Source organism: Psychrobacter sp. APC 3279 (assembly GCF_030407795.1).
Classification (GTDB): domain Bacteria; phylum Pseudomonadota; class Gammaproteobacteria; order Pseudomonadales; family Moraxellaceae; genus Psychrobacter.
Window position 1 is genome coordinate 1 of record NZ_JASDCR010000016.1, and the last position, 57,671, is coordinate 57,671.

Below are 57,671 nucleotides of genomic sequence, written 5' to 3' on the forward strand. Positions count from 1 at the left end.
GAACTTCTTTGCCAAGATTAAGCAGTATCGTGCGATTGCTACTCGCTATGATAAGTTAGCCCGTCATTTCTTGAGTGCTATTTATCTGGTTTCTTGTGTCATTTGGCTTAATTGATGACACGCCCTAATAACATATCGCAAACCCTACCATTAATAATAACGATTTTACCTACTCATTTTCGAAGCGTATCATGTGCGCTCGTAGCCAACTATCTTGTCAGTTACGCTTATTTATTACCGCATAATTATATTTGTGCCATACGCCAGCATCATAGGCTGAGCGTCATTAATTGCTATTATCCTGTAGGACACCGAACACTATGACCAACTTCCCCACTATCAGAATACGCATTCATCGCAAGCTCTATCGCCTTATCTTTACAGGTCTGATGGCGATGATGATGTCGCTTATTATCTCGTCAGCGCTATTATTGGTAAAAGTAGGCTACGTTGATGGCTTTTTTACAGAATTGATGCATTCTTGGGGACTGGCTTTTGTTTTTGCGTGGCCAAGTGCGTACATCTGCGCTTATCTAATACAAGAGCATGTACTGAGCAGGATAGAGTTTTATTAATTATTCCTGCGCACTACAGCATGTTTCCCAATAATATCGTTATCTTAAATTTGCCATGATTGTGCAATGTCCTCATCAGTAAGCAACAACGTTACTTAACCAAAAAAGTACTGATAACAATCCATCAAAGTTGCTACTGTTGTTAGCTGATTGCACGCTTTCTTCGAGTGTCCATCACCGACAGACAATCAAATAACTAGAATACGATTATTAAAAATAGACAAAGGAAATCATCATGCGTAGTGCTATTCATAACAGCTTTGGCAAACCCTCCAACGTATTGAGCGTTGGCGACAGCCCCATGCCGCAGCCTGCTGCCAACGAAGTCCGTATCAAAACCATTCTCTCCCCTATTCATAACCATGACTTGCTAACGGTAAGTGGTCAATATGGCTATAAGCCTGAGATGCCAGCCATCGGTGGTAGTGAGGCGTTAGGTATTATCGATGCTGTGGGTGATGACGTCACAGACCTAAGCGTCGGCCAACGTGTGGCGTGCGCTAGTGTACACGAGACGTGGGCAGAGTATTTTGTCGCACCTGCCAGCATGGTATTCAACATGCCTGATAGCATTGAAGACGAGTTGGCTGCCCAGCTGATCGCTATGCCGCTGTCTGCCCTAATGCTATTAGAGTTCCTAGAAGTAAATAGCGGTCAATGGATTATTCATAACGCGGCGAATGGTGCTGTGGGTAAAACGCTTGCGATGCTAGCAGCAGCACGCGGTGTAAATACGATTAACCTCGTACGTAGTAAAGATGCGATAGAAGAGCTGACCTCGCTCGATATCAAAAACAATGTCGTCACAGCTGACGATGACTGGAAAGACCAAGTTCGCGCTATCATTGGTGATGATAAGATCACAGCAGCCGTTGATTCAGTCGGTGGTGAGTCGAGCAACGAGCTACTATCATTACTTGGCAGCAAAGGCACGCTGGTCTCGTTTGGTATCATGTCAGGCAAGCCAATGGCACTAGATGCTGGTAGCTTGATCTTTAAGCAAGCCGTTGTAAAAGGCTTCTGGGGCAGCAAAACCAGCCAAGAAATGGATCTAGAAAACAAACAACGTCTAATCGATGAGCTACTAGAACGCGCTTCGAACGGCGATCTAAAGTTACCAATCGAAGCTATCTATAGTCTAGACGACATCACAACCGCCGTCTCTGGAAAAGTACAATCAAGCAAAAAAGGTAAAGTTATCCTAAAACCTTAAGTGATACTCTAACCTTGCATTGATTGTCATTGAAGGCATCATAAATATGAAAAGTCCATTTGTATTACTCGTTAGATAATACTATGGGCTTTTTTGTTTTAACCGTGCTGTTGCCATGATAATTCTGATGTAAACATATACATATGCAATTACCTATCAACCCCAATAATAATATTTAATAAGGATATAACCATGTCAAACGATACAACATTTAAAGCCTTAGTCGTCGAAGAAACCAGCGATGGCGAATTCAAAAAAAGCATCCAAGAGCGCAAAGTCAGTGACTTACCGGAGAATGACTTACTCATCGAAGTGCATTATTCATCGTTAAATTTTAAAGATGCGATGTCAGCCACGGGCAATAAACGAATCACCAAACAGTACCCGCATACCCCAGGTATCGACGCAGCTGGCGTGGTCGTCAGTGATAAGTCAGGCACGTTTAGCGCAGGACAAGAAGTATTGGTATTCGGCTATGATCTTGGTATGGATACGGATGGCGGTCTGGGTCAAATGATCTCTATACCAGCAGGTTGGGCGCTACCTTGCCCAGAAACGCTGACGCTAAAAGAAGCGATGACCTATGGTACTGGCGGTCTAACCGCAGCGCTAAGTGTCCAAAAGCTAGAAAAAATGGGCGCAAAACCCAGTGATGGCCCAGTTGCTGTCACTGGTGCAACAGGTGGCGTCGGTACAATCAGTATCGCTATCTTAAAGCAGCTCGGCTATGACGTGATTGCATTCTCAGGTAAGCCAGAGCAAAGCGAGCATCTAAAAGAGCTTGGCGCAAGCGAAGTACGTCATCGCGATACCATCAATGAAATCGGTAACAAACCTGTCGGCCGTGAGCTATGGGCAAACGCTATCGATACCATCGGTGGTGATTACCTATCTAACTTGCTCAAACAAACTAAAGCGGGCGGCGCGGTGACGAGCTGTGGTCTAGCAGGTGGCGCTGAGTTTTCAATGACGGTCATGCCATTTATTACCCGTGCGGTATCGCTACTGGGTATCGACTCGGTCTATATCCCACTGGCGGATAAAGAAGCGATTTGGCAACGTGTCGCGACCGATATGAAATTGCCTAATCTTGAAAGCTATGGCGAAGAGATTACGCTAGAGCAAACACCGGAATACTTAGATCGCTTTATGTCGAGCAAAGTAGTTGGACGTTATGTGGTGAATGTGAAGGGATAGGTTTTGGTTTAGAACAATTAGTATTAATAAAAAAAGCAGCACCCCCAAAAGGAGTGCTGCTTTTTTTATTTAGATTCAGTGATAAGAGCATGGGTTTAAGACCAGAACCAATGGCAGAGTCTACTATCAAGTCAGATAAAACAAAGCTTAATTTTTTCTTTTCTGTTACCACGTCTTAAAAGTATCTTAGTAGTGGATTATAATTCTTATGCTATCTTTTGAGGATAAAAACAGGTAAACCATCAGAACCAATATAGCTTTTGGAACCATTATGCCTTGCTTTGATTGCTCTTTTCGATGCAGTATTATCTTTTTCATATTCCTTGGGACTTAATACTTTCAGTGCTTCCTTTTTTACGCTATCTGGTAGACGAAGATACTTATCAACACTAGGTGGAACAATCGCATTGCCATCTTTAAGATTCACACCAAATATCTCTGTGTAAAATTTAATATCTCGTAATACTTCATATACTGACGAGCGATCTACTCTCCAAAAGCGGTTAGGTTTAGTTAGCACTTTCGCCTTTGTCTTATCAAACTTGCCGTTATGGTATGAGTCGATAAATTCTTCTAACTGAAAATCCATGTGCCAAAATGGTAGTATGAGTTTATTCGAAAAATCAAATACTCGTGAACTTTGCATCAGTTGCCTATTGTAGATTTTTATAGCATACGCAACGATCTGGCTATTTTCACTAAAACGATTGAAATCAATAGGGATCATTGACCTTCGCTCAAAAGGTGTAGAGAAAAATGGCAAAACGGCAAAATCACCAGAAGAACTCAAACAGTTTCTAATTACAGCAATGAGCTTCGTCATTTTATTGTGTTGTACGGTTTGTAAAGTTACTAATGAGGTAGCCAATACTATGCAAGACAAAATCAGTAATTGCTGAGATGAAGAGGAACTTTTATCAACTTGTGCAATAAAGTCAGTAAACTCCTGCCGTACTTGTTCGTGAGCATCTGATATAACACTTTCGAAATCAATATCAAAATCTTCACTTTGATCTATAACCCTTTGTAATAGTGTAGGGTCAAAACCTTCAAACTCCGACATATATTCGTGTAATATCAATAAGATAGACTCAAAGCTATTATTAGCTGCAACCGTAGGATACCTTTCAACTAACTCATTGATAGCGTGTATATTTTTCAAAGCATGTTGGCTGGTTTCTTTTACCAAGTTAGATTCTAAGTAACTAAATACCTCAATAAATGAGTCAGAAGCGTCAGTTTTAGTACCCGTTTCAAAATTATCTTGTATCTGTTCAAAGGAAAGAAGAAAATTATCCATTTTTAGCATTACTTCATCAGCATCAGAAATAGCTAACTCTTCAAATTCAAAACCTTTTAGAGCTTTTCTTAACACGCCTCCAGCCTTAACCAACGTTCTAATCTGGGGAAGTAATTTAGCATTTTTACGGCCAACTAAATCAATTTGGAATTTTTCAACCAGTTTTCTATTTCTATCATCACAATATGAAATTGATTTCCATCCCTTATTCGAGGCCAGATCACTTTTTATATCACTACTCACTCCCCTTGGAAGCACTAGAGCCAGTTTTTGGCGAATGAACGATTCAACATCGCAGTTTTTAGACTTTGTAGATCTTCTAACATCATCGCTCCCTTGCAAGATCTCGATCAACCAAGTCCTCATAGTAGATAATGGCGATTCTCTATCAACCCTACCTTCTATTTTGCCTATTGCTGAAATTGCGTATGGTATGCACCAATAACTGAGGAACATCGCCCTATTTTTCTGTTGATTAGCTTCATCCATAGCCAAAGGGCCTAATAGCAAATTAAGTTCCTTCATTACTTCTAAAAGCGTCCCAATCGTATGATCTATGTATAACCATATATCGGGATCATCTAAAGATAAAGCAGAAGTTATAAGATCGCATTTTTCTTTGAAAATCGCATTTTGACTCTCGAATTCTGAGCGACTGTCAATAGCAATCTTTTTGTTTTCACTAAGCTTCAGATCCAGTAATTCGAACACAAAGTCAACAGTCTGAGCAGTATTTGGAATCAACATAATAGCGTTCTAACCCTTTGATTAAACCAGATTATCATCTTGCACCTTTTAAGCTTCATTTTCAAATAAAGCTGGCTCGTATAAAACTGGGGGTGATAGAAAACTTCCTCTTACATACACTAACCTAGGTGATGAAGGAGAGTGAAATGCAACTTTACAACAATATCGATTTCGGAACTGGTGTCCCAAACCATGTAGTAAAGAAAGCATCAGAAGTCTTGTCGTCATCGATCATGGATCATGGAAAAACGGTATCTCATAAACATTAAGACAAGATTTGGTATCAAGTTTGTCCTTAATGTAGGTACTAGATACCGACTACTTTCCACTGACAAATAGAAATGGAAGCTCTTAACTCATGAGACTTACAACAGGTACTCATGACCAACGATCAAAGGTGATAACATGAAAAAGCAAGACAAGTGGTGTATGCCATTAGAACGAAAAGGTAAATCTACTATTTCAGGTGGAGCTGCAAGAAATGTTAGAATTGCAGAATCTGGGGGAATGGATTCTATTGTAGCAAACGCAGTCGATTTTGCATTCAACCAAGCAAATCTTATGTCAGGAGCAATTTCGCATAGGCTACCATTGCAACCCATAGATACAGGAGAAAAGCACCTACTTCATTGACTTGTCTCTCGTTACAGTGTAACTAGAACTGCAAAAATTAGATAATTGAGCAAGAATGAATATTGGTTTTTTTTCTCGCTTTTTAAAAAAACTCAACAATCAATTAGACATGATTAAATATATAGATAGAGTGGTTTATAATCATATTGCAAAATTATCTGGCGAGAAATACTGGTGAAACTAAAACTGTAATAGATAACTATTTCAATATCTAAAATATATTCGCAACCAAAAAAAAACACCCAACCAAGTTGAGTGTTTTTTTATTGACGACAAGCTGTATATCAATTCAAAAAACTGAGTAGAACAGCTATTTAGATAAGTTTACGTAGTCTAAGATGGTAACAAGGCAACCGAGCGCAGATAGTACGTGTTTGTACATCTAGCGAGGTTAGCACCGTTACCATTTAGAATACTTAAACAGACTATTCCCACTCAATCGTAGCTGGTGGCTTGCTCGACACATCATAAGTCACGCGTGATACGTCAGCGATTTCGTTCATAATGCGGTTTGATACCGTCTCGATCAAATCATAAGGTAGATGCGCAAAGCGAGCCGTCATAAAGTCTACTGTCTCAACCGCACGTAGCGCGATCACCCACGCATAGCGGCGGCCATCACCGACCACGCCGACAGATTTGATTGGTTGGAATACCGCAAATGCTTGCGCCGTCTTGTCGTACCAGCCTGAACGCTCAAGCTCTTGCATAAAGATCGCATCCGCCAGACGCAAGACATCAGCGTATTCTTTTTTGACTTCACCAAGGATACGCACGCCCAAACCTGGACCTGGGAACGGATGACGATAGATCATTTTGGCTGGTAGACCTAAGGTAATACCAAGCTTGCGTACTTCATCTTTGAACAAATCCCGTAACGGCTCAATCAGTTTAAATGCCAAATCATCTGGCAAACCGCCGACGTTATGATGGCTCTTAATCACATGTGCTTTGCCTTGATGTGATTTAGCAGATTCGATCACGTCTGGGTAAATTGTACCCTGTGCCAAGAACTCAACGACTTTACCATCGCTTTGCTCACTCACTTGACGCGCGCTATCAGCGAATACGTCGATGAACGTCTTACCGATGATTTTGCGTTTTTTCTCTGGATCAGACTCGCCTGCTAGCGCATATAAGAACAAATCTTCAGCATCAACACGGATGACTTTTACGCCCATGTTTTCTGCAAAGATTTGCATGACTTGGTCGCCTTCGTGCAGACGCAATAGACCATTATCAACGAATACACAAGTCAGCTGATCGCCGATTGCTTTGTGCAATAGCGCGGCTACGACTGAACTATCAACACCGCCCGATAGACCTAGCAATACTTGCTTGTCACCGATTTGCTCTTTTAACTGTGCGATACGCATATCAGCGATGTTGTCTGGTGTCCACTCACCTGCGCACTCACAGATCTGATGGACAAAACGACCCAGCAACTCTTGACCTTGTAGGGTATGTGTGACTTCTGGGTGAAACTGTAGACCGTAGTATTGCTTGTCATCATTGGCCATAATCGCAATCGGGCAGCTTGGCGTGCTGGCGATGATGTCGAAGCCTTCAGGCACTTCGATGACTTTGTCACCATGGCTCATCCAAACGTTTAGCTTGGCAGCCGCGCCGTCAGTCTTGCTGTCTTCGATACCGTCAGTCAGCTGCGAGTGACCAGTGACATCAATGGTCGCGGCTCCAAACTCATGAATATCACTGGCATGAACCTGCCCGCCGAAACGATCTGCCATCGCCTGCATGCCGTAGCAGATACCTAATACGGGTACGCCTAACTCAAACACTGCATCGTTGATACGTGGGCTGTTTTCAGCATGAACGCTCTCAGGACCACCCGATAAGATGACGCCTTTTGCACCAAAATCGATGATGCGCTGAGTATCGATGTCATAAGGGAACATCTCACAAAACACCCCAGAATCGCGCACACGGCGGGCGATTAACTGACTGTATTGCGAGCCAAAATCGAGGATTAAGATGCGATCTTCTTTGATTGTAGGAGTGGCAGCGGCAGTGGTCATAAATCGATGTCCATCAATAGATAAATTGGTGCCCTATTTTAACAAGTTTACGCCTCATAAGGGTTACTTCCTCCGCAATATTTCGTTATTCAATAGATTTTTTATCAGAAACTGGTTAATCAAGCTTACGAATACTCCTAACTAGCCTGATAGGTGCTCGTTTTTTACTAGCAATTTTCTACTAATCACGCAAACAGCTTATAAAATTTGCACTAGTCTTCAATTTCAATCGCTTAATTATAGTACAACTTTATCTAGGATAGTTATTAGTGAACAATCATCTAAAAATACTGCAGCTATAAGGCTTTACAGAATCACTTTAATTGTTCTAGTTCATGATATAACTACTTGAATTAACACTTACTCTTCAAGGTTCGTGAAGGACATCTGTTTAATACCATATCATATTGAAACAATAGAAAAATATTAATCGATTTTTATTACGGAGCAGTGTACATTATTAATTAGTTCTTACTAATGAAGATACAAAATACGCATTTAGATACAAAGTCGCATTGTTTTGACGATAGTTAAAAGTGACTTTACCAACTACTATTTGACAAAATTTTGTACGGTCAATTGTTAAGTTATCTGGCAGTAAAGTTATTTTAGACGGACGGATAGTGCAAACACCCCTTTTAATACTCGCTTAACCAACCTAGAGCCTTTAGGGCCTTAAAAAAGGATAAAAATTATGGAAATGGAGTTCTCGAAACGCTCAGCACTTAAGCTTAGCTCACTTGCTTTAGCCATTGTGGCTGCATCTTTAGGCACCTCCACTGTTATGGCAGCTGAATGTCAACTCAATAATGGAACAGGGGGCGCATCTAGCTTTGGAGTAGATGCTTTAGCTTGTGGTCCAAACACTAGTGCTTTTGCCGACAATGCTACTGCTATTGGTCAAAACACATTTGCATCAGCAGATAATGCTGTGGCCGTCGGTAATACCGCTTTTGCCTCTGATGAAAACGCTGTCTCTATTGGAGCTAACTCACAAGCTGATGGCGTAGATGCAGTAGCAGTTGGCGGCGGAGTCTCTGAAGATGGGTCACGTGCTGGTGCTCAGGCTCTAGGCAATTCAACAACAGCCGTTGGCGGCGAGTCATTAGCAAGTGGTCCTGGTGCTACTGCTATCGGCTGGCAAGCGATTACTGCAGGCAATCGATCAACCGCACTAGGTCATCAGACCTCTGCAATCGGTGTTCAGTCAGTTGCTGTCGGTGAAGATGCCACGGCTACAGGTAATGGTGCTATCGCCATTGGTGGTAATAATGACGTCAACAATGACGGTGATTTAGACGAAGATGGTGTTGGCTCAAATGCCAATGGTAATGACGCTGTGGCAATCGGTGCTGGTGCTAGTGCGCAAGGCAACTCTACTACGGCAGTTGGCGGCGAATCAGTAGCCACTGGTCCAGGCGCAACCGCTATTGGTTGGCAGTCAGGCGCAAATGCTGAACGTGCGCAAGCTTTCGGTCACTTGGCTCAAGCGAACGGCGAACGCTCTACGGCAGTGGGTGAGGCAGCAATAGCAGGCGGCAGCAATGATACCGTTGCCGTTGGTAACCAAGCAAATGCTGGTATGAACTCGGCCACCGCAGTCGGCGGTCAAGCAAATGCCGCAGGTTTAGGTTCTACTTCAGTAGGTTGGCAGTCAGCAGCTACTGGTGAACGTGCGCAAGCATTCGGTCACTTAGCTCAAGCGAACGGCGTACGCTCTACCGCCGTAGGTGAAGCTGCGCAAGCACAAGGCGAACGCTCGGTGGCACTAGGTAACGAATCGGTCGCTGGTGGCAGTAACGATACTGTCGCTATTGGTAATCTAGCTAATGCAGGTAATAACTCAGCCACTGCAGTCGGTGGTCAAGCCAACGCTACAGGTTTAGGTTCTACTTCAGTAGGTTGGCAGTCAGCAGCTACTGGCGAACGTGCGCAAGCATTCGGTCATTTGGCTCAAGCAAACGGTGTGCGTTCTACGGCAGTCGGTGAAGCAGCAATGGCAGGCGGTGGTAATGACACTGTAGCTATCGGTAACCAAGCAAATGCTGGTATGAACTCAGCCACTGCTGTCGGTGGTCAAGCAAATGCTGCAGGTTTAGGGTCTACTTCAGTAGGTTGGCAATCAGAAGCAACTGGTGAACGTGCGCAAGCATTTGGTCACTTAGCATCAGCGACTGGTCTACGCTCAACAGCAGTAGGCGAAGCAGCTAGCGCAGAATCAGATAATGCCGTCGCTATTGGTAATAACTCGGTAGCGTCAGGTTTAGATGGTGTAGCGATCGGTGGGGATAGAAGTGGTGTGCGTCAAACCACGGCTTCTGGCACCTCTTCAACTGCTGTTGGTGCTCAAGCTCAAGCAACGCAAGCGGGAGCTAGCGCAATAGGTTGGCAATCAACCGCTAGTGCTGAACGTGCGCAAGCTTTTGGTCATTTAGCTTCTGCAACAGGCGTACGTTCGACCGCTGTTGGTGAAGCCGCAATGGCACAAGGTGCAGGATCTATCGCGCTAGGCAACCAATCAACTGCTAGTGGTTCAAACGGTATTGCTATCGGTAACGGTGCTTCTGCTGCAAATGATGACCAAATTGTCTTGGGCAGTACAGGCCAATTACAGGCGAGCACTGCGTCACAATCTGGGACTACCAGTATCGTGACAGCTGATGCAAACGGTACATTAGGTACCAGTAGTGTAGACTCATTTGCAAGCGCTAGACAGTTCAACGATTTGCGTAGTCAGTACAATCGTCAAGAAGATCGTTTAGATGAAGCAGAAGACGGTATTGCCATGGCATTATCGATGGAGACACCGGTTATTCCTTCAGGTAAGAAATATGCGATGACTATCGGTACGGGCTACTACAACAGTAGCACTGCGATCAGCGCATCATTTGCTGGACGAGTAAGTGATAGTGTTACCATTTCAACAGGCGCTGGTTTTGGTACTGATACTGGCAAAGTAGGCGCACGTGGCGGCGTTACTTTCGCTTGGTAAGTAACTTATAAGTACTTGCTTAAACCGTTGGTTTATACAGACAAAGTAAAGACCATTAAAACAAGCCAAACAAAACCCCGCAATTGCGGGGTTTTTATTTACTCAGATACAACCAAGCCTATGAGCAGAAAGCTAATCTGACTTTTAGACTAATGCATAAGGTAAATATCTAACTCACATTTTATATCTGTTTGATACTCTATTTAAGGCTATCTCTAAAGGCTGTACGCATACGATTCAACCCTTCTATCAATACTTCTTTAGGACAGGCCACATTAATACGCATTCTCAGATGACCTTCCTCACCATATTTGAATCCCGCACTCAGCTCAACCTTGGCAGCTCGAAGGATGTCATACAGTGCTTGATCGTCTTCAGCATACGCTGAGCAATCTAGCCAAATTAAGTACGATGCTTCTGGGCGCATGATTTTAATATCAGGCAAATACTCATTTAAAAACTGCATCGTCAATTCAATGTTGGCTTCGATATAACTTAGCGCCTGCTCTAACCACTCACCGCCGTACTCATAAGCACTACGCATGGCTGTATACGCAAATAGATTCAGCTCGTACTCATCATTTAATTGCTGCTGCTGACTGATTTTTTTGATTAGCGCTTTATCTTTAGCAAATATCATCGAGCCTTTGATACCTGCGATGTTGAAGGTTTTGGTCATCGAAGTCAGGCTGACGACATTGTGCTCATAGCCTTCTGCCAGCGTCAGAAATGGCGTAAAAGTATGACCAGTCAGGGTCAAATCTTGATGAATTTCATCACTCACAATCGCCACATTGTGCTTTTTGCAAATCGTAAGTAGCGCTTCCAGCTCGTCCCTCGTCCATACACGCCCGCCAGGGTTGTGTGGATTGCACAGTAGATAAAGCTTAACCTCATGCTTGATGATTTTGGCTTCGATATCAGCCAAGTCCAGATGATATTTACTTTCGACTTCCTTCAGTGCAGAGAGCACAAGCTTACGGCCATTTTGCTCAACCTTGCTCATAAAAGGCATATAGATAGGATCGTTGACCATTACCGCCTCGCCTACCTTGGTAAAGACATTCATCATCAGCGCTAGGCTTGGCACGACACCAGGGGAAAACAAGATATTTTGCTTCTCTAACTGCAAGTCATAACGACTGCCATGCCAGTTAATAATTGAGTCATATAAAGCGTCAGTAGGTTTGGTATAACCCAAGATGCCATGCTGCATGACTTGCTCAACCGTGCTTAGTATCGGTGCGGCAGCCTTAAAATCCATATCTGCTACCCATAGCGCAATCGTGTCATCGCTATAGTGCCACTTGAGTGAGCCGGTATCGCGTCTGTCGATTATTTCATCAAAGTTATATTGCATTGGTACTCTTCTTATTTGGAATAATAATGGTTTGGAACGTCAAAAATACAGCGTAATATATGCATTGTATTATCAATATACGCTACGCTATCTGCTCTAGTAGATTAAGGCGCATTCAATTTTTCACAAAGAATCAAAGTGATTTTAGACCCTAAATATCCATTTATCGGCTTAAATAACCGTCAAAGATATAAAGTAAACTTTATTTCAATAATGATTAAAAATTAATGCTACATTAAGGTTTCGGACTCTATCTATGATAAAGTTATTTATGCCAAAGTGCGCTGATGTTGCCATGATTATAATCTATCAACATCTACCCAAACTATCTAATAAGCCATCAAGGCTAACAAAAAGGAATGAAGAATGAAAATGGACTTTTTACCGAAATCAGTACTAAAGATTAGTGCCCTTACCTTTGCCATTGCCGCAACTGCTTCTTGCACGGCTATGGCAACAGGAACTGACCATCAGACTGCAAGCGCAACTAGCAGCACCGCCATCACTCTTGGAAACGCTGCTACGACTAGCGGTACCAATGATACCGTTGCCATCGGTAGTCAGGCTAATGCAGGATTAAACTCAGCTACTGCCGTTGGCGGTCAAGCGAACGCTGCTGGTCTAGGCTCAACCTCTATCGGCTGGCAATCTAAAGCCACTGCCGAACGTGCGCAAGCTTTTGGTCATCTAGCCAATGCAAGCGGTGTGCGTTCTACTGCTGTCGGTGAAGCAGCCATGGCAGGTGGCAATAATGATACGGTTGCTGTCGGCAATAAAGCCAATGCAGGTCTCAACTCAGCCACTGCCGTTGGCGGTGAAGCCAATGCTGCTGGTCTAGGCTCAACCTCTATCGGTTGGCAGTCAAAAGCTACCGCTGAACGCGCACAAGCATTTGGTCATCTAGCCAATGCAAGTGGTATGCGTTCTACCGCTGTCGGTGAAGCGGCAGCAGCACAAGGCGCAACTTCAGTCGCGGTCGGTAATAAATCTATGGCAGGTGGCATGAACAGTATCGCTATTGGTAATGAGGCAAAGGCGTCTAAAGATAACCAAGTCGTCTTAGGTAACGCTGGACAAGTGCAGTCGAGTACCGCAGCACAATCAGGTACGGTCAGAATCGTCACAATCGATGACAATGGCACTTTAGGTACGATGATGGTTGACTACTACCAAAAAGCTAAATAATTATAGTTGAGCGGTTAAAACTGACACTGATATAGTTAGTCATACTAGATAAAACAAAAAACCTCGCGATTGCGAGGTTTTTTTGGGTGGTATGTTCGACTAAATAGGACTTTTACGGAGGTTTAAAAGATAACTCCACATATCGAACTTTTATCTTTTGCGTATGAGAAATCATTCTTAAACTTTATTAATATTAACGCCCCTTAAACTCAGCCTCACGTCTCTCAACCATCGCCATCACGCCTTCTTTGGCATCTTCTGAATGAAACAGCGGCGGGAGATAGCTATGGATATTGGCCAATGCCGTTGCTGCACCATTGCGGCTAGCATCTTGCGCTGAAGACAATGCCCCTCTCACACCCAAAGGTGCGGCTTTACAGATCTCTTGGGCTAGCGTTAATGCACGCTCGTATTCAGACCCATTTGCTACCACTTCACTGACCAAATTTAGCCTATCAGCCGTTTGCGCATCGAATGCTTTACCAGTAAGCAGATATGGCATGGCTTTTTGCCAACCTGCTGCTGCGACAAAACGTACCGTCGCCCCACCAAATGGCATAATGCCGCGCTGTACTTCCATTTGTGCAAAGTTGCAGTTATCACTAGCGATAACCACGTCACTGTTTAGCATCAGCTCGATAGCCACTGTGAAGCAAGTACCTTTGACCGCCACGACCACGGGTTTGGTACGCAATTTTCCACTGATACCCCATGGGTCGATTTGATCGTCATTAAACTCAAACACGCCATCGTTTAGCTTGTCTTGTAGCTCGACTAAATCTAATCCAGCAGTGAAGTGATCACCATGGGCAAATATCAACGCACAGCGTAAGTTATCGTCTGCCTCGTAGCGAGTCATGGCGTCAGACAGTTGAGCAATCATATGACTGTCAAAAGCGTTGCGTTTGTTAGCGCGATTTAGCCCGACAAGGCAAACATGGCCTTGCGTGTTATAAGTGATGCGGTTTTCTGTGGCGTTACTATCCGTAGTCATGGTTTCATCCTTGTTAAAGTAATCATTGGCATACAATGAGTGGTTATATAGTCAAATCTCGGTAATTTATGTGTAGAGATTGAGCGATAAGTTACCTTTAATATAGACATCCTCGTTCTATAACACAAGCAATAGAGATGACTCGCATAGTGCAAAAATCGATAAAAGTTGACCTCATTTACGATAAGTGCAACTATGTTGCAGGTCTAAATATGGTTCAGAGTATTTTATGGAATTTTGGCACGGTTTTTTGCTCATCACTAGCGTACATCTATTGGCTGCGGCCTCCCCTGGCCCTGATTTTGTCTTAGTCTCGCAGCAGACATTAGCAAAAGGTCGACGCACAGGTTTGATTTGTAGTCTCGGTATTACCTTGGGTCTTGCCGTCCATATTATCTATTCTGTATTAGGACTGGCGACTGTCATTGCTCATTCGCAGCCGTTATTGACTACTATTAAATGGTTAGGCGGCGGCTATCTGATTTACTTAGGTTGGCAAGGTATCCAAGCTAAGCCTAAAAAACCAGCAGAGTTAGAGACCGTTCAACTTTTTGAAAAAACATATCCTTTGGAAAAAGCAGACCCACAAGTAGATTCAAGCACTCACATTTCACAAGATGCGCTTACTAGCCAGACCACACCTACAACCAAAGAAACCATTATCGAAAAATCACCTAGCAATAACGAATCTACCTCTGCCACGTTGCGTCGCGGATTCCTTTGTAATGTCTTTAATCCAAAAGCACCTGTCTATTTTGTAGCTATCTTTACTCTTGTATTGTCGCCTGATATACCACTTTGGCAATTGGCTATTTATGGTGTATGGATGATGGTGTTACAGATGGCGTGGTTTAGTACGGTTGTTATGCTACTCTCTATCCCTGCGGTACATCGACGCTTCCAAAGGTTTGAGCATTGGATCGACCGCGTATTGGGTACTGCGATGATCGTATTAGGGCTCAACTTGATATTGCGTCATCGATAAGCGACCGATAAAGCGCGGATAAACAATTAGCAACCTGCGAAATCTGCTACACTGGTTACTTATATCCATATATCGTAGCCTGACATTATGACAAGTAAGCCCATGACCCGTAACCCTGCAAATAGTAAACATAGAAACAGATCTCCTGCGACCGCAAAGAAACTCGGTCAGCTGCACCCACGTAACCCGCACCAAGGTCGTTACGACTTTGCGGTATTGACTCGAGCTTTACCTGAGCTTGCTGACCACACCATTACCAACCCTAAAGGTGAGTCGACGATTAACTTCTCGGATCATCAGGCTGTTCGTGTGCTGAATAAAGCACTGTTGGCAAACTATTACGGGGTTAAATTTTGGGACATTCCTGAAGGTTATCTATGTCCGCCTATTCCTGGACGTACCGATTATATTCACTATATCGCGGACTTGTTGGCGCAAACTACTCACGTAAATGCCGATAACACACCGCCAACGGGTAAGGAAATTCACGCCCTTGATATCGGTACTGGTGCGAGTGCTATCTATCCTATCGTCGGTAGCCAGAGCTATGGCTGGCGCTTTACAGCAAGTGATATTGACCCTATCTCAGTCAACACCGCAGCGCTGATTTGTGAAGCCAATCCGAAACTAAAGAGTGCGGTCAAAGTAAAGCTGCAGCCTGAGCCTAAATTTATCTTTAAGAACATCATTGGTCGTCAAGATTATTTTGATGTCGTGGTTTGCAACCCTCCATTTCATGCTTCATTAGAAGAAGCGATGGAAGCCAATAGTCGCAAGCAGCACAATTTGCAGCGTCATCGTGGTAAGAATGAAAGCGAGCAAATCAGCCGTAGCTCAACCAAATCAGGCAATGCTGCGCAAAACTTAAACTTCGGCGGTCAGCACAAAGAGCTATGGAGTGAAGGTGGCGAGATTGCCTTCTTGACCAAGATGGCAAAAGAAAGCCAGAGCTTTGCAGAACACGTTGGTTGGTTCACTACTTTAGTGTCGAAATCTGAAAACGTGAAGCCATTGCAATTGTTATTAAAGCAGCTAAACGTCGCTCAAATGCGTATCATCGAGATGAGCCAAGGTCAGAAAAGCACTCGCGTACTAGCTTGGCGCTTTGACACTGACGAAGAATAATCATTAAGCAAAATTACTAGTTCGAGTTTCACGTGAAACAAAAAAGCACCACTTTGATATCCAAAGCGGTGCTTTTGTATAAACACTTAGTAAAAATCTAAATTAGCTAAAAAACATCACTTTTAGACCAATCGCAATAAGCACGATACCGCCCAATGCTTCAGCTTTATCCTCTAGCCATGTGCCTGAGCGACGTCCCAAATAGACCCCGATCCAGCCAAATATAGCAGTTACTACAGCGATAATTAAGCAAGCTAACCACGCATTCAGTGCCAATAAATTCAGCGTAAATCCTGCCGCCATTGCATCAATACTAGTTGCAACTGCTAACGTAAACATAGTGCGGTGATTGATATGTCCATGCTTACTCGTGGCTGTTACTGTGTCACTACCAGTATTAATAGCATCATCATTGACGTCCAGATCATCACTGTCGTCATCTGACTCATCAGCAGTAAACACTTCGTAAAGCATTTTCCCACCTAGAGCAATCAATATAGTACCGCCAATCCAGGGTGCAGCAGCGGCCAACCAACCCAACATTGCCGCACCCAATAAGTATCCGATAAGAGGCATGACACCCTGAGCGATACCAAAGTAAAGCGCAGCATAGATAGCCAAGCGCAGTACATATTGATGACTATATTTTTGAGCCTTAGCACCCAACCCTATTGACACTGCAAACGCATCCATTGCTAAAGCAATAGCGAGTAAAATTACTTCAACCATTTGATTTCCACAGATTATAATTATTAGGTAATAGTAACGCTAACAAATGAGTTTCACGTGAAACAAAAATACCGCCTTGAATATCAAAGCGGTATTTTTATAAATTGTCAGTAACCAGTTTCAAGTTTAGATATCTAGGTTCGATACTGTTAGCGCATTCTCTTCAATAAAGATACGACGCGGCTCAACGTGATCTCCCATCAAGCAAGTAAACATATGGTCAGCGGCGATAGCATCTTCGATAGTAACGCGTAGCATACGACGGTTTTCAGGATCCATCGTTGTATCCCACAGCTGGTCGGCGTTCATCTCACCTAGCCCTTTGTAACGCTGGATAGCTAGACCACGACGCGCATCCAGCATCATTTGTTGCCAGAGGTAATCGAAGTCGCGTACTGGGATATCTTTAGTCGTCCCTGCACTTGCTTCACGGCGGATAAAAGCATCGCTCTCAAGCAACGTATTCCACTCGCTTGATAGACGTAACAACTTGCCATACTCACTAGAGTTGATAAAGCTAGCATCTAACAGATAATGGTGTGCCAGTTGATGCACATATACCGTGACGCGTGGTAGCCACTGTGCCTTGGTAGATAAAGCCTCATTATCTGACGCTTCGCCTTCTACGGTACCTACTACCGGCGTCATACCCAATAGATCTGCTGCGGCTGCATCCATATTTTTTGGCTGCGGCGCATGGATATTAACCAATTCAATTTCAGGGCTTAGATCGCTACCGAATTGATCCAGCTTAGTCTGCATCGCTACTTTCCAATCCTGCATGGCAGACTCATCATAAGTCATGTCAGTGCTAAGTTTTGGTGTATGCGTCAATGCGTCCAAAATCACCGCTGGGAAGCGAATCTGCAGACGCGCCTTGATCAATTGTGTTTGGTTATAGTCATTAAGCAGTGTCTCGAGCGCTTGACCAGTAATTGCAGGCGCATCAGCACTGATGTGCAGCTTAGTATTGTCAATTGTTGAAGACAATAGATACGCTTTAAGCGCTTCGTCATCTTTCAGATATAACTCTTGACGACCTTTTTTTACTTTGTATAGCGGCGGCTGAGCAATATATACATAACCGCGCTCGATCAATTCAGGTGTTTGACGGAAGAAGAACGTCAATAGCAACGTACGAATATGCGATCCATCAACATCGGCATCAGTCATGATGATGATTTTGTGGTAGCGTACTTTGTCAGGATTATACTCATCAGGACCGATACCACAACCTAATGCAGTAATCAGGTTACCCACTTCAGCAGATGACAGCATTTTGTCAAAACGTGCACGTTCGACGTTTAGAATCTTACCTTTTAATGGCAAGATTGCTTGCGTTTTACGGCTACGACCTTGCTTCGCTGAGCCACCTGCAGAGTCACCCTCCACAATGTATAGCTCTGAGAGTACTGGATCTTTTTCTTGGCAATCAGCCAACTTACCAGGCAAACCTGCAATATCTAATGTGGTTTTACGACGAGTCATTTCACGCGCTTTACGAGCCGCATCACGTGCACGTGCTGCTTCCATAATTTTATTAGCAATGGCTTTACCAGCACTTGGATTCTCTAGCAGATAATCATTGAACTTATCATGCATCGCTGATTCGACAGCAGACTTCACTTCGCTCGATACCAGCTTATCTTTGGTCTGACTTGAAAATTTTGGATCTGGTACTTTTACAGAGACAATTGCGGTCAAACCTTCACGAGCGTCATCACCAGTTGCGGCGACTTTCTCTTTTTTGAACAAGTTTTCACGATCCATATAGCTATTTAAGCCACGTGTGAGTGCTGAGCGGAAACCTGATAGATGCGTACCACCGTCTTTTTGCGGAATGTTGTTAGTAAAGCACAATACTTTTTCGTTATACGTATCTGTCCACTGCAGTGCAACTTCCACACTGATACCATCGTCTTGCTGACTGGTAAAATGGAATACTTCATTGATACCGTCTTTACCAGCATTGATGTAACTAACAAACTCTAGCAAGCCACCTTTGTGCTCAAACTCATGACGCTTATCAATGCGCTCATCAGTCAAAACTATACGCACGCCAGAGTTCAAAAACGACAGCTCACGTAAGCGTTTTGCTAAGATATCGTACTCAAAGATCGTACCAGTAAACACGTCACTGCTAGGATAAAAGCGGATTTGTGTGCCCGTCTGATCGGTTGCCTCCATCTGTTGGATATCGCTATCGGGTACACCGTCAGTATAAGTCTGATGGTAGTGATAGCCTTCGCGCCAGATATTCATCTCAAGCTTTTGAGACAACGCATTGACGACCGATACCCCAACACCATGCAAGCCACCTGACACTTTATAGCTATTATCATCGAACTTACCGCCTGCATGCAATACAGTCATAATGACCTGAGCCGCTGATACACCCTCTTCTGGGTGGATATCAACAGGCACACCGCGACCGTTATCCATCACACTAACAGACTCATCTTCGTGAATAACGATATCAATCTGATCACAGTGACCAGCAAGCGCCTCATCGATAGAGTTATCCACTACCTCAAAGACCATATGATGCAAGCCTGTGCCATCATCGGTATCACCGATATACATACCAGGGCGCACACGTACAGCCTCTAACCCACGCAATACGCGAATATCTTTAGAACTATAATCAGAAGGCAACACTTCTGAAACTACAGTAGGCACAGCCGCTTCAGTAGCACTGTCGTCTATCAATTGCTCGTGGTCAATAGGTAATGAATCACTCATGTACATTCCTTAATCTAGCCATAATCAGCCATTTATAATTAGCGCACTTATAAAAAGTCTACTACATAATGGCATCTTAAAATTAACATCTATTATTCATAATCTAGAGTGCATATGGGCAGCTAAACTACTAACTACCGTTAGCCTCAAAAAAGGCTGCACAGAGATAAAATTAGCAAATTATTTATTAGTAATAGTCTTTGTTTTTCTAACCGTTGTTAAAACTATTGAAATAAATAAAATATATATTTATCAAATACTTATAGATAATTAAAAAATAGAAATCTTTTCTATGATGCTATCAGACAAATTGCTGAGCACAGGACAAAAATAAAGGGTTATTTTAACATTTTTTTGCTTCTAAGTCACTGTTTACTGAGAGTTTTACGGTCTGTGAAAGGTCGTTTTAATATAGTAACTGTTAGGACAGATAGTAGTGGCTAGTGTACTGAATAATGAGAGGTGAAAGTAGATAGGTAATCATCAAAAGTATAAGCAAAAGAATAAAATATTAGTTAGTAAATGAGATTTTCCCTTGTTTCACGTGAAATGTTTTTGGTTGTGACCAAAGTTCATTAACTAAAGGTAAAATATCGTCTGTTAGACTGGTCATGAATACTTGGCAAGGGAGTTGAGCTAGGGTCGATAGCAGTATTTCTATAGCTCTATCATCTAATTCTGCAGTGATATCATCTAGGAGTACAATAGGGGTCGCTCTCGATGATAATTCATCATTGAGTGAGTTACTGCGCTCCCCATCGTTTAGCAACAGTGGTAGTTGCGATAGGCGCAGTGCAGTGATAAGTAGCTTTTTTTCACCGCGAGACAATACATTTGCTGCCTGTTCTTTTAAAGTCGGTAATTTGGTTTGAATACTATTTGCTGAAACTGCTGTTCTGGCATCTGTCGTTTGGTCGCTTATAGACTCATCAGAACGCCAATGCACATGAATATCAGCACGATGATTGCCTATACGGGTATATCCCAGTTGCAAATCCTGCTCTAACCGCTCATTAAGCTGCACATCTAGCGCGACACTGGTGTCATAACCAGCGTTATAGCTCAGGCTCAGTTGCTCAGCGTAAGAAGGCAATAGCTGTACAATACTCTTGGCAAAATAAGGCTGCCATTCAGTAAATACTTGCTCGCGATAATGATGAATCAAAGCAGCATGGTTGCTCAACCCTTTATCCCATGATTTCAGCTCAGCAATCTGTACTTGGGTTAAATGACGAGTATTTTTTAGCAAACTATTGCGCTGTTTTAGGAGACGTTGATAAGCCATCCATTGTGGGTGAAACCCTTGTTTCATGTGAAACACTAACCAATCTAGCAGCTGTCGACGGCTCGCACTTCCCTGCTCCAACATATCCATTGTCGATGGATCTATCAGCAATGTAGGTAGCTGCTCTGTTAAGATACTCTGGTTGTAAACAGTGGTTTGATTGAGGCGTAAAATGGTCGTAGCATCTGCTTGCTTTTGAATAGCTAAAGTACGGCTATCATTGAGCTTAGCATGAACAGTCGTGTTATTTTGATGATGTTGGATATAACGTTTGGGCTGGTGATGGCGAAAGCTCTTACCTCTTGATAACAAGAATATAGCTTCGAGCAACGAGGTTTTACCGCTGCCATTTGCACCGATAATAACGTTGCAAGCAGCAGGCTCTAAACTAATTTGAGTAAGGTTTCTAAGATGGGATATTTGTAGACGTTCAATCATGGTATCGATAGCCGCCCATTAAAGCCTGCTAATATAGCAGGCAAAAGTTTATCAAAAAAATCGATATTTAGTACTGAAAATAAAGCTTTTTAAAACGTACTATTTCTATTCAATTTTGTTTGTCTCTAAAGAAAAACACACTATATACGCATTGGCATGATGACATATTGATGGAACTCATCATTTAGTTGATTGACCAATACAGAGGCATTCGATTGGCTCATATGCATTTGTAAATCGCCTTGGATAACGCCCAATACATCTTGCAGATACGCAGCATTGAACGACAGCTCCATCGGCTCACCTTGATACTTAGCTTGTATCATCTCGACTGCTTCATCCTGCTCAGCATTATTAGCACGTACTTCGACCATACCATCGCTAGCAAAATTAAAGACCACACCACGAGATTTTTCATTACTCAAGATGGCAACACGACGTAATACATCTGTCATTTTTTCTTGACTGAATAAAGCCAATTTATCAGTATTGCTCGGCATCACACGGCGATAATCAGGGAACTTGCCATCAATCAAACGTGCGGTAAATGTTACCATTAGATCTTGGCTGACCTGCCCTGCACTATCTACATCACCAAATGGCAAACTTACTTGTAAAAACTCTCGACCGAAGCTCAGAGTAACTGCGTTGTCCTGATCACCCAACATTTTACCAAGCTCAGAAGCTAAACGCTCAAGCTCAATCACTGCCTTACGTGGCAAGATAGCCTGCATATTGAGATCTGCGCTTACATTGATCACACTACGAGCTAATGCCAATCTATGGCCATCTGTTGCTACCGTTGTCAGTTGCTGCTGTGAAACGTCAAATAACATACCTGTTAAATAATAGCGTACATCTTGAATTGCCATCGCAAACTGTGTTTTATGAATCAAATCTGTTAGACGATTACGGCTAATAGTCAAAGGGGTGATATTTTCAGGGTTACCTAAGCTCGGATAGTCTTCGCTTGGCAATGTTCCCAATGTAAAACGACTCTTACCACTAGTTAATAAGCAACGCTCGTTTGCTTGAGTTGCTAGATTAACTTGCGCTTGGGCAGGTAGCGATTTACAAATATCTTTTAGCTTGGTTGCAGGAAGCGTCGTTGTACCTGCTTCAACACAAGCACCAGCAGGCAATTTCAATGTCGATGTCAGCTCTACCTCTAAATCTGACGCTGTTAAGATAAGCTCAGAATCTGATAGCTGTAGCTTGATATTACCCAATATAACCATATTGTGGCGTTTATCAGCGGCTTTGGCGATCAAGTTGATAGCTTTTAGTAACGATTCTCGATTGATCGATAATTGCATGCTTAATTACTCTTGTTTGAATGATTCTTTTATAAAAATTTATCGTAATGACTCAATAATACCTTGTCTGCTGACGATAATCTACAGAGCATCTGTGCACTTGTATTTTCGATATTATAAACCATCTGTATCTACTAGAATACAACGATATCTGTCGCTTCTATCCTGCCTGTAACATTAAAGCTAGGGTTTTATAATCCTTATCAAATGCAGGGTCTGCTGCTCTTAACTCATTTACTTTATCGCAAGCATGCATCACTGTTGTATGGTCGCGTCCACCGAACGACTGACCAATTTCAGGGAAGCTATCGCCTGTTAATTCACGCGACAAAGCCATCGCTATTTGACGTGGTCTTGCAATACTACGCGTACGTTTACGTCCCATGATGTCTTTGACCGTGACATCATAGTACTCAGCAACTATCTTACGGATGTTATCCATATTTACTGCCTGCACACGCATCGCAACGATGTCTTTTAGTGCGTATTGCACCATTTCAAGAGTAATCTGTGCCCCTGTTAAGTTAGCATTGGCAAACACCTGATTTAGGGCACCTTCTAAACGTCTGACATTAGACACTACATTTTGCGCAATGAATAGCGCACATTCCTTTGGTAATACCATCCCGTAGGAGGCTGCTTTTTTCTGCAAAATTTGCACTCGAGTATCAATTTCAGGAGGATCAACAGCGACTGTCAACCCCCAAGAAAATCGTGATCTAAATCGCTCATCAAATTCCGTCATTTGGGAGGGATGTCGATCAGAGGCCAAAATAAGTTGTTTATCTCCACTAGTAAAATCTGCAAATAATGTTAGAAACTCATTACTACTTTTAGTCTTTCCTGCCAATACATGAATATCATCTACAATTAATAAATCTACTTTTTTTATTTTCTTTTTAAAATCTTCTATTTTATTATTTCTTAATGAATAAACTAATTGATTTATAAACTTTTCAGAAGTGAAATAATAAAAACTTTGATTATTTTTTAAATAGCGATGAGCTACAGAATGCATTAAATGCGTTTTTCCTAATCCAGAAGGACCATATATAAATAAAGGATTGTGACGATTTTTCGATTGGCGCTTACCAAGCTCATAACAAGCCTTGTAAGCCAAGTTATTGGACTTACCTGTAACAAAGGTTTCAAAAGTAAAGTCGGGGTTAAGATAGCTTAATGATTTTGTATCAGCAGACTCAACTGGCTCATTATGACGCATGTTCGCGTCGATATCTGCTTTTGCGTTGTTATGATGAATAGATTCAAATTTATGTTCGGATAGGGTAGGGGAGACCTCGTCTTCTACAAATAAAGAACCTGATTGACTGTTATCTTCTGCATTGCGGCCAGCATTATCAACACGTACGACAACCTCTTCAATACTACCTTGACTGTGTTTGGTCACCAACTGCTGAATATCCTGAAGATGATTCTTCTTGATATACGTTACAAAATAATCATTGGGAGCAAGAATAATCAAAGTTTGTGCTTCTTGATGAGCTGACAGAGGTCTCAGCCACATAGTAAACACGTTGTCTTTGACGTTATAACGCAAATCGTTTAGACATTTATCCCAAATATTTGCTGTGTCTATCATGAAAAGTACTGACCTTGTAATCTGAAATAATAGTTATTTTTTAACAATATAAATTGCTACTTAAGCCTCGATATTACACGTAACAGCTAACCAAAGAGTTCGTACTGATATCCTATACGAAGGTGTATATCAAGTAGCGCCTAATTTAACACAGATACCCTGTGGATAAAACCTTGTTTTTTGTGGATAAGACTGTGGATAGTTTTGTGCATAACTTTCACAAGCTAGTTATCCATATTTAACCCACAGTTTATCCACAGGCTTACCCATAGCCTAGTAAATTGATAATAAAAAGGAAAATAGACTTAACCACAGATAATCATGGTCCCAATAATAACAATACTATATTTATATTAATTAATAATTATTATAGTATTTGAGTTTAGCTGTGGATAACTTTGAAAATCGTAGAATATATAACTATAAAATTTGGTTAACTAGAAATAAGTTTTTAAGGAAATATCTCTACTAGGTTCGTATGAAATATTTCCTATTTAGAGACAAAACAAATTAGTTTATTGACCAAAACTATACTGAATGGTATAATCCTCCGTTATTACGAATTTAGTCCATTATTTTGATAGGTGAGTTATGAAACGTACATTCCAACCAAGCGTGATCAAGCGTAAACGTACTCACGGTTTCCGTGCTCGTATGGCAACTAAAAAAGGCCGCCAGGTCTTAGCTCGTCGCCGCGCTAAAGGACGTCATCGCCTTACTGTATAATCAGTAGATTGCGATAAGCATGGCTAATAGTGCTTGTTGTGTTCTTATTGTTTATAGATTGCGATAGTCAATCATCACAACTGACACTTAGCCATATATTAAAAGCGCCCACATCGGCGCTTTTTTTGTCTCTATAATTTGTTATTATTTCTCCTATCGTTATTCTACTAGGTTGTACTATGTCCAATATTCTATCAGATACATCTGCAGCTAGTTTCACTAAACAGCAACGCCTGCTTACCCCTGCAGCCTTCCGTGAGGTATTTGACGCACCTGATCGCAAGATTCATCAGAGTCATTTAATGGCTTTTGTACGTGCTAACGAGCATGCACAGCCGCGAGTCGGTATGGCTATTACCAAGCGTAAAGTACCTACTGCTGTCGCTCGTAATCTAATCAAAAGGTATGTGCGTGAAGAGTTCCGTACCAAAGCTTTTAAAATGGAAAATAAAGATATTGTTTTTATTGTAAAAAAATCTATTAAAGATATAGATAATAAAGAACTGAAAAATCAAATAATAAATATATTTAAAAAAATAGAAAAAAAATAAAATGAATATTTTATTAAAAATAAAAAATATAAATAAAATTACTCATAATATATTTTTTAATTTAATTGTTTTTTATCAAAAAATAGTTAGTCCTGTAATACCTGCTCGTTGTCGCTATTATCCGACATGCTCAAATTATGGTAAACAAGCTTTAATATGGTATGGCGCTCGTAAGGGTATTTGGTTGTTGTTAAAACGTCTTAGCAGGTGTCACCCTTTAGGTGGGCATGGCATAGACTTTGTACCTTTACCATTAGCTTCTTATAGCTATCAATACATATCTTTTACTGATGTATCGAATACTGACAATCAGGGTTTGGGTGTCTATCGAGACAATACTAGCTATGTTTCACAGCTTAATTATTTGATGAAATCGACATAAAGTCGTTTTCTCTGGTTTCAAATAGATACTCTGTTTAGTTACCCACAAGTTATCCACACTCTTGGTATCATTTGAGACAGATTTTTAGTAAAATGATGCACATTTTATGTAAATGACTACCGATGCAGTTGCAATGTTACAGGACTGCTGTGTAGGTCAGTCATGACACATGCCCTAATTTTTCATTCCCTAATTTTTTAATCTAGGAAAGGTTTATGCAAAAGATATTTCGGGTGATGATCATCATTGCGATGCTAATTACCGCTTATCTGCTGATTTTGGCATGGCGAGATGATTATGCCGATGCTCCAGCTGTAGATGCGGTGCCAGAAACTACGAATTCGGTAGGTGCTGACATTCCTTCTACTACTGGTGCAGCAGGTGATATTCCGGTACAGACATTACCTGTGGATAACAGTGCTGTGACAGCGACTCCTGCGAAAAACGCTGGTCTAATCACGGTAACAACTGATCGCTATGATATAAAAATCAATCCAGAAGGTGGTGATATTGTTTATGCTGCGCTCAAGCAGTATGACGCAACGCTCGATAGCGATAAGCCTTTCGTATTGTTAGAAAACAACAGTAACCGTGTGTATGTGGCTCAATCTGGACTTATTGGTCAGAACGGTATTGATACAGCAGAAGGTAGAGCGACTTATAACCATACTGCTAACAATTATGTGATGGAAGATGGACAGCAAACGTTGTCAGTGCCGCTTACTTACAAAAAAGACGGTGTAACGATTACCAAGACTTTCACTTTCACTGAAAACAAATATCCAATCGATATTAGCTATCAGATTCAAAACGCGTCTACCAATGCTTGGCAAGGTCAGATGTTTGCGCAATTAAAGCGTGATGATAGTAAAGATCCTGGTATGTCTGATAAAGGCGCGCTGAGCATGGCGACTTATTTAGGCGGCGCTTGGGGTACCCCAGATGATCCTTATAATAAGCTGAAATTTGGTGACTTTAGTGATGGTGAGTTGACGACGACTAGCGATAAAGGCTGGGTTGGTATCGTACAGCATTACTTTGTATCTGCTTGGACGCCTGAAAACTTCACTGGTAAATTCTTTACCCGTGAAACAGGTAGTGATTACTTTATCGGCTTCAATAGCCAACCAGTGAACGTAGCACCAAATAAACAAGTTACCTTGAATGCGACATTATATGCAGGTCCAAAAGTTCAGTCTGAGCTAAAAGACGTTGCGGTAGGTCTTAACCAAACAGTTGATTATGGTCTGCTGTGGCCAATATCGAAGGTCTTGTTTGCTATTTTGGAAGGTGTGCATAAGGTTGTTGGTAACTGGGGTTGGTCAATTATTTTACTGACTATATTAGTAAAAATTGCCTTAATGTGGTTCTCTAATAAGAGCTACTACTCGATGGCTAAAATGCGTGCGATTGCACCAAGACTCAAAGTGCTCAAAGAAGAGCATGGCGATGATCGTATGAAGATGTCGCAAGAAATGATGGCGATATACAAAGAAGAAAAAGTTAATCCGATGGCAGGTTGTCTACCAATCTTGATGCAGATGCCTATTTTCTTAGCCTTGTATTGGGTATTAGTAGAAAGTGTTGAGCTGCGTCATGCACCATGGATTTTGTGGATTCAAGATCTATCAGCGATGGATCCATGGTTTATCTTGCCGTTGCTAATGGGTGCGTCGATGTTTGTACAGCAACAGTTGAACCCACAGCCAGCAGATCCGATGCAGGCAAAAGTCATGAAGTTCTTGCCGATTATCTTTACGGCATTCATGCTGTTCTTCCCAGCAGGTTTGGTTCTATATTGGACAGTCAACAACCTGTTTAGTATGACTCAGCAATATATCGTCAATAAAAAAGTCGATGAAGAGCAGAAGCGTCGTACGGTAAAAGTAGTCGATTAATTAGTTCTTTGTCAGAAACACAAAACCATCGCGCAAGCGGTGGTTTTTTTATAGCTGGTGGATAAGTGGTAAATGTTATCCACAGCTTATCAACATTATCCACAGTTTATCAATATTGAAGCGAATATATGTCTGATACATCTACCTTTCAAAGTTTGCTTTGTCAGTATGAGTCCAGACGTCTATAATGGAGCTTTTAAACATTGAGAGTCATTGTGGATTCCTTAGAGACAGCATTAGCCGTACCTAATTCTTCTGAACAGTCTAATACATCTGGATTGGGCACAATTGCTGCGATTGCAACGCCGCTTGGGCGAGGGGGCGTGGGTGTCATACGTCTATCAGGCAGTCGTGCTTACGATATGGCATGTGCTCTAACAGGTAAGTCTGCTTTTACGCCGCGAATGGCTAGCTTTTGTCGTTTTTATCAGGCTGATGGCACTGTCGTTGATGAGGGATTAGTCTTGTTTTTCAAAGGTCCTCATTCATTCACAGGTGAGGATGTGATTGAGCTGCAAGGGCATGGTGGTGTTATTTTACAAAACCAGTTACTTGCACGGGTTTTTGAGCTAGGTGCCAAGCAAGCGAGTGCAGGAGAGTTCTCTTACCGTGCCTTTGATAATGATAAATTGGATTTAGTGCAGGCAGAAGCGATAGCTGATGCGATTGATGCGACCAGTGCCGCCGCGGCCAGTAGTGCGATCCGCTCTCTAAGCGGTGAGTTTTCACAAAAAATTAACCAGTTGTTAGAACAGTTAATTCACCTTCGTTTACATGTCGAAGCTGCTATTGATTTCCCTGATGAAGAGGATGTGGACTTTTTGTCTGATGGCGTCATACAAAGCAAACTTGAGCAGACGCAAGATAAGATACAACAAGTTCTAGCAACGGCAAAGCAAGGTCAGCTTTTGCGCGACGGTATCCATGTCGTGCTAGCAGGTAGGCCAAACGCAGGTAAATCTAGCTTGCTCAACCGCCTTGCAGGGCAAGAGCGTGCTATCGTGACTGATGTTGCCGGTACTACACGTGATACGCTGCAAGAGACAGTCGTGCTAAATGGTTTGACGCTACATCTGACCGATACGGCAGGCCTACGCGAGACAGAAGACACTGTGGAGCGTATCGGAATTGAGCGTGCCCGTACTGCCATCACGCAAGCCGATATGCTACTGATGGTCTACGATGTGACTCGCGATGTTGAAGAAGAGAGTACACCTTTACAGCTTGCTGAACAGTTATTTGGTGAGTTGCCAGAAGCTAAACGCTTACTCATTATCGCTAATAAGAGCGATTTATTGAGCGATAATAATAGAGAAGAAAGTGCTGCTAAGACTCAAGCTGAAATCAAGAATAGAGGTTATCAGCAAGTTAATGTTTCATGTGAAACAGGTGTTGGTATTGATAATTTGGTTGAAGCACTATGTGAGAAAGTAGGCTTTCATCCACCAGAGAATAGCTTGATCGCTCGTACCAGACATTTAGACGCGCTTAGACGAACTGCTAATTTCTTGGCAGAAGCTCATGAACAATTAACCGTATTCGAAGCGGGTGAGTTAGTTGCTGATAGCTTACGTCAGGCACAGCAGAGTTTGGGTGAAATTACAGGTGAGTTCAGCGCCGATGACTTATTGGGTAAGATATTCGGCAGCTTTTGTATTGGTAAATAACGGGTAAATGGTGTTTTTTATTATTTATCAAAACTATCTGTCTTGAAAACACTGTTCTTATTCTCAATCGTAAAATAAGGAAATGCTATGCACTGTCCGTACTGTAATGCGTCAGAGACCAAGGTTATTGACTCACGTCTTGCTGCGGAAGGTGCACAAGTGCGTCGACGCCGTTCGTGTAACAGTTGCCAAGAACGTTTTACGACTTTTGAGATGGTAGAAGTTGTCATGCCAAGGATTATCAAATCAAGCAATAAGATTGAACCTTATGACAATGAAAAGCTGCGCCGTTCTATTTTATTGCCGTTGCAAAAGCGTCCTATCACTATTGATGAGCAAGAGGCGATGATTAGTCGTATCGAAAAACGTGTTAGGCAAATGGGTGAGCGAGAAATCAGTAGTAAAGTCTTGGGTGAAATTATCATGAGTGAACTCAAAATTTTGGATGATGTCGCCTACGTACGCTTTGCTAGTGTGTATCGCGACTTTCAAGATATCGATGCATTTCATCAAGAAATTGCCAATATTCGTCCAAATGAAAAGTAGGCGAAGTAAGTTTTTAAATAAGCCTTAGTTGATAAGTGATTCCTAATTACTAATCAGAATTATCAATCAGCTTTCAAACCTTACTTTCTTATATAGAACCCTCAATCATTTATTGAGCCTAGCCTTATGTCTATTCAAAGCCATGCCCAAGATGCACAAGACCGCTACTTTATGATGCTTGCTATCGAACAAGCGAAGCGCGGTTTGTATACTACTAGACCGAATCCTGCCGTAGGCTGCGTTATTGTTCAGGCAGAGCAGATTGTTGGTCAAGGGTTTCACCCTAAAGCTGGTGAGCCCCATGCAGAAATATTTGCGTTGAAAGAAGCGGGTACACGAGCAGCAGGAGCAACTGCTTACGTAACATTAGAGCCCTGTAGTCATACAGGACGTACGCCGCCATGTGCGTTGGCGCTGGTTGCTACTAAGGTAAAGCGCGTTGTAATTGCAGGTCTGGATCCAAATCCGCAGGTCGCAGGTCGCGGTGTGAAACTATTAGAGCAAGCTGGTATTGAGGTAACGGTCGGTATCCTGACAGAGCAGGCAGAGGCGCTAAACCGTGGGTTTCTAAAAGCCATGCGCACTAAAATGCCCTATGTACGATTGAAAATAGCGACCAGTTTAGATGGCCGTACAGCGATGGCATCTGGTGAATCAAAGTGGATTACCTCGACAGCTGCCCGCGAAGATGTACAAAAACTACGAGCACAAAGTGGTGCGATTATCACAGGTAGTGAAACCGTAATAACTGATAACCCGCAGCTCAATGTGCGCTCAGAACAATTGGACGTACCACCTGAAAAAATACCTAACCCTAAAATAGTCATACTTGATAGGCGTCAGCGTTTAAAGCACAGCCTACAGTCTGATTATCAGCTGTGTCAGCATCCAGATACTATTTATTGGCATGAAGATGATTTGCCGGCGTTGTTGGCTAAGTTAGTCAGTGAGCATCAATGCTATGACGTGTTAGTGGAGGCAGGTGCTAGCGTTGCAGGTAGTTTTTTGAGTCAACAGTTGGTAGATGAGCTAATCGTGTATCAAGCACCTTGTTTACTTGGTGAGCAAGCTCGTCCAATGGTTGATTTCAATCCTATGTCCCTTGCTCAGCAGTTACGGTTTGATATAGAAAGTCATCAACAGCTTGGTCCAGATCTTAAATTAACCTTATTACCTTTATAAATATTCTTCGTATAAGTAGGTTGTCCACAAATCATAAGAATAAGCTTGGAATGTGGATAAAAAAATAATTGATTTAAGTGTTTCACATGGAACTGTGTATAACTTTGTTTCACATGAAACAAGAAAGATATATATTTCCCAAATACATTTATAAAGATCATTATAAATCAACAATTTAGCTTTTACTTTCTAGATGAGCACGTACTATGAGAAATTTTTATTTATTGTGGATAACTATGTATTTATAGTGACTTCTAGCTATACCTCTATTGATTTATCCCTACTTATCCACAATCTATCCTATTAAAGGTCACGTCTAACGATGTTTCACTGTAAGTTATTTGAACAAGTTGTGATAAAGAATTGATAGATGATTTGATAAACTAAAACATATCGCCTATAACGGCAATACTGTAATGAGATGAGGATAATATGTTTACTGGAATTATAGAAAGCGTTGGAAAAGTTAAATCTATGCAGGCCACAGGCGGTGACATACGTTTGACGGTAGAGTCTGATGACTTAGATTTCAGTGACGTGAAGCTAGGCGATTCTATTGCATCAAATGGTATTTGTTTAACCGTAGTGGAGTTCGGAAGCAACTACTACTCTGTTGATGTCTCACGTGAAACGATTGCTAGAACAGCATTAGAAGGGTTAAAAGTAGGACATACGGTCAATCTAGAAAAGGCCATGCTACCGACGACTCGTTTTGGTGGTCATATTGTCGCTGGTCATGTAGATGGAGTAGGGGTCGTTAGTAAATTACAACAAGATGCCCGTTCTATCTATATTGAAATTGAGATACCGCAAGAGCTAGCGCACTATACAGCGACCAAAGGCTCTATTACAGTAGATGGTATTAGTCTGACGACCAATTTAGTGCGTGGCAATATTGTCTCTCTAAATATCATTCCGCATACTGCTCAAGTGACGAATATTGCTAAGCATTGGTTAGTAGGTAATAAAGTTAATATTGAAGTAGATATCGTTGCCCGTTATCTAGAACGTCTACTAAATAAATCTCAATCTGGCGGTATGAACGCATCAAGCCAGCAAAGCCAAATCACAGAAGTATTTTTGGCCGATAATGGGTTTATGAAATAACAATTAAGCTTACCGAAATAGCATCCTCGCACCAAGTTTTCGACCCTATCGATATTACTTTGATTAAGTGATATCGATAGGGTGTTTTTTATTTGCACTAGAGATTTATTGTATAAAACTCTGCAAAACGGATTCTAAGTCTTTCTTACTAATGGGTTTGGATAAAAATTCGTCCATACCAACTTGCATACAAGCCTCGCGATCTTCTTCTGTATTATTTGCAGTTAGCGCCACAATCGGTATTTTATCGCCTTGCGAGCGAATCACTTGTGTGGCTTGTAAGCCATCCATAACGGGCATTCGGCAGTCCATCAAAATCAAAGAAATCTCTTCACGTTGGCTTTTGAGTTTCTCGAGTGCTTGCTGTCCATCTTCTGCGACAATACTACGATAACCAAGCTTACTTAACATCTTACAGGCTATCTTTTGGTTAGTAGGACTGTCTTCTACGACCAAAATCAGTGGAGACAAGATTTCTTTCTTAGGTGTATCTTCTACAAAAGATAGACTGCTGTCGTATTGATGTTTGACCAGTATGTTTAGCGTTTTCCTTGCAAACAAGGTTAAGCGTAGTAGCTCAGACAGTAGTAAACTTGCGTCCAAGGGTTTGGTCAAAAATCCATCATACTGGCCTAGTAAAGTAGAAGGGATATGCCTTTCAAGTTTCATGCTAAGTAATATCTTCGGTAGTGAAGGCGTCGTGACTAGGTCATTTAATGCTTCTTGCTGCTCGTTATACTTGTTACTCGCATGAACTGATAAGGTGATAGATTCGCTGTATTCATAATCTAATAGCAAGACAGGAATGACGGTTTGCTCATCTTGTTTTAATTTATTTTTTAGCTGCTGTACAGTGGCTCTATCTAAAGTGCTGTAGATAGTTATGGATATCGTTAAGTACTCGCACAAACGTTGTAAATGTTCAGCAACTAGAGGCTGATTGATGACAGCGATAAGGTGAATATGGGGCAGCTGCGAACAACGATGATATACCGATTGATAAGTGGCATGAGGATAAGGAAGGTAGAGGCTAAATATCGTTTCTTTATCCACCGTATTATTTAGTTCGATAAAACCGCCGAGTAACTGAGCAAAGCTATTGGCATCCATTAAGCCAACATTACTGTCTTCAACTAAGTTATGATTGCTTTGATTCAAGATATTGACTAATTGATTTTTTCTCTCAGGAGTAATAGTTGCTCCAGTGTCTTTTACGCTAAACCGAATCCAATAAGATGTCTGCGCAGGCATTGTCGTGTCATTGTTAGGAGTTAAATGCTGATTACTTATTCGCGTTACTTTATCTCCAGGTACACGATCAACAGTGAGCGCGACATAGCCTGATGTTGTAAAACTAATAGCGTTTTTCAACAGGTTTAATAGGATATGGTGCAGTCGAATGTAATCAGTTTCGATGTAACGAGGACAGTCTGGCGCAAAGAAATAGATCAATTCTAACCCTTGTTGTCTTATTTCTTTTGTGACTAAATTGCTAACCTCTTTGCTTACTTTATAAATATCAACCGTTTCGATACTTAGACGTGTTTTTCGGACTTCAACTTCCTCTGTTGCTAGCGTCTCATTGAGCACAGTCAACATGCTTTGACTGGTTGTAATTAATGTATTTAGAGTTTTTTTGCCTTGAGCCGTCAATGTTGAAGGGTCGATGGGTTCCAATGAATCAATTATCTTCTCTAGTGGTAACCTTAACTTACGACCTATAAATGCTTGGGCTTCGTTTGATTCATCAATTTGTAATTGCAGTTGTTGGTTGTGCAGCTGTAGTTGTTCAGATTGATGGAAAATCTCATCAATATTATTAAAAATCACAGTAAAACCGTGAACTTGCCCATGTTCGCCGAACCATGGTGTCACGTGTAGTTGGTAGGCTTGTTTGTTTTCCAAGCCATAAACTATGAGTGTGCGAGTAACGCGTAAACTTGAAACAGTTTTTAACAGTATTTGAGTGGCTTCATCTTTCCCTTCAACGAAATCAGTCAGCTCATAGCTCTGTTCACTCTGGGTAGGAGGGGTAAATACTTGCTCAAAGCGTTGATTATAGAAGCTAATTTGACCATGTCGTATACTCATCAACATCGGTAAGGGTGCCTGATCAACCAAGCGCTCTAAACGATGAGTCAATGTTTTGATACGCCGATAGTCATTATGTAGTTGGTAGCTAACGCGACTTAGCGCATGACCTAACAGCATGAACTCGGTAGTAGATTTCTTTTGTAAAAACGGCGGCGGCGTATAAGATTCTTTTGCGCGGCTACTCAAATTATCCGTATAAACCAGTAACTGTTCCCAGTTAGTACGACGATTGAGCATATAGAGCAATGCCATGAAAAATAGTACGATGGCGACCATCAAAGGAAGCCAGTAACGGTAAGATATCCAGTCGACAACAAAAGGCTCATGGCGTAGTACAATATAAATCTGATGTCCGCTTTTTAGATTAATGATTCCTGTTAGTTCATTGCTATTGACGGTATAAGAGCTATGGTCGCTGCTGCTAGAAGCTGATGTACCGATGGTAGGGAAAGCAACGGTAGGAAAAGCAGATTCATTAGGACGAGTATTATGATGAATATAGGTCTGCCCAGAAGGCATCATCAAAATCAGCTGATAACTCAGTTGATCAAAAGTAGGCTGTTCTAAGATTGTTTTTATTTCACTATCTAGAGGCACTGCATGCTCAATAATGCTGTGCTGTAGGGAATAAAAAGTATCTATGCTATGTTGCTCACTATGTTTTTTCATCCCATCAAACAGTATGACATAGTACAGCAGTAACATAACCGTGAGAGACAAGGTATAAAAAATCAATAAGCGCTGTAAGGACTGGAACTGTTGCATGAAAGCGTGGCCCTATCTCGACACGAAAAATATAGTGAAATTATAATGAATTTTTTATGTACAGTAGCTGAACTACCTAAGGTTATTAATACTTAGCCTCTATTTATAGCAGAATAACGGCTTACTGTTTACAGAGAGTAGTTATTAACACCAAATTGTTTTGTAAAAATTATAAACAGAGCGTTTGATGTCCTTAAGATTATAAAGGCAAATAATGTCATTGGTTATCACGAAGTGAGGTCATTACAATCATGGCACTGCGCCGTAAACTCACCTATAATGAACAAATAAACCTTATATAATGCATGACTATGACTACAACTGCTCCTACCTTTGATACATCTAACTCGCTTACTGACCATAATAACCCAACTACTAACCGATTGAGGATAGTATTTGCTGGAACTCCTGAGTTTGCAGCTATTAGTCTTGAGTCACTAATTAGTCAGCAAGAAGCGTTGAATATAGAGATAGTCGCTGTCTACACGCAGCCTGATCGTAAAGCAGGTCGTGGTCAAAAACTGTCAGCCTCTGCGGTAAAAGAAGTTGCATTGGCAAATGATATCACTGTAGAGCAGCCAGTCACTTTTAAAAAGTCTAGTGCAGAAGGGCTAGCTGCTAGGCAAACGCTGCGCACCTATCAACCAGATGTGATGATTGTTGCCGCTTACGGATTGATTCTACCTATCGGTGTATTAGAGACGCCTACTTATGGTTGTTTGAATATTCATGCTTCACTGTTACCACGCTGGCGCGGTGCTGCACCTATCCATCGTGCACTCTTGGCCGGAGATGATGAAACTGGCATTACCATTATGCAGATGGACAAAGGTCTGGATACGGGTGACATGCTTTATAAAGTTAGCGAAAGCATTGCCTCTGATGATACCGCTGCTAGACTACATGATAAGATGGCTGCACTTGGTGCGACAGCCATCAGTACGGTGCTAAAAGATTTAGCTGCTTATCAAGCTCAAGCTATCGCTCAAGATGATAGTCAAGCCAATTATGCTGAAAAGCTGGTCAAAACCGAAGGCGAAGTTGATTGGTCGCAGCCTGCTGCCGCTATTGAACGCCAAATTCGTGGGCTGACGCCATGGCCAGGTGCTTATACTTTCCTAGCAGGGCAGCGCGTTAAAGTACTGGCTAGCTTACCTGTAAATACATCGCAGCAAACCAATGAGCCTGCTGGAACAGTTATCAGTGTCGGACGAAAAGCGATCTTAGTCGCTTGTGGTAAAGAGAGGGACGCTGAATCATCAGCCACCACTTTAGCCATTACTCACTTGCAGTTTGCAGGTGGTAAGCCAATGACAGCTGAACAAATTTGCCATGGCGACCAATTAAATGATGGCGATCAATTTACGACAGAAACAAAATAACGTTACCTATATCTAACCTACTTGCACAAGACGCTATCGATCATACGTCAAGGAAATAAAATTTAATGAGACAAAACAGTACTGCGCCTAGAAACAATAAGCTCAAACCATCAAGCAATCTTATTATGAATGGCAGCGTACGCGTGCGTGTGATTCGTACTTTACTGGCTATTCAAAATGGTCAGTCGCTCTCAAGCGTCCTTGATCCATTATTGAATAGTCTACATGATGGTGACAAAGGCTTTGCCCATGCGCTACTGCTTACGACATTGCGCCAGTGGCATGCGCTGGCACGTTTGCTCGATACCTTAGCTGATAATCCTATCGACGAAATTGAAGTGCGTACTACCATTCAAGTAGGCTTAGTACAGTTGCTGTATCTAGAGGTGGCTGACCATGCTGCTATTCATGAAACCGTTGAAGCTGCTAAAGAGATTGAGTTTGCTCATTCAACAGGTTTGGTAAATGCTATTTTGCGTAAAGTCGCGAAGAACCCAAGTAAATTCCGTAAGAAGTGCGATAAAAAGCATAGCCTACCGAATTGGCTCGCTTATCAACTTAAGCAAGACTGGAGCGAGGAATATGATGAGCTGACACAAGGCTTGCGCCAACCAGCACCGATGTTTTTACGAGTGAATTCAGCAGTTACTTCGGTAGAAGATTATCAGCATGCATTGGATGGCACAGAGATTGATGCAGATATCGTTGAGCTAACGACTGGTTTTAAGGTAGCAAGCTCATCAGGGTCTGCCACTTCTACTACGTTATCGACCAAAGGTCTTAGACTACATCAAAGTACTGCCGTTAACGCTTTGCCTGATTTCGCCTTAGGAACGGCTAGCGTTCAAGACATGCATGCTCAGCTCGCTGCACCGATTATTAATCAAGCATTGATAGCTAAGCTCAGCGTTGAAAGTAAAAGTGCTGACGATACTGACAGTGATAGTGTTGGGAAAGAGATACATATTCTAGATGCTTGTGCAGCCCCTGGTGGTAAGCTTGCTCATTGGTTAGAGCTTATAAGTGCTAACGACCAGTCATCGTTGTTTCACGTGAAACAAGATAACAATGGGATGTCATCTGAAACGTCGCTTGAAAATACCAACATCAAAGTAACAGCTATCGATAACGAAGCACCACGTATCGAGCGTATTCGTGAGAATTTACAGCGCCTAAATTTAAGTCAGCATGATTTGCAGCAAGCAGATAACAGCATTGCACTTAATATCGTCTGTGCAGATGCGACCAGATGGCAGCATGGAAAAAATAAAAAAGCGGCGACAAATGAACCCGTATTTGATGCGATATTATTGGACTCTCCTTGTACTGCGACTGGCGTGATTCGCCGTCATCCAGATATCAGTATCTTGCGTACCGAAGAAGACATCGAGCAAACAGCGCTGCTACAAGCAGACATCTTGCATAATCTATGGCCACAACTCAAAGCTGGTGGTTATCTGCTGTATGTGACATGTTCCATCTTAAAGCAAGAGAACGTCGAGCAAATGCAGGACTTTATCACTCATCATAATGATGCAGTAGTGATTGAGTTTACTGACGATTGCAACTGGGGTATCGAACAAGCAATCGGTCGTCAGTGCTTACCAATTGATAGCGCGAGTGGCGATGGTTTTTATTATGCATTGCTACAAAAAACTGCTGAATAAACCGTTTTTAACTATTGAATAACATTATTGTAGACAGGACAATCTAATGAAATATATCAGTACCCGTGGTCAGACAGCGCCGATGGATTTTAGTGATGTGCTTTTGATGGGTCTTGCCCCAGATGGTGGTTTGATGTTGCCTGAGCATTATCCAAATATCGATAGTGCAACCCTTGATGAATGGCGTACGCTCAGCTATCCAAAGCTTGCGATGGCGATTATGCAGCGTTTTGCCACTGATATTCCTGTGGCTGATTTGCAAGATATCATTGAGCGTACTTACACTGCTGATGTGTTTGGCTCTGACGAGATTGTTCCTGTCCGCAAGCTCGAAGACAATTTATATATTCTAGGATTATCAAACGGTCCGACATTGGCATTTAAAGATGTTGCCATGCAGTTTTTGGGCAATGCCTTTGAATATGTGCTTAAGAAAAAAGACGCACGTATTACGATCATTGGTGCGACCAGTGGTGACACCGGTAGTGCAGCAGAGTATGCATTGCGCGGCAAAGAAAATATCGAAGTCTTTATGCTATCTCCACATGGAAAAATGAGTGAATTCCAGCGTGCGCAAATGTATAGCTTGACCGATGATAATATTCATAACATTGCTATCGATGGGATGTTTGATGATTGCCAAGACATCGTTAAAGCACTACAGCAAGATGCAGAGTTTAAAGCCGCTTATAACCTAGGCACGGTAAACTCTATCAACTGGGGTCGTATCCTAGCTCAGATTGTTTACTATTTTAAAGCTTACTTTGCAGTCACGACGAGCAACGATGAAAAAGTCAGCTTTAGCGTACCATCAGGAAACTTCGGTAATATTTGTGCCGGTCACATCGCTCGCGAAATGGGACTGCCAATTGACCGTCTGATTGTCGCAACCAATGAAAACGACGTTTTAAATGACTTCTTCAATCAAGGCGCTTATCAGCCACGTCCGACTGAAAAAACTTATGTCACTTCAAGCCCGTCAATGGATATTTCAAAAGCGTCTAACTTTGAGCGTTTTGTTTATTTACTACTGGAAAAAGACAGCGCACGTGTTCATGAACTATTCGATGGCGTAAAATCAGGCCGAGGGTTTGACTTGTCTGAGTTGATGGAATCAGTTAATACGCGTTATGGCTTTGCTGCTGGTAAATCTACTCACAACGATCGCTTGCAGACTATCAAAGCGCTTTATGAACAGCATGGTGAATTGGTTGATCCACATACTGCAGACGGCATTAAAGTTGCCAAAGAGCGACAGTTAGATGGCGAAATCATCGTTTGTGCAGAAACGGCATTACCCGTTAAGTTCGCTGACACTATTGTTGAAGCAGTAGGTCAAATAGACATTGAGCGTCCAGCGCATACTAAAGGGTTAGAAGATTTACCACAGTACGTAGTGATACTGGATAATAAGGCCGAACTGGTTGCTGAACAAATCCGCCAACATGTCGCACCGAATCCTGCTTAGGTAATTACGGTCTTTAAGCTTATCATCAATAAGAAAAGTATCCGCGTGAAAGTTACACCATTGTAATAAAGTGTTTATGATTGTGTTATGGTAGATATAATTGTAATATTAGAAACGGCGTCAGCAAATCATCATCGTGCTAGGCGCTTTTTTAGGAATTATTCTAGCCAATTACACTGAACAGTTACCCTATAATCGCCATGAGAATTTTATTGATAAGTTGCTGATATAATTGATTTAAGAAATTTTCACAGTAATAAATCAAGTACAGTTCTTTGCGTCGAACACAGTGGTACATATTGTGGATATAACGATGAAGATGAGCTTAAAAAAGATAGCAAAAGCACTGTTAATGACGACGTTTAGTAGTGCCATGTTGATGAGCACGGCTCAAGCTAACAATCCGCCACCAACTATCAAAGCTGATGCGCCTAATCGTTATATCGTTAAAAAAGGCGATACCTTATGGGATATCTCAGGTCGCTATCTAGATAGCCCATGGCGCTGGAAAGAAATTTGGGCAACCAATAAGCAAATCAAAAATCCAAACCTTATCTACCCCAATGACGTTCTTATCCTTTGTGTGATTCAAGGAAAAACGCTGATTGGCGTTGATACTGGTGAAGGCTGTGCTGGCGTTGAAAAGCAGCTTACTGGAAGTGTAAGTACGAGCACGGTCGCGATTACCTCGACGGCCAATAGCATCCCTCCTATTCCTTGGTCGGCTATTCAGCATTGGCTTGATAAAACGCTTATCGTAAATCCCGAAGACTTTAATACCACGCCTTATATTTTAGCTTCTAAAAACCGTAACTTAATTACTGCGCGCGGTGATAAGGTCTATGCTAAAGGCGTACCGCTTATCGTGGGCCAGCGTTACGGCGTCTACCGTGAGGGTGAGCTATATGTAGACCCCAAAACGCAAGAAGTGATCGGTTTAGAAGTTACGCAAGTAGCGACTGGTCTTGTTACTTCTACAGAAAGTAATGGCGTGACTAGCTTGCAGCTTATCGATAGCTATGGCAAAGAAGTGCGTGAAGGGGATCGCGTATTTGTAGAGCTGGACAACGCTATTCCTCCAGTCTTTTATCCAACACCTGCAAGTGTCAGTCGCGGCGGTATGATCGTACGTGTAATGGACTCTATCAGCTCAGCTGCGAAGGGTAGTGTGGTCGCCATCAATTTAGGTAGCTTACAAGGTGCTAAGCCAGGTGATGTGCTGACGGTTTATCAAAAAGGGCCTTTGGTACGTGATACTAAAGATAATGATACACCAGTCCGTCTACCAAACGAGCCTAGCGGTATGGTGATGGTTTTCAATACCTTTGATCACATCAGTTATGCTTATGTACTTGACTCTGAGTTACCACTTAATATTGGCGATCAGTTGTTACCACCCCCTTATTTGTAGATAGCTATAAGGCTGTATTAAGCAATATATTGAAATAAATACTAATCTAAGTTTGCCTATACGAGACAGATGACAATGACGGCAGTCACCTCTTCTTTATCCGACGATCAGCGCGCTATCTTAGCGCTGTGGTACGAGGTGAATGCGTCGTTATCTGCTTATCACAAACTGATCACTTCTTTCGGTTATCCGCAGCTTGCTTGGCAAGCCAAAGTAGAGGCATGGAAGCAGCTCGGTATTCACCACACCCATCTCAAGCGTCATGAACAGCCAGAGCAAACACTCGCCAATATTGATAGGATTCAGCAAGCATTGATACAGGGGCGTTATGGTTTGCTATTCGCTGATGACGCCGACTATCCTGCCCAACTTTCACAAATCTACGACCCACCGCCCTTATTATTTTATCGTGGGAACAGCGCGCGCCTGCATCAAGCGCAAATTGCTATAGTAGGTAGCCGCCAACCCACCGCGCATGCGCAAAAAATCACGTTTGATATGGCGCAGTACTTAGCGCAAGCAGGTTATATCGTTACTAGCGGTCTAGCTATGGGTGTAGATAAACGCGCCCATTTAGGCGCGCTAGCACAGGCAGAACCTGACTATCAGGGACGGACGGTTGGTGTAATGGGTACAGGGATCGATGTGAACTATCCCAATCATCGGGATCAGTTATTTACTCAAATTATTGAGCAAGGTGGCTGCATTATCAGTGAGCTATTACCACACACTCAGCCGCATAAACATACTTTTCCGCGTCGCAATCGTTTGGTAGCTGGACTGAGTCTCGCGACCATTGTAACGGAAGCGACCATCAAAAGCGGCTCGCTTATAACAGCACGTCTAACGTCTGAACAAGGTAAACAGGTCTTTGCTATTCCCAGTCATATTGATAATAGTAATGCAGAGGGTTGCCATCATCTAATTCGTGAAGGTGCGACCTTGATTTATCATCCTCAGCAAGTACTAGAAGACGTCAATGGTCAGCTTGATTATGATAAAGGCGCTTATAGAACGGCGAACGCTACTACTTTCAATAGTAATCACTCTAATATTACTCAGACTTCCGATGCGTTTGAGATAGAGAAAAACTCAATCAAATCTACTAGCCAGCAATCATCCTCTGAGATAAAGCCTGCGTGCAGCACAGTCGTAGTGCCTGAGCATTTAACTGCAATTTATGAGCAGCTTGACTGGCATGGGCAAGATTTAGATGCGCTTATTAGTGCAACCAAGCTTGCACCGCCGCAGTTGATCGGACAGCTAATGGAGCTTGAGTTAATGGGTCTTATCAGCGAACAAGGTGGACGATATTTACGCGTTTAAAGTATCGTAAATATTCTTTATTAGACACTGGTATAGATAGTGCTTATTTATAGTCTCTCCTAGACAATATCCCTCTTGTGGTATTATTAGAATTTACTTTTACGAACCATTTAAGTCATGAGCCAACCTACACCTCTTATTACTAATTCTGCCATTCAAGCTGCTAAGTGGCTAAAAGAAGGGCAACTGCTCGCGTATCCTACAGAAAGCGTTTGGGGTATTGGTTGCGATCTTTATGACCAAGCAGCTGTTCAGCGTATTTTGGATATCAAACAACGTCCACAAGCCAAAGGCATGATAGTCGTTACTGATAGTGTGTCTCGCTTAGCACCTTTGCTAGCCTATTTAGATAATGTTCAGCGTCAGCAGGTTATTGATAGCTGGCAGACAGACGATAGCGGAGATGAACAGCAAAATCGCCAAGCACATACTTGGTTATTACCGATTCCTCAGTCGCTTGCGAACACTGTACCTACTTGGATTACAGGTCAGCATCAAACTATTGCTGTTCGAGTTATCTCGCATCCTACAGTTCGCCAGCTTTGCGAACAGATGGTCAGTGAAGAGAACCCATTTGGTCTATTGGTTTCTACAAGCTGCAACCCATCAGGTCAAATACCTGCTAGCACTTTCGAGGCCGCCTATGCTTATTTTGATGAGCAAATTGGTTATTTGCAGGGCGATACTTTAGGTTATACCTTGCCTAGCCAAATTCGTGATGCAACGACAGGCTCAGTCATTCGTTAGTAGGCAATAAATGACCTTTCATACCATTATAGCCTAGTCTTTTGTACTGTCTTCTTTGTGCTTTCTCCATCGCTAAACAATATTTCGCTAGCTGAAGATTGCAATGGTTATCGTTCTGTAGCCATAATAAAAATATACCGTCTCAGCACTAGCTATCGCTAAACCCGCTCCCTTTATTCCCGTTGCTTTACTAAAAGCATGTAAAAGTCGTTTTGATAAAAACCATAAAAAAGCAGACGATGGTTATAACAGTCTAGTTTTTATTGAACGATGAGTACTTCAACAATAAGTAACTCAACGATCGGTCATAGTGGCGATATTTGAGGCATATAGGGAGTAGGGTATGAATGTTTTGATTAGTGGCGGTTCAGGGTTTTTGGGAAGTGCATTTAGTCGAGAGATAATGGAACGGTCTCGCGCGCAAAATAACGACGTAACGATTACTTGGCTAACTCGTGATAGCGGTCAATCACATCCCGATGATATCAATATGATGACTTATGACGAGCTTGCGATGTCTGATATGAGCTTTGATGTCATATTGAATTTGGCAGGTGCTGGGATTGCTGACTCTCGTTGGAGCGATGAGCGAAAAGAAGAGTTGATGGCGAGCCGCATCAAACCTACTCAGTCGATATTGGATTTTATCGCACGTGCTAGTACAAAACCTAAGTTACTGGTGAGCGGATCAGCAATCGGTTGGTATGGTACGCAGGGCGACAAGCCACTGACTGAAAACAGCGATTACGAGACGGACTTTGCTCATACATTATGTAATGAATGGGAACAACTAGCGCTTAAAGCGACCGATCATGATGTTCCTGTGGCTATCGTCAGAACAGGTGTGGTTATTCACCCTGAGGGCGGAATGGTGGCTAAATTATTACTACCCTTTAAATTTGGTGTCGGTGGTCAGTTGGGTAATGGACAGCAAATAATGAGCTGGATCAGCCGTGAAGATTGGGTTAGTGCGGTCATCTTTATTATTGAGCAGCAGCTTAAAATTACTAAGGAATCAGACGTTAATCATATTGAAAGCTTAGTCCAAGACAATACACCTATTAATGATAGCATTATCAAGTCTGCAAACAGTACCGTAAATGATACACATACAGTCGTATATAACCTTACTGCTCCACATCCTGTGACCAATCATACTTTTACCAAAGCACTTGGTTCGTGGCTACATCGCCCAACGTTTTTTACTTTACCAGAGTTCTTGCTTAAGCTGATGTTTGGCGAAATGTCGACACTACTTATCGATGGTCAAAAAGTGCTGCCACAAGCGCTATTGGATGCTGGTTATTCGTTCAAACACTTAACACTCCAGCAAGCATTAGAAAATCAGAAGTAGTTATATAGCAGTTGTTTCATGTGAAACATTACGAACCATCTTCTGATAATTAATTACTGAACCATATTTATATCTAAGGGCAGTCCATGCGTTACGCATTTTTCTTCACCATCTTTCTGCTATTACAGTTGTTTAGCTTAGGTACAGTATTGAGCATACAGTGGTGGTTCCAGCCTTGGATAACGCCAACATTACAGACAATGATATTGGCCAGTGTATTTATTATTACTAATGGCCTATTAGTATTGAGCGTAAAAAGAGCATTTGCTAACAGTTATCGTTGGATTAGTGGGTGGATGCTAATCATGCACTTTATGATACTGACGGCGTTGGCAGTGAGTCTATTTTACGGAGGGTATCTGCTGGTAGTTGCTTTATCAGGTAGTACGTTGTACCAATCGAATGAGATGGCTATAGGGCTAAGAGTACTAGCGCTACTCCTATTTATAGGACTATTTATTTATTCGTTATATAGTGCCTATGCCCCTGTGATACGCGAGCTGTCTATCAGTATAGATAAACCTTTAACCAAGCCGCTACGCATTGCAGTCGCTAGTGACTTGCATATAGGACGACTATTTGGTGTAAAAGCTATAGATAGATTGCATCAACTTATGATTCGCTCTGGTGCAGATATACTGCTGATGCCAGGAGATATTATGGATGATAATACAGATGCCTTTAATGAATATCATATGGAGCAAAACTTAGCAGAACTGTGCCGTAGTCTGCCACGTGGTGTCTATGCGACATTGGGTAATCATGATTTGTATGGTCATGAACGACCTATTAGCGAAGCGCTGCAAAATGCAGGTATACAACTGTTGAACGATGAGGTGCTCTGTATCGAGCACGAGGGTCAACCAGTATGGTTAGTTGGACGTTTTGATAATCATAAACGTCAACGTGTAGCGACTACCGATCTGCTTGCGCAAGTAAATACGTCGCAGCCAGTGATATTGTTAGACCATAGACCGAGTGATATAGATAATCACAGTCAATTACCTATAGACTTACAAGTCTCGGGACATACCCACAACGGTCAAGTATTTCCCGCTAATTTCATCGTAAATGCTATTAATCGTTTGGGTTATGGCTATGAGCAGATTGGTAAAGGACACTTTATCGTATCCTCTGGCTATGGTTTTTGGGGCATTCCATTTCGATTGGGATCGCGCTCAGAGATTTGGTTGATTACGCTATCTGGCAATACAAATTAATTAGTTATACAAATCAATAATTAGCTAGCAAACGGTCTATGCAGCTAACCGCGATTGTGTACTGATGATCTCACGTACAAAGCTGCTAAACCCATGAATGATATTGTTTGTCTCTTGTCCAAGACCTTGATGAACACTCATAAAGTGAATAAAGCCATGCGGTGCACCAAGCACAGTATAGGTCTCTACAGCAACGCCGTAACCTCTCAGCTGCTTTGCATAAGCAAATGCCTCATCACGTAATACATCGAGCTCAGAAGCTACAATGTAAGTTGGGCAAACTTTACTATTATCACCCAACATAGGTGAGTTCAGTATGTGTAAGCGAGGCAGCGGACTGTTCTCCAAACAAGCAGCATCAAATACTGCTACATCAGCATGATCTAATAGTAGACCCTCACCATATAGCTCCCAACTAGGATAATCTGTTTCAATATCAGTGACTGGGTACAAAGGCATCTGCGCTAGAGGTTCGGGTAGTTTTTCTAATAGATTAAAAATTTTCTGTCCATCTATCCCTAAGTCTGCCCATGCACTTTTACTCGGTGCCGTCAGCTGCTGTGCAATCAAAGTTGATAGACCACCACCTGCGCTATCACCAGCCAAGACGATACGAGAGGGTAACGCGCCTAATACGTGACAGTGCTCAACTAACCAATCATACGCAGTGATACAGTCTTTTAAGGCTGCGGGAGCAGGGCATTCAGGCGCTAAGCGATAATCTACACTAACCACAGACCAGCCAGTCTGCTCACATACCGCATGACAGAACTCATGATGTGTATCGACATCACCAATGCAGAACCCGCCACCATGAAAAAACAGCATGACTGTTTCATCGGGATTGTGGATACGTTTTCTTCTAAAACCAGATTTTTTGCCGCCGGCTTTATAACAACGGACAGTCATGTCGCCATCATCCGCATTGGCAATCGTTTCATCTTTCCAGCTAACGGGTAAATCATTTTTTTTAGTGAAGGGCTTTATATTGCTTAGTATAGTCGTATTGGCTTGCTGCCATACTCTAGGTGACTGCATGGCTACCGCATCAGCAGTAAATCTCTCACGCAACTCCGGCATTGGAGTTAGTTCTAACGGTGTTTTGAGGTAGCTATTTACTGCAAGGATGAGACGCAGGTGAGCGTTTGCATGCAGATATTGTTTTGAATTAGGGCCTTTCAGGTAACCAATTACCCCTTCTAAAATAGGGTCTGGTAAGTAACCGAGACTTTTCATTGCATAGTGCAATGTATGCGGCTGATAGTTTGCCACAGGGTTATAAGCGAGTATTTTTTCTTTAACGCTTAGACGTTTTTCTAATGAGTCATACGTTTGTACATCTTGATTTAGTGGCTCTTTTGACGCTGGATTTTCTTTTGACGCTAAGTGCAATGTCATCAATGCTTTATTAAGCAAAGTATTGATAGATAAATTTTTTGTATTAGACATAACAGCTCTCATAAATGATTTTTAGCGTGCATTTGAGTGTAGGCAATAATATTTATAGCAATGATAAAATAGCTAGCAGGATAATAGGGTATCGTTTGGTAATAGCTTGATTAATAAGCGTAAAGCAATTGGAATAAATAGCGGTTTTTTGTTCTTTTTGTGAGTAAATATTGAGATTTATTGACATAGAACAAAAAAGTTAGATGCATCTCTTTAATCAGACTTCACAAATATTTGTCATAAATGGTAAAAATTCCTTTGCTTTAGGCTTGAAATTTGTCCTCATCACCTTTATCAAGCAGCTATTGAAGCGTATTAAAAAAACAATGAGTTAGAAACATCGAGCATTTAATAATGGCATAGTAGGATCAATAATTGTCTGGTCTACTGTGCCGTCTCTTAATCTTCATTATTGAAATTCCAAGGAGCTATCATGAGCGAGCAAAACCCGAACCACGAAAATCTTGACCAAAATGTGGCACATGAGAATATTGATCACAATGACAGTATCTTAGAAGAAACCATGAAAGAGTTTGATCCACAGAATAATTCAGGTGAAGAAACGACTATCGAAAACGAAATCAACCTTGATACTTTCAAAGCGCGTATTGCTGAGCTAGAAGGCGAAGTAAAGCAAGCCAAAGAAGGTACTGCACGTGCTAATGCTGAGGCTTACAATGCGCAAAAACGCATGGAGCAAGAAGCGGATAAGAGCAAAAAATTCGCACTACAGAAATTTGCTAAAGAATTGTTAGACATCGTTGACAACTTAGAGCGCGCTATCGAAAATGCCGATGCCAATGATCCAGTCGCTGAGGGTGTGCAATTAACGCACAAAGCATTAGTAGCAGTATTGACCAAAAACGGCGTAGAAGTAGTCGATCCACAAGGCGAAAAATTTAACGCTGACTTCCATGAAGCAGTGGGTATTGACCCAGAAGCAGCGGCAGACACAGTTGGTACGGTCTTACAAAAAGGCTATAGCCTAAACGGTCGTCTATTACGTCCGGCCATGGTTCGTGTTGGTCAGTAATATTTTTAGGGCTAAACCCTACTAATATGAAGGTTTTTCACAAAAAATGACATGAAACACAGTTTTTGCGTGATTATCGCCTTGAAAAATACGACGGGTAAACCGATATATAGCAACAAGTGACCGACTACGGTCTGGATAAATAAGTATTTATAGTTAAAAACAAATTAGGAGCAATTGATTATGGGTAAAGTAATTGGTATTGATTTAGGTACTACTAACTCGTGTGTAGCAGTGATGGAAGGTGACAAAGTCAAAGTCATCGAAAACGCTGAAGGTACTCGTACAACACCATCGATCGTCGCTTATAAAGATGACGAAACGCTTGTTGGTCAGTCAGCTAAGCGTCAAGCAGTAACCAACCCAAGCAACACTTTGTTTGCGATCAAGCGTTTGATCGGTCGTCGTTTTGATGACAAAGTTGTGCAAAAAGATATCGGCATGGTTCCTTACAAAATCGCTAAAGCAGACAACGGCGATGCATGGGTAGAAATCAACGGTAAAAAGCTTGCGCCACCACAGGTTTCTGCTGAAATCTTGAAAAAAATGAAAAAAACAGCAGAAGATTATCTTGGTGAGAGTGTGACTGAAGCGGTTGTAACTGTACCTGCTTATTTCAATGACTCACAGCGTCAAGCAACTAAAGATGCGGGCAAAATCGCTGGTCTTGATGTAAAACGTATCATCAATGAGCCAACTGCTGCTGCACTTGCTTATGGTATGGACAAGAAGCAGGGCGATAGCACTGTTGCTGTGTATGATTTAGGCGGTGGTACTTTCGATATCTCAATCATCGAAATCGCAGACGTAGACGGCGAGCAACAGTTCGAAGTACTAGCGACCAACGGTGATACGTTCCTAGGTGGTGAAGACTTTGATTCAGCATTGATTGACTTCTTAGTGGCTGAATTCAAGAAAGAGCAAGACGTGAACCTAAAAGGTGACTCTCTTGCGATGCAGCGTCTAAAAGAAGCGGCTGAAAAAGCGAAGATTGAGCTATCAAGTGCACAAAGCACGGAAGTGAACTTGCCTTATATTACTGCTGATAGCAGTGGTCCTAAGCATTTGGTTGTAACTATCAGCCGCTCAAAACTAGAGAGCCTAACGGAAGAATTAGTACAGCGCACCATGGGCCCTTGTAAGATCGCCCTTGAAGATGCTGGTCTAAAAATCGGCGATATCGATGACGTTATCCTCGTTGGTGGTCAGACTCGTATGCCATTAGTACAGCAAAAAGTACAAGACTTCTTCGGTCAAGAGCCACGTAAAGATGTGAACCCTGATGAAGCAGTTGCAGCTGGTGCAGCGATTCAAGGTGCCGTATTGTCTGGTGACAAAACTGACGTATTGCTACTTGATGTAACGCCATTGACGCTAGGTATCGAAACAATGGGCGGTGTTATGACGCCAGTTATCGAGAAAAACACCATGATTCCTACTAAGAAATCACAGGTATTCTCGACTGCTGAAGACAACCAGCCAGCTGTAACGATTCAGGTATATCAAGGTGAGCGTAAAATCGCTAACCAAAACAAAATGCTTGGTCGTTTTGACTTGACGGATATTCCACCAGCACCACGTGGCCTACCGCAAATCGAAGTGTCTTTTGACATTAATGCTGACGGTATCATGAACATCTCTGCAACCGATAAAGGTACTGGTAAAGCTCAAAGTATCCAAATCAAAGCGGATTCTGGTTTGTCGGACGAAGAAGTCGAACAAATGGTTCGCGATGCAGAAGCCAATGCTGCTGAAGATGAGAAGTTCGCTAACCTAGCGCAAGTTCGTAACGAAGCAGATGGTCGTATTCATGCCGTACAAAAAGCGCTAAAAGAAGCAGAAGATAAAGTCACTGATGAAGAAAAATCAACAGTAGAATCTGCTATCACTGAGCTTGAAGCCGCAGCGAAAGAAGATGACCATGACGAAATCAAAGCTAAGCTTGAAGCATTAGACAATGCATTCTTGCCAATCAGCCAAAAAATCTACTCTGATAGCGGCGCTGGTGCAGAAGGTATGGATCCAAGCCAGTTCCAACAAGGTGCTGACGATGCTGGTAGCAACAAAGCTGATGACGACGTTGTCGATGCTGAGTTCACTGAAGTAGACGAAGACAAAAAGTAATACCAAATCCAAAAACGCGATTAGCTGCGTCAAACTCGCTTAGTCTACTCAATGTAGTACTTACGCTCGTTTTTCTTGCTACTCAAGTTTTTGAAAATGGTATAGTCGATACAAATCGATAAGTAGTTAAATTAAAAAAACGCATCCTTCGGGGTGCGTTTTTTTATGGCTGTTTTTTCTAACGGCTACTGTTTCTGCTAGCTATTGTTTTTATTAATAAGGTACGTGCTTATAGTTTAAACGCGCTCACTATGAGCACTTCATAGGTCAAATTAACCATGAGCTGTCCTGTTTCATCCTTTCCTGAGAATTGCTGCCAATAGTCTGACTCAAATTGCTGTAGACGCGATTTTGTCCATATAAAGGTTTGAGTATCATCTGACGTAACCTGAGTTTGATTGGTCGATACGCCAGTGAGTTTCATATGCTTTAAAATAGCGTAGGGAGTAGGAAATGGTAAATCGAAGCGCTGAATTGAGAGTTCGATATTCTTAAAGCCAGCACTATCTAATGCCAATTGCCATTTATCAATATCTGGATAGTAAAGCCCTTGGCCAGTAAGAGTTTTAATTTGCAAAAAGTTATTTGGCGTAAAAGTACTAAAGACTAGCTGGCCTCCAGATTGTAGACGCTGCGCTGATTGCGTGACGAAACTCAATGGATTATCAAACCATTGCACGGCATTGGCACTAACTATCAAGCTATGATTTTCTGCTAAATCTATGGTTTCAGCATCACCAATCATTACGTCAGCAGCAGGTAGTATTGATTGTAATGTAGCACTTTGCTCAGTACATAACTCATTAATAACCCAGTGCTCACTCTGTATATGCTCATCGAGTAGGCGCGTCATTTGACCTGTGCCTGCACCCACTTCTAGCACACTGCTTTGCTTGGTATGAGCAATACTGTCTAATAAATACTGACAAACGATCTGCTGGATACTAGCATGCTGGTCATAGTCGCTTGCATTGGCAAAGTGGCGAGCGATGGTTTGTTTTCTAACACTGAGGTCATCAGCTGTGTCGAATGTTGTCATAGGCTTCATTATATCCAAGTGCACCAGTTATCTATCAATAGTAGAAGTAAATTCTGTGTCAAACGATAAGGTTACAACTGCTGTATCAGTCGCTCGCAGTCTTCGTTAGTCAGTTTGGCGTTCATAACTAAGCGAATGCGAGCAGTGTTTGCAGGCACAGTAGGCGGCCTGATAGGTAGCGCGTAAAATCCAGCTGCTTGCAACTTTTGCGCTTTGGCAAGGGTATTCGCATTATCGCCTAATATATAAGGAACGATAGGGGATTGGTAATATATCTCTTGCAAAGTTGGCGATACACGGTGCCGTGGGTCAATGGCTTGACTAAGCGTAGTAGATAACTGTGCTAGATGCGCACGTTGGTCAGTTAAGGTCGGCATCTTTGCTAAGATAAATCGTGTCCATGCATGGTTTATCGGAGGGAGTGCGGTACTAAAAATCAGTGGACGCATGGCATTGATCAGCCATTGTTTGACGACCTCATCACACATTATATAAGCACCCATTGAAGCAAATGCTTTACCAAAGGTACCCACCAAGTAGTCAATATCCGCCAAGGTATTTGTTTCTTCCGCCAACCCTAGACCTGTATCGCCAAGCACTCCAACAGCATGTGCTTCATCGACATACAGCTCAATACGAGCATCTTTGGATTTTAATTGTACTAGTTGAGGCAAATCAGCACGGTCACCATCCATACTAAATATACTCTCGGTGACAATAATGATGCGTTCGACCGTCTCGTCTGCTTGTTCAATAAACTTGGCTAAATGCTCGTAATCGTTATGACGGTAACGACGATAGGTAACAAGTTTGCTTTGGCTCAGGCGCATCCCATCGATAATGCTGGCATGTACTAGCTTGTCAGCCAAAATGAGTGTCTTGACTGGCAAAGCTGTCAATGCTGGCAAGATACCTAGGTTGGCGTGATAGCCACTGTTCAACACCAACACCGACTTTGAATCGGTTAAATTCTGTTTTTCTATGGCGCTTTGATACCAATTTTGCAGTTCTTCTTCTAGAGCTTCTAACTGTATATCGTTGCCTGTGAGTAGGCGTGAGGAAGTGGCACTCATTTTAGGAATGTGTGTAACAGAAAGCTGTCCCACTTGAGTAAGAAACTCAGCTTGCATCTCGGTATCGCCGCCTAAACCCAGGTAATCATTACTCGCAATATTGAGTAAAGCCTTACCTGCACTAACGACGTATCGTCCATCGTGCTGCAAGTTTGGTAATTGACGATACTGCTGCTTTGCTTTTAAGTCTGCAAGTGCGCTTTGCAAACGCACAGTGATAGAATTTTGCATTTTTTCTCTCTAATTATTGTTATATCAGCCATATTTAGCTGATTTGTCTAGCAAGAAAACTGTGAAATGAGTACGGATTATTGCATAAACTGGGTGGATGTAACAAAAGGTTTCATATCTAGGCCTTTGTAACCCACACACTGATAAACGCTTTCAATTCTTAACTCTCATACCATTAAACACTGACAGAGTGTCTGAAATAGTTTGTTACTATGTATTCATCGTTAGCAGACAAGGCGATAGGGCCACAAGGCCAATATAAATAAATAACTTGTTTGTCCAAATTTCTTTCAAGGAGCTAATAATGAAAACTCTACAAAAAACAATACTTGCACTAGCAACTGGTTCTTTACTTTCTGTAGGTGCACAAGCTGCTGTTAACTATGGCAACGGCTACACAGGTCAGCCATATGTTGCTGCTAAAGTTGGTCAGTTCGATCTAGATGTTGATGGCGCTGATGACCCAACTGCATACGGTGTAACTGCTGGTTATAACTTTGATCCTAACTTCGGTATCGAAGCAGAATACGTAGGTTCAGATGATGCTGACTATAGAGGCGGCGACATCGATGCTAAGACATACGGCGCTTATGGTACTTACCGTTATGCATTCCCAAATAGCGGCTTATACGCAAAAGGTAAGCTAGGTGTTGCAAAAACTGAAGTAGAAGCTAACAACACTAACTTTGCTGGTGCTTCTGATTTCTCAGACGACGACACTAACATTGCTGGTGGTGTAGGTCTTGGTTACGCAGTAAACTCTGACTTCAGTGTTGAAGCTGAATACGACATGCTAGGTAGCGATGCAGACCTTATGACTGTTGGTGCACAGCTAAAATTCTAATTATCTAGAAAATAAGTTTTTAGCTAAACAGCTATAATAAAGAAACGATCACTTTAAGTGGTCGTTTTTTTTTGCTTAAAATTTATGTATAAGTTTTTAGGACAGTAATCTATAAGTACTTAACAAGTAATATATCATTACCGTTAAAGCGTTGTTATCCTTAAAAATGTGCTACATTAAAAACTGGAATGATAAAGATAGGAATGGTGGCAAGGATGGAGATACTTTGGATGATTGAACCTTGGCATTGGTTAGTATTAGGCTTCTTATTACTAATCGTTGAGATGTTTGTACCGACGTTTGCCAGTCTGTGGTTTGGTGCCGCTGCCATCATCGTTGCAGCGCTATCGTGGCTGTTGCCTATTTCTGTCTCTGTTCAGATTATCGTCTGGTTAGTGCTCTCTGCTGTGTTTTTGCTGGCTTGGTTTAAGTTTATCAAACCGTTGTCAGTAGATCGTACCAAAGCTGGGCTAGGCGGTAGTATCATAGTTGGTGAGGTCGGAATGATTATCGTGTCACCGCAGCTAGATAAAGCTGGCACGGTTAGATTTAGTGTTCCTATCGTTGGTGCGGCTGAATGGATGTGCCGTACGAGAGGGGAGCAGGTGGCAATCGGCGATAGAGTGGTAGTGACTGATATCGTGGGTAACGAGCTGATTGTGAGCAGTACAAAAGCGCAGGCAGCGATGCATAAAAGTATGCAGGTATAATAATAAGGGATGAGTTATGGAAAGCTTTAGTATTGTCATGGTGGTATTGATTGCACTGGTGGTATTCACCGTGTTTAAAGGCGTACGTATTGTACCGCAAGGTTATAAATGGGTAGTACAGCGACTGGGCAAATATAGCCAAACGCTGGAGCCTGGACTCAACCTCATCATACCTTATGTAGATGATGTGGCTTATAAGGTAACGACTAAGGACATCGTACTCGATATTCCGTCACAAGAAGTCATTACTCGTGACAACGTCGTTATTATTGCAAACGCTGTCGCTTATATTAATATCGTGCGTCCTGATAAGGCGGTCTATGGTATTGAAGATTATGAATACGGTATCCGTAATCTGGTACAAACGTCATTGCGTTCGATTATTGGTGAAATGGATCTTGATAGTGCATTGTCTAGTCGCGACGAGATCAAAACCAAGCTAAAACATGCGATTTCAGAAGACATCGCGGATTGGGGTATTACTCTTAAGACAGTAGAGATTCAAGATATTAATCCTTCGCAGACCATGCAAGCGTCTATGGAAGAGCAAGCAGCGGCAGAGCGTTTACGCCGTGCAACCGTGACCCGTGCTGATGGTCAAAAGCAAGCTGCTATCTTAGAAGCAGATGGTCGATTGGAAGCGTCACGCCGTGATGCTGAAGCGCAGGTGGTATTAGCCAGAGGTTCTGAAGAGTCGATTCGTTTGATTACCAGTGCGATGGGTGAGGAAGAGATGCCGATTGTATACTTGCTGGGTGAGCAGTATATCAAAGCGATACGAGAGTTGGCTGAATCTGACAACTCCAAAATGGTGGTATTACCAGCAGATATTTTAAGCACTGTAAAAGGTATGGTCGGTGATAAATTAAAAGTATAAAAAGCTACAGCACTATTAAAAAAAGACCTCGCTTGAGGTCTTTTTTATGTCTAATAATTGGACGAATGGCTCGCTAACTTAAATAACTTTTGAAAAGCGGTTTTGGTGTTTCTTTTCCAAGTATTCATCAAATACCATAGCGACGTTACGGCCAAGTAAGCGACCTCTGGGTAAGACGCGAATACCTGCTGCATCCATATCAATCAATCTATCGTCTTGCATAGCGCCCAACTGCTGAATCTCATTAATAAAATAGGTGATGGCATCGATACCAAATTTTTGATTCACATCTTTAAAATCGAGATAATCGTGGCAGAGCAAGTTCATGATGACGTACTCACGCAAGCGATCTTTGATAGAGGTTTTAATATACTTTACCGCAGGCATGACAGTTGGATTGATTTTCGCCATATCAATCTTGGCTTGATAGCTCTGTAGATCAGTATCGTTTTGCAAAATATAGCGCGTATTAGCATTAGAAATCTGACTGATTGATGAGACACCAAAACCTAATAAGTCACAATCACCCATGATGGTGTAACCCTGAAAATTACGATGCAACTTACCTTCACGCTGGGCGACAGCCAGTTCGTCATCAGGTTTGGCAAAATGATCGATACCGATATATTGATAACCGGCTTCGGTCAATGTGTTGACAGTATTGCCGAGCATCGTCAGTTTGGCAGCTGGGCTGGGCAAGTCTTCGTCTTTTATCTGACGCTGGGCTTTAAATCGCTCAGGCAAATGCGCATAGTTAAAGACCGATAGGCGATCTGGCGACATCTCGATTATACGATTTACGGTTTTGTCCAACGTATCAGGCGTTTGATGCGGCAAACCATAAATCAAATCAATATTGATAGAGCGAAAACCAAGCTCACGTGCTTCTGTTAGCACGCTTTCGATAAGCTCTGCGGAATGCACACGATTAACAGCGATTTGTACCGTTTCATCCAAGTCCTGTACGCCTAAGCTAATACGGTTGAAACCGAGATTACGCAGTATCTTTAGAGTGTTTTCACTCAGCTCACGAGGGTCAATTTCGATAGAGTAGTCACCTTCGTCTTCTGGCAAAAACTCAAACTGAGTCTGTAAAAACTCCCATAATTGCACCATTTCTTCGTCACGCAAAAACGTTGGCGTACCACCGCCCAAATGTAGCTGTTTGACCAATGGTTTATCGCTGCCTTCTGGCGTAGATAACAGGCGGCGCTTATGCGTAATTTCAGTGATTAAATACTGCAAGTAATCACCAGAGTCACTATTTTTTTTGGTAATAATCTTATTACAAGCACAGTAGTAGCAAAGGTGGCGACAGAACGGAATATGAAAATATAGTGATAAAGGAGCGCGCGCTTCACGATTCTGCAGGATTTTCGTCTCAAGGCCAATAGCTTCAAAGCTGTTTGTTTCAAAGCTATCTGGTATTGGCGTGAACTCTAGAGCTGTCGGATAAGAGGTATAACGTGGCCCTGAGCGATTGTACTTATTGATAATTGCCTCATCAAATGCTGGTAGCTGCTTGCTAGTAATGCTGCCGCGTGTACTGGCATAAGGGTTGTCAGGTTGCATAACAGGGCGCACAGTCGTGGGCGGCTCGTCCGCACGGTTGTAGGGCTGTTGAGTGTTCTGTTCTGAATAGTCTGTCATGCGTTATTCCTCGTTTTTACTCTAGATACTGCTGGTTTTTATATTATCAATGACTTCAGATTTGGTATTTATTTTTCAATTTTATGACTGATCGATAATAAGATTTGAATACGTCATCGGCAGCAGTATGTATCGCTAAATGTATAGTAGATAGTATAACAAATCCCTATTAGCAGTGGGGTGGTCGGTGGGTATTCTTAAATATTAAAATAGAGCGTTATTTACACATAAAAAACCTCAGAACGACGCTGAGGTTTTGGTGATTCTCTCTACACCAGCAATAAAACACGACGTTTGCGCGTTGATAAATAATACTTTATTATCAATGACACTCTGTATTAGGAAGATGCTGATGTCGTTTGCCCAAGTCTATACTCGTTCGGTGGTTGGTCTGCATGCTCCCAAGGTCATCATTGAGGTGCATCTATCGCAAGGACTGCCTGCATTGACCATCGTTGGGCTACCTGAGGCCGCCGTGCGTGAGAGTAAAGACAGGGTACGCTCTGCCATTCTTAATTCAGGTTTCCAGTTTCCTAACCGCCGCCTCACAATCAATTTAGCTCCTGCTGATTTACCTAAAGATGGGGCGCGTTTAGACTTACCAATTGCTATCGGTATACTAGCGGCAAGCGGACAGCTTGAGCCAGAGGTGCTATCAGGATATGAGTTTATTGGCGAATTAGCGCTCAATGGTCA

Annotated in this window: 45 protein-coding genes (1 of these 45 running past the window's edge); 31 read left to right on the plus strand and 14 right to left on the minus strand. The window is 42.1% G+C overall.

What is annotated here, in order from left to right; all coding sequences use genetic code 11:
* The 4 genes from QL898_RS09625 to QL898_RS09640 form a co-directional block, all read left to right on the plus strand.
* On the plus strand, positions 1-115 hold a 115-nt coding region (locus tag QL898_RS09625; RefSeq protein WP_201547709.1), incomplete at its 5' end, for a transposase.
* 205 nt (positions 116-320) lie between these two features.
* Positions 321-575, plus strand: coding sequence for a DUF2798 domain-containing protein (locus tag QL898_RS09630; protein WP_290176633.1), 255 nt, complete (start codon positions 321-323; stop codon positions 573-575).
* Positions 576-810: 235 nt separating this feature from the next.
* Positions 811-1,788, plus strand: coding sequence for a zinc-binding dehydrogenase (locus QL898_RS09635; protein ID WP_290176634.1), 978 nt, complete (start codon positions 811-813; stop codon positions 1,786-1,788).
* A gap of 192 nt (positions 1,789-1,980) precedes the next feature.
* The gene (locus tag QL898_RS09640) at positions 1,981-2,985 is read left to right on the plus strand and encodes a YhdH/YhfP family quinone oxidoreductase (protein WP_290176635.1); all 1,005 of its coding nucleotides are present in this window, start codon (positions 1,981-1,983) and stop codon (positions 2,983-2,985) included.
* 211 nt (positions 2,986-3,196) lie between these two features.
* Here QL898_RS09640 and QL898_RS09645 read toward each other — a convergent pair whose 3' ends face one another.
* On the minus strand, positions 3,197-5,032 hold the full coding sequence (locus tag QL898_RS09645) for a hypothetical protein (protein WP_290176636.1): 1,836 nt from the start codon (positions 5,030-5,032) through the stop codon (positions 3,197-3,199).
* A 405-nt stretch (positions 5,033-5,437) separates the two neighbouring features.
* On the opposite strand from QL898_RS09645, the gene QL898_RS09650 reads away from it, so the two are divergent.
* The gene (locus QL898_RS09650; protein WP_290176637.1) at positions 5,438-5,665 is read left to right on the plus strand and encodes a hypothetical protein; all 228 of its coding nucleotides are present in this window, start codon (positions 5,438-5,440) and stop codon (positions 5,663-5,665) included.
* 425 nt (positions 5,666-6,090) lie between these two features.
* Here the strand turns inward: QL898_RS09650 and guaA are convergent, their stop codons facing one another.
* Entirely contained in the window at positions 6,091-7,701 is a 1,611-nt protein-coding gene (gene guaA / locus QL898_RS09655) for a glutamine-hydrolyzing GMP synthase (RefSeq protein WP_290176638.1), read from the minus strand.
* A 694-nt stretch (positions 7,702-8,395) separates the two neighbouring features.
* Here guaA and QL898_RS09660 point away from each other — a divergent pair.
* The gene (locus tag QL898_RS09660) at positions 8,396-10,693 is read left to right on the plus strand and encodes a YadA-like family protein (protein ID WP_201547537.1); all 2,298 of its coding nucleotides are present in this window, start codon (positions 8,396-8,398) and stop codon (positions 10,691-10,693) included.
* A 199-nt stretch (positions 10,694-10,892) separates the two neighbouring features.
* Here QL898_RS09660 and QL898_RS09665 read toward each other — a convergent pair whose 3' ends face one another.
* The gene (locus tag QL898_RS09665; RefSeq protein ID WP_290176639.1) at positions 10,893-12,053 is read right to left on the minus strand and encodes a MalY/PatB family protein; all 1,161 of its coding nucleotides are present in this window, start codon (positions 12,051-12,053) and stop codon (positions 10,893-10,895) included.
* Between the two features lie 366 nt (positions 12,054-12,419).
* Between QL898_RS09665 and QL898_RS09670 the strand changes: the two genes are divergently transcribed.
* Positions 12,420-13,238, plus strand: a complete 819-nt coding sequence (locus QL898_RS09670) for a hypothetical protein (protein WP_290176640.1) — start codon at positions 12,420-12,422, stop codon at positions 13,236-13,238.
* Between the two features lie 193 nt (positions 13,239-13,431).
* Here the strand turns inward: QL898_RS09670 and QL898_RS09675 are convergent, their stop codons facing one another.
* A complete protein-coding gene (locus QL898_RS09675; protein WP_290176641.1) occupies positions 13,432-14,232 on the minus strand; it encodes a crotonase/enoyl-CoA hydratase family protein in 801 nt (266 codons plus the stop codon).
* 229 nt (positions 14,233-14,461) lie between these two features.
* Here QL898_RS09675 and QL898_RS09680 point away from each other — a divergent pair, with 229 nt between their 5' ends.
* Positions 14,462-15,217 carry a LysE family transporter gene (locus QL898_RS09680; protein ID WP_290176642.1) on the plus strand — a complete coding sequence of 252 codons (756 nt, stop codon included), beginning with the start codon at positions 14,462-14,464 and terminating at the stop codon, positions 15,215-15,217.
* 87 nt (positions 15,218-15,304) lie between these two features.
* Positions 15,305-16,342, plus strand: coding sequence for a 23S rRNA (adenine(1618)-N(6))-methyltransferase RlmF (rlmF, locus tag QL898_RS09685; protein ID WP_290176643.1), 1,038 nt, complete (start codon positions 15,305-15,307; stop codon positions 16,340-16,342).
* Positions 16,343-16,444: 102 nt separating this feature from the next.
* Here rlmF and QL898_RS09690 read toward each other — a convergent pair whose 3' ends face one another.
* From QL898_RS09690 to dnaA, 5 genes are all read right to left on the minus strand, one after another.
* The gene (locus QL898_RS09690) at positions 16,445-17,071 is read right to left on the minus strand and encodes a manganese efflux pump MntP family protein (protein WP_290176644.1); all 627 of its coding nucleotides are present in this window, start codon (positions 17,069-17,071) and stop codon (positions 16,445-16,447) included.
* A 126-nt stretch (positions 17,072-17,197) separates the two neighbouring features.
* Positions 17,198-19,813 (minus strand): DNA topoisomerase (ATP-hydrolyzing) subunit B, encoded by a 2,616-nt coding sequence (gyrB, locus tag QL898_RS09695; RefSeq protein ID WP_290176645.1) that lies wholly within the window; start codon positions 19,811-19,813, stop codon positions 17,198-17,200.
* Positions 19,814-20,324: 511 nt separating this feature from the next.
* A complete protein-coding gene (gene recF / locus QL898_RS09700) occupies positions 20,325-21,536 on the minus strand; it encodes a DNA replication and repair protein RecF (protein WP_290176646.1) in 1,212 nt (403 codons plus the stop codon).
* 140 nt (positions 21,537-21,676) lie between these two features.
* Positions 21,677-22,852: a DNA polymerase III subunit beta gene (gene dnaN, locus QL898_RS09705; protein ID WP_179798536.1), complete on the minus strand. Its 1,176-nt coding sequence runs from the start codon at positions 22,850-22,852 to the stop codon at positions 21,677-21,679.
* Positions 22,853-23,012: 160 nt separating this feature from the next.
* Positions 23,013-24,452: a chromosomal replication initiator protein DnaA gene (gene dnaA / locus QL898_RS09710; RefSeq protein ID WP_290176647.1), complete on the minus strand. Its 1,440-nt coding sequence runs from the start codon at positions 24,450-24,452 to the stop codon at positions 23,013-23,015.
* A 591-nt stretch (positions 24,453-25,043) separates the two neighbouring features.
* Between dnaA and rpmH the strand changes: the two genes are divergently transcribed.
* From rpmH to QL898_RS09750, 8 genes are all read left to right on the plus strand, one after another.
* The gene (gene rpmH, locus QL898_RS09715; protein ID WP_007394757.1) at positions 25,044-25,178 is read left to right on the plus strand and encodes a 50S ribosomal protein L34; all 135 of its coding nucleotides are present in this window, start codon (positions 25,044-25,046) and stop codon (positions 25,176-25,178) included.
* A gap of 179 nt (positions 25,179-25,357) precedes the next feature.
* A complete protein-coding gene (gene rnpA, locus QL898_RS09720; RefSeq protein WP_201547547.1) occupies positions 25,358-25,729 on the plus strand; it encodes a ribonuclease P protein component in 372 nt (123 codons plus the stop codon).
* Between the two features lies 1 nt (position 25,730).
* Positions 25,731-26,111: a membrane protein insertion efficiency factor YidD gene (gene yidD, locus QL898_RS09725; protein ID WP_201547548.1), complete on the plus strand. Its 381-nt coding sequence runs from the start codon at positions 25,731-25,733 to the stop codon at positions 26,109-26,111.
* A gap of 215 nt (positions 26,112-26,326) precedes the next feature.
* The gene (gene yidC, locus QL898_RS09730) at positions 26,327-28,009 is read left to right on the plus strand and encodes a membrane protein insertase YidC (protein ID WP_201547549.1); all 1,683 of its coding nucleotides are present in this window, start codon (positions 26,327-26,329) and stop codon (positions 28,007-28,009) included.
* Between the two features lie 278 nt (positions 28,010-28,287).
* Complete coding sequence (gene mnmE / locus QL898_RS09735) at positions 28,288-29,676, plus strand: tRNA uridine-5-carboxymethylaminomethyl(34) synthesis GTPase MnmE (RefSeq protein WP_201547599.1); 1,389 nt, start codon at positions 28,288-28,290, stop codon at positions 29,674-29,676.
* Positions 29,677-29,763: 87 nt separating this feature from the next.
* Entirely contained in the window at positions 29,764-30,222 is a 459-nt protein-coding gene (gene nrdR / locus QL898_RS09740; protein WP_201547550.1) for a transcriptional regulator NrdR, read from the plus strand.
* A 126-nt stretch (positions 30,223-30,348) separates the two neighbouring features.
* Positions 30,349-31,404 carry a bifunctional diaminohydroxyphosphoribosylaminopyrimidine deaminase/5-amino-6-(5-phosphoribosylamino)uracil reductase RibD gene (gene ribD, locus QL898_RS09745; RefSeq protein ID WP_290176648.1) on the plus strand — a complete coding sequence of 352 codons (1,056 nt, stop codon included), beginning with the start codon at positions 30,349-30,351 and terminating at the stop codon, positions 31,402-31,404.
* Between the two features lie 432 nt (positions 31,405-31,836).
* Positions 31,837-32,511, plus strand: a complete 675-nt coding sequence (locus tag QL898_RS09750) for a riboflavin synthase (RefSeq protein WP_290176649.1) — start codon at positions 31,837-31,839, stop codon at positions 32,509-32,511.
* 105 nt (positions 32,512-32,616) lie between these two features.
* Here the strand turns inward: QL898_RS09750 and QL898_RS09755 are convergent, their stop codons facing one another.
* Positions 32,617-35,370 carry a hybrid sensor histidine kinase/response regulator gene (locus tag QL898_RS09755; protein ID WP_201547553.1) on the minus strand — a complete coding sequence of 918 codons (2,754 nt, stop codon included), beginning with the start codon at positions 35,368-35,370 and terminating at the stop codon, positions 32,617-32,619.
* Between the two features lie 311 nt (positions 35,371-35,681).
* On the opposite strand from QL898_RS09755, the gene fmt reads away from it, so the two are divergent.
* From fmt to QL898_RS09795, 8 genes are all read left to right on the plus strand, one after another.
* Positions 35,682-36,752, plus strand: a complete 1,071-nt coding sequence (fmt, locus tag QL898_RS09760; RefSeq protein WP_290176650.1) for a methionyl-tRNA formyltransferase — start codon at positions 35,682-35,684, stop codon at positions 36,750-36,752.
* Between the two features lie 65 nt (positions 36,753-36,817).
* The gene (locus tag QL898_RS09765; RefSeq protein WP_290176651.1) at positions 36,818-38,419 is read left to right on the plus strand and encodes a transcription antitermination factor NusB; all 1,602 of its coding nucleotides are present in this window, start codon (positions 36,818-36,820) and stop codon (positions 38,417-38,419) included.
* A 46-nt stretch (positions 38,420-38,465) separates the two neighbouring features.
* Positions 38,466-39,887: a threonine synthase gene (thrC, locus tag QL898_RS09770; protein ID WP_290176652.1), complete on the plus strand. Its 1,422-nt coding sequence runs from the start codon at positions 38,466-38,468 to the stop codon at positions 39,885-39,887.
* A 319-nt stretch (positions 39,888-40,206) separates the two neighbouring features.
* Positions 40,207-41,298 carry a LysM peptidoglycan-binding domain-containing protein gene (locus tag QL898_RS09775; RefSeq protein WP_290176653.1) on the plus strand — a complete coding sequence of 364 codons (1,092 nt, stop codon included), beginning with the start codon at positions 40,207-40,209 and terminating at the stop codon, positions 41,296-41,298.
* Between the two features lie 75 nt (positions 41,299-41,373).
* Positions 41,374-42,624, plus strand: a complete 1,251-nt coding sequence (gene dprA / locus QL898_RS09780) for a DNA-processing protein DprA (protein WP_290176682.1) — start codon at positions 41,374-41,376, stop codon at positions 42,622-42,624.
* 117 nt (positions 42,625-42,741) lie between these two features.
* Positions 42,742-43,371 carry an L-threonylcarbamoyladenylate synthase gene (locus QL898_RS09785; RefSeq protein ID WP_290176654.1) on the plus strand — a complete coding sequence of 210 codons (630 nt, stop codon included), beginning with the start codon at positions 42,742-42,744 and terminating at the stop codon, positions 43,369-43,371.
* Between the two features lie 343 nt (positions 43,372-43,714).
* Positions 43,715-44,725, plus strand: coding sequence for a TIGR01777 family oxidoreductase (locus tag QL898_RS09790; RefSeq protein WP_290176655.1), 1,011 nt, complete (start codon positions 43,715-43,717; stop codon positions 44,723-44,725).
* A gap of 86 nt (positions 44,726-44,811) precedes the next feature.
* Positions 44,812-45,945 carry a metallophosphoesterase gene (locus QL898_RS09795; RefSeq protein ID WP_290176656.1) on the plus strand — a complete coding sequence of 378 codons (1,134 nt, stop codon included), beginning with the start codon at positions 44,812-44,814 and terminating at the stop codon, positions 45,943-45,945.
* A 36-nt stretch (positions 45,946-45,981) separates the two neighbouring features.
* Here QL898_RS09795 and QL898_RS09800 read toward each other — a convergent pair whose 3' ends face one another.
* Positions 45,982-47,394, minus strand: a complete 1,413-nt coding sequence (locus QL898_RS09800) for an alpha/beta hydrolase (RefSeq protein WP_201547562.1) — start codon at positions 47,392-47,394, stop codon at positions 45,982-45,984.
* 433 nt (positions 47,395-47,827) lie between these two features.
* On the opposite strand from QL898_RS09800, the gene grpE reads away from it, so the two are divergent.
* Together grpE and dnaK are read left to right on the plus strand one after the other, a co-directional pair.
* Positions 47,828-48,427 (plus strand): nucleotide exchange factor GrpE, encoded by a 600-nt coding sequence (gene grpE, locus QL898_RS09805; RefSeq protein ID WP_057762215.1) that lies wholly within the window; start codon positions 47,828-47,830, stop codon positions 48,425-48,427.
* Between the two features lie 183 nt (positions 48,428-48,610).
* Positions 48,611-50,551: a molecular chaperone DnaK gene (gene dnaK, locus QL898_RS09810; protein ID WP_290176657.1), complete on the plus strand. Its 1,941-nt coding sequence runs from the start codon at positions 48,611-48,613 to the stop codon at positions 50,549-50,551.
* A gap of 229 nt (positions 50,552-50,780) precedes the next feature.
* Here the strand turns inward: dnaK and QL898_RS09815 are convergent, their stop codons facing one another.
* Together QL898_RS09815 and QL898_RS09820 are read right to left on the minus strand one after the other, a co-directional pair.
* The gene (locus QL898_RS09815) at positions 50,781-51,590 is read right to left on the minus strand and encodes a methyltransferase domain-containing protein (RefSeq protein WP_290176658.1); all 810 of its coding nucleotides are present in this window, start codon (positions 51,588-51,590) and stop codon (positions 50,781-50,783) included.
* Positions 51,591-51,661: 71 nt separating this feature from the next.
* The gene (locus tag QL898_RS09820; protein WP_290176659.1) at positions 51,662-52,894 is read right to left on the minus strand and encodes an 8-amino-7-oxononanoate synthase; all 1,233 of its coding nucleotides are present in this window, start codon (positions 52,892-52,894) and stop codon (positions 51,662-51,664) included.
* A gap of 304 nt (positions 52,895-53,198) precedes the next feature.
* On the opposite strand from QL898_RS09820, the gene QL898_RS09825 reads away from it, so the two are divergent.
* The 3 genes from QL898_RS09825 (at position 53,199) to QL898_RS09835 (ending at position 55,325) form a co-directional block, all read left to right on the plus strand.
* Positions 53,199-53,738, plus strand: a complete 540-nt coding sequence (locus QL898_RS09825; protein ID WP_201547565.1) for a porin family protein — start codon at positions 53,199-53,201, stop codon at positions 53,736-53,738.
* 215 nt (positions 53,739-53,953) lie between these two features.
* Positions 53,954-54,448 (plus strand): NfeD family protein, encoded by a 495-nt coding sequence (locus QL898_RS09830; RefSeq protein WP_290176660.1) that lies wholly within the window; start codon positions 53,954-53,956, stop codon positions 54,446-54,448.
* 16 nt (positions 54,449-54,464) lie between these two features.
* A complete protein-coding gene (locus QL898_RS09835; protein ID WP_057762202.1) occupies positions 54,465-55,325 on the plus strand; it encodes an SPFH domain-containing protein in 861 nt (286 codons plus the stop codon).
* A 78-nt stretch (positions 55,326-55,403) separates the two neighbouring features.
* On the opposite strand, the gene hemN is transcribed toward QL898_RS09835, so the two are convergent.
* The gene (gene hemN / locus QL898_RS09840; protein WP_290176661.1) at positions 55,404-56,975 is read right to left on the minus strand and encodes an oxygen-independent coproporphyrinogen III oxidase; all 1,572 of its coding nucleotides are present in this window, start codon (positions 56,973-56,975) and stop codon (positions 55,404-55,406) included.
* 352 nt (positions 56,976-57,327) lie between these two features.
* Between hemN and QL898_RS09845 the strand changes: the two genes are divergently transcribed.
* Positions 57,328-57,671: the 5' portion of a YifB family Mg chelatase-like AAA ATPase gene (locus QL898_RS09845; protein ID WP_290176662.1), read on the plus strand. 1,240 nt of this gene lie beyond the right edge of the window; only the first 344 of its 1,584 coding nucleotides appear in the window; its start codon is at positions 57,328-57,330; its stop codon lies beyond the right edge, outside the window.

Coding starts and splice junctions, on each gene's coding strand:
- QL898_RS09630 (WP_290176633.1), top strand. CDS start 321: ATGACCAACTTCCCCACTATCAGAATACGCATTCATCGCAAGCTCTAT.
- QL898_RS09635 (WP_290176634.1), top strand. CDS start 811: ATGCGTAGTGCTATTCATAACAGCTTTGGCAAACCCTCCAACGTATTG.
- QL898_RS09640 (WP_290176635.1), top strand. CDS start 1,981: ATGTCAAACGATACAACATTTAAAGCCTTAGTCGTCGAAGAAACCAGC.
- QL898_RS09645 (WP_290176636.1), bottom strand. CDS start 5,032: ATGTTGATTCCAAATACTGCTCAGACTGTTGACTTTGTGTTCGAATTA.
- QL898_RS09650 (WP_290176637.1), top strand. CDS start 5,438: ATGAAAAAGCAAGACAAGTGGTGTATGCCATTAGAACGAAAAGGTAAA.
- guaA (WP_290176638.1), bottom strand. CDS start 7,701: ATGACCACTGCCGCTGCCACTCCTACAATCAAAGAAGATCGCATCTTA.
- QL898_RS09660 (WP_201547537.1), top strand. CDS start 8,396: ATGGAAATGGAGTTCTCGAAACGCTCAGCACTTAAGCTTAGCTCACTT.
- QL898_RS09665 (WP_290176639.1), bottom strand. CDS start 12,053: ATGCAATATAACTTTGATGAAATAATCGACAGACGCGATACCGGCTCA.
- QL898_RS09670 (WP_290176640.1), top strand. CDS start 12,420: ATGAAAATGGACTTTTTACCGAAATCAGTACTAAAGATTAGTGCCCTT.
- QL898_RS09675 (WP_290176641.1), bottom strand. CDS start 14,232: ATGACTACGGATAGTAACGCCACAGAAAACCGCATCACTTATAACACG.
- QL898_RS09680 (WP_290176642.1), top strand. CDS start 14,462: ATGGAATTTTGGCACGGTTTTTTGCTCATCACTAGCGTACATCTATTG.
- rlmF (WP_290176643.1), top strand. CDS start 15,305: ATGACAAGTAAGCCCATGACCCGTAACCCTGCAAATAGTAAACATAGA.
- QL898_RS09690 (WP_290176644.1), bottom strand. CDS start 17,071: ATGGTTGAAGTAATTTTACTCGCTATTGCTTTAGCAATGGATGCGTTT.
- gyrB (WP_290176645.1), bottom strand. CDS start 19,813: ATGAGTGATTCATTACCTATTGACCACGAGCAATTGATAGACGACAGT.
- recF (WP_290176646.1), bottom strand. CDS start 21,536: ATGATTGAACGTCTACAAATATCCCATCTTAGAAACCTTACTCAAATT.
- dnaN (WP_179798536.1), bottom strand. CDS start 22,852: ATGCAATTATCGATCAATCGAGAATCGTTACTAAAAGCTATCAACTTG.
- dnaA (WP_290176647.1), bottom strand. CDS start 24,452: ATGATAGACACAGCAAATATTTGGGATAAATGTCTAAACGATTTGCGT.
- rpmH (WP_007394757.1), top strand. CDS start 25,044: ATGAAACGTACATTCCAACCAAGCGTGATCAAGCGTAAACGTACTCAC.
- rnpA (WP_201547547.1), top strand. CDS start 25,358: ATGTCCAATATTCTATCAGATACATCTGCAGCTAGTTTCACTAAACAG.
- yidD (WP_201547548.1), top strand. CDS start 25,731: ATGAATATTTTATTAAAAATAAAAAATATAAATAAAATTACTCATAAT.
- yidC (WP_201547549.1), top strand. CDS start 26,327: ATGCAAAAGATATTTCGGGTGATGATCATCATTGCGATGCTAATTACC.
- nrdR (WP_201547550.1), top strand. CDS start 29,764: ATGCACTGTCCGTACTGTAATGCGTCAGAGACCAAGGTTATTGACTCA.
- ribD (WP_290176648.1), top strand. CDS start 30,349: ATGTCTATTCAAAGCCATGCCCAAGATGCACAAGACCGCTACTTTATG.
- QL898_RS09750 (WP_290176649.1), top strand. CDS start 31,837: ATGTTTACTGGAATTATAGAAAGCGTTGGAAAAGTTAAATCTATGCAG.
- QL898_RS09755 (WP_201547553.1), bottom strand. CDS start 35,370: ATGCAACAGTTCCAGTCCTTACAGCGCTTATTGATTTTTTATACCTTG.
- fmt (WP_290176650.1), top strand. CDS start 35,682: ATGACTACAACTGCTCCTACCTTTGATACATCTAACTCGCTTACTGAC.
- QL898_RS09765 (WP_290176651.1), top strand. CDS start 36,818: ATGAGACAAAACAGTACTGCGCCTAGAAACAATAAGCTCAAACCATCA.
- thrC (WP_290176652.1), top strand. CDS start 38,466: ATGAAATATATCAGTACCCGTGGTCAGACAGCGCCGATGGATTTTAGT.
- QL898_RS09775 (WP_290176653.1), top strand. CDS start 40,207: ATGAGCTTAAAAAAGATAGCAAAAGCACTGTTAATGACGACGTTTAGT.
- dprA (WP_290176682.1), top strand. CDS start 41,374: ATGACGGCAGTCACCTCTTCTTTATCCGACGATCAGCGCGCTATCTTA.
- QL898_RS09785 (WP_290176654.1), top strand. CDS start 42,742: ATGAGCCAACCTACACCTCTTATTACTAATTCTGCCATTCAAGCTGCT.
- QL898_RS09790 (WP_290176655.1), top strand. CDS start 43,715: ATGAATGTTTTGATTAGTGGCGGTTCAGGGTTTTTGGGAAGTGCATTT.
- QL898_RS09795 (WP_290176656.1), top strand. CDS start 44,812: ATGCGTTACGCATTTTTCTTCACCATCTTTCTGCTATTACAGTTGTTT.
- QL898_RS09800 (WP_201547562.1), bottom strand. CDS start 47,394: ATGTCTAATACAAAAAATTTATCTATCAATACTTTGCTTAATAAAGCA.
- grpE (WP_057762215.1), top strand. CDS start 47,828: ATGAGCGAGCAAAACCCGAACCACGAAAATCTTGACCAAAATGTGGCA.
- dnaK (WP_290176657.1), top strand. CDS start 48,611: ATGGGTAAAGTAATTGGTATTGATTTAGGTACTACTAACTCGTGTGTA.
- QL898_RS09815 (WP_290176658.1), bottom strand. CDS start 51,590: ATGACAACATTCGACACAGCTGATGACCTCAGTGTTAGAAAACAAACC.
- QL898_RS09820 (WP_290176659.1), bottom strand. CDS start 52,894: ATGCAAAATTCTATCACTGTGCGTTTGCAAAGCGCACTTGCAGACTTA.
- QL898_RS09825 (WP_201547565.1), top strand. CDS start 53,199: ATGAAAACTCTACAAAAAACAATACTTGCACTAGCAACTGGTTCTTTA.
- QL898_RS09830 (WP_290176660.1), top strand. CDS start 53,954: ATGGAGATACTTTGGATGATTGAACCTTGGCATTGGTTAGTATTAGGC.
- QL898_RS09835 (WP_057762202.1), top strand. CDS start 54,465: ATGGAAAGCTTTAGTATTGTCATGGTGGTATTGATTGCACTGGTGGTA.
- hemN (WP_290176661.1), bottom strand. CDS start 56,975: ATGACAGACTATTCAGAACAGAACACTCAACAGCCCTACAACCGTGCG.